The sequence below is a fragment of the Tersicoccus mangrovi genome (assembly GCF_036881825.1).
Taxonomy (GTDB): Bacteria; Actinomycetota; Actinomycetes; order Actinomycetales; family Micrococcaceae; genus Tersicoccus; species Tersicoccus mangrovi.
In genome coordinates this window covers 283,063-338,763 of sequence record NZ_JBAJMW010000001.1, presented here as the reverse complement: position 1 = coordinate 338,763, position 55,701 = coordinate 283,063, and the positions used below count along the sequence as shown (strand labels likewise).

General features: G+C 72.0%; 55 protein-coding genes, 4 tRNA genes and 1 pseudogene (2 of these 60 cut by a window edge). 28 read left to right on the top strand and 32 right to left on the bottom strand.

All coding sequences use genetic code 11. The features are described from left to right. Positions 1 to 462: the 5' portion of a trimeric intracellular cation channel family protein gene (locus V6N00_RS01670; RefSeq protein ID WP_334230328.1), read on the bottom strand. It extends 168 nt beyond the left edge of the window; the window shows 462 of its 630 coding nt (coding positions 1-462); its start codon is at positions 460 to 462; the stop codon falls past the left edge of the window. Between the two features lie 83 nt (positions 463 to 545). Here V6N00_RS01670 and V6N00_RS01665 point away from each other — a divergent pair, with 83 nt between their 5' ends. From V6N00_RS01665 to V6N00_RS01655, 3 genes are all read left to right on the top strand, one after another. Beyond that, complete coding sequence (locus V6N00_RS01665; RefSeq protein WP_334230327.1) at positions 546 to 686, top strand: hypothetical protein; 141 nt, start codon at positions 546 to 548, stop codon at positions 684 to 686. A 3-nt stretch (positions 687 to 689) separates the two neighbouring features. Then, positions 690 to 1,139: a VOC family protein gene (locus V6N00_RS01660; RefSeq protein ID WP_334230326.1), complete on the top strand. Its 450-nt coding sequence runs from the start codon at positions 690 to 692 to the stop codon at positions 1,137 to 1,139. 198 nt (positions 1,140 to 1,337) lie between these two features. Further along, entirely contained in the window at positions 1,338 to 2,753 is a 1,416-nt protein-coding gene (locus V6N00_RS01655) for an FAD-dependent oxidoreductase (protein WP_334230734.1), read from the top strand. 192 nt (positions 2,754 to 2,945) lie between these two features. Here V6N00_RS01655 and V6N00_RS01650 read toward each other — a convergent pair whose 3' ends face one another. Next, a complete protein-coding gene (locus V6N00_RS01650) occupies positions 2,946 to 4,391 on the bottom strand; it encodes a PucR family transcriptional regulator (protein WP_334230325.1) in 1,446 nt (481 codons plus the stop codon). 133 nt (positions 4,392 to 4,524) lie between these two features. Here V6N00_RS01650 and gabT point away from each other — a divergent pair, with 133 nt between their 5' ends. Both gabT and V6N00_RS01640 read left to right on the top strand, forming a co-directional pair. After that, entirely contained in the window at positions 4,525 to 5,874 is a 1,350-nt protein-coding gene (gene gabT, locus V6N00_RS01645; protein ID WP_334230324.1) for a 4-aminobutyrate--2-oxoglutarate transaminase, read from the top strand. Positions 5,875 to 6,140: 266 nt separating this feature from the next. After that, positions 6,141 to 7,043, top strand: coding sequence for a universal stress protein (locus V6N00_RS01640; protein ID WP_334230323.1), 903 nt, complete (start codon positions 6,141 to 6,143; stop codon positions 7,041 to 7,043). A gap of 4 nt (positions 7,044 to 7,047) precedes the next feature. Here V6N00_RS01640 and V6N00_RS01635 read toward each other — a convergent pair whose 3' ends face one another. Then, positions 7,048 to 7,491 carry a PTS sugar transporter subunit IIA gene (locus V6N00_RS01635; protein WP_334230322.1) on the bottom strand — a complete coding sequence of 148 codons (444 nt, stop codon included), beginning with the start codon at positions 7,489 to 7,491 and terminating at the stop codon, positions 7,048 to 7,050. Between the two features lie 4 nt (positions 7,492 to 7,495). On the opposite strand from V6N00_RS01635, the pseudogene V6N00_RS01630 reads away from it, so the two are divergent. Further along, positions 7,496 to 8,338: pseudogene (locus V6N00_RS01630) on the top strand (PTS transporter subunit EIIC); the annotation flags it as partial. Between the two features lie 204 nt (positions 8,339 to 8,542). Further along, positions 8,543 to 9,265: a phosphatase PAP2 family protein gene (locus tag V6N00_RS01625; RefSeq protein WP_334230733.1), complete on the top strand. Its 723-nt coding sequence runs from the start codon at positions 8,543 to 8,545 to the stop codon at positions 9,263 to 9,265. Here V6N00_RS01625 and rarD read toward each other — a convergent pair. After that, the gene (gene rarD, locus V6N00_RS01620) at positions 9,177 to 10,184 is read right to left on the bottom strand and encodes an EamA family transporter RarD (RefSeq protein WP_416385004.1); all 1,008 of its coding nucleotides are present in this window, start codon (positions 10,182 to 10,184) and stop codon (positions 9,177 to 9,179) included. The two genes, V6N00_RS01625 and rarD, sit on opposite strands and share 89 nt — an antisense overlap. Before the next feature lie 116 nt (positions 10,185 to 10,300). Further along, complete coding sequence (locus tag V6N00_RS01615) at positions 10,301 to 11,437, bottom strand: DUF6882 domain-containing protein (RefSeq protein WP_334230321.1); 1,137 nt, start codon at positions 11,435 to 11,437, stop codon at positions 10,301 to 10,303. Positions 11,438 to 11,817: 380 nt separating this feature from the next. Here V6N00_RS01615 and V6N00_RS01610 point away from each other — a divergent pair, with 380 nt between their 5' ends. Continuing rightward, positions 11,818 to 14,253, top strand: coding sequence for a sigma-70 family RNA polymerase sigma factor (locus V6N00_RS01610; RefSeq protein ID WP_334230320.1), 2,436 nt, complete (start codon positions 11,818 to 11,820; stop codon positions 14,251 to 14,253). A 343-nt stretch (positions 14,254 to 14,596) separates the two neighbouring features. Here the strand turns inward: V6N00_RS01610 and V6N00_RS01605 are convergent, their stop codons facing one another. Both V6N00_RS01605 and V6N00_RS01600 read right to left on the bottom strand, forming a co-directional pair. Next, the gene (locus tag V6N00_RS01605; RefSeq protein WP_334230319.1) at positions 14,597 to 16,102 is read right to left on the bottom strand and encodes a catalase; all 1,506 of its coding nucleotides are present in this window, start codon (positions 16,100 to 16,102) and stop codon (positions 14,597 to 14,599) included. Positions 16,103 to 16,104: 2 nt separating this feature from the next. Beyond that, complete coding sequence (locus V6N00_RS01600; protein WP_334230318.1) at positions 16,105 to 16,593, bottom strand: Fur family transcriptional regulator; 489 nt, start codon at positions 16,591 to 16,593, stop codon at positions 16,105 to 16,107. Positions 16,594 to 16,712: 119 nt separating this feature from the next. On the opposite strand from V6N00_RS01600, the gene V6N00_RS01595 reads away from it, so the two are divergent. Then, positions 16,713 to 17,984 carry an MFS transporter gene (locus V6N00_RS01595; protein ID WP_334230317.1) on the top strand — a complete coding sequence of 424 codons (1,272 nt, stop codon included), beginning with the start codon at positions 16,713 to 16,715 and terminating at the stop codon, positions 17,982 to 17,984. 24 nt (positions 17,985 to 18,008) lie between these two features. Here V6N00_RS01595 and V6N00_RS01590 read toward each other — a convergent pair whose 3' ends face one another. Continuing rightward, positions 18,009 to 19,733, bottom strand: coding sequence for an MFS transporter (locus V6N00_RS01590; RefSeq protein WP_334230316.1), 1,725 nt, complete (start codon positions 19,731 to 19,733; stop codon positions 18,009 to 18,011). After that, positions 19,730 to 20,179, bottom strand: a complete 450-nt coding sequence (locus tag V6N00_RS01585; RefSeq protein ID WP_334230315.1) for a MarR family winged helix-turn-helix transcriptional regulator — start codon at positions 20,177 to 20,179, stop codon at positions 19,730 to 19,732. The genes V6N00_RS01590 and V6N00_RS01585 overlap by 4 nt, the downstream gene beginning before the upstream one ends. Positions 20,180 to 20,340: 161 nt before the next feature. On the opposite strand from V6N00_RS01585, the gene htpX reads away from it, so the two are divergent. After that, the gene (htpX, locus tag V6N00_RS01580; protein ID WP_334230314.1) at positions 20,341 to 21,213 is read left to right on the top strand and encodes a zinc metalloprotease HtpX; all 873 of its coding nucleotides are present in this window, start codon (positions 20,341 to 20,343) and stop codon (positions 21,211 to 21,213) included. 92 nt (positions 21,214 to 21,305) lie between these two features. Here the strand turns inward: htpX and V6N00_RS01575 are convergent, their stop codons facing one another. From V6N00_RS01575 to V6N00_RS01545, 7 genes are all read right to left on the bottom strand, one after another. Then, on the bottom strand, positions 21,306 to 22,811 hold the full coding sequence (locus tag V6N00_RS01575; RefSeq protein ID WP_334230313.1) for an APC family permease: 1,506 nt from the start codon (positions 22,809 to 22,811) through the stop codon (positions 21,306 to 21,308). A gap of 119 nt (positions 22,812 to 22,930) precedes the next feature. Then, complete coding sequence (locus tag V6N00_RS01570; RefSeq protein ID WP_334230312.1) at positions 22,931 to 23,170, bottom strand: ferredoxin; 240 nt, start codon at positions 23,168 to 23,170, stop codon at positions 22,931 to 22,933. Further along, on the bottom strand, positions 23,167 to 24,387 hold the full coding sequence (locus V6N00_RS01565; protein WP_334230311.1) for an NADH-ubiquinone oxidoreductase-F iron-sulfur binding region domain-containing protein: 1,221 nt from the start codon (positions 24,385 to 24,387) through the stop codon (positions 23,167 to 23,169). The genes V6N00_RS01570 and V6N00_RS01565 overlap by 4 nt, the downstream gene beginning before the upstream one ends. A 4-nt stretch (positions 24,388 to 24,391) precedes the next feature. Continuing rightward, positions 24,392 to 24,955, bottom strand: a complete 564-nt coding sequence (locus V6N00_RS01560) for a ferric reductase-like transmembrane domain-containing protein (protein ID WP_334230310.1) — start codon at positions 24,953 to 24,955, stop codon at positions 24,392 to 24,394. Continuing rightward, complete coding sequence (locus V6N00_RS01555; RefSeq protein ID WP_334230309.1) at positions 24,952 to 26,046, bottom strand: FAD:protein FMN transferase; 1,095 nt, start codon at positions 26,044 to 26,046, stop codon at positions 24,952 to 24,954. Before V6N00_RS01555 ends, V6N00_RS01560 begins: the two co-directional genes overlap by 4 nt. After that, a complete protein-coding gene (locus V6N00_RS01550; RefSeq protein WP_334230308.1) occupies positions 26,046 to 26,486 on the bottom strand; it encodes a hypothetical protein in 441 nt (146 codons plus the stop codon). The genes V6N00_RS01555 and V6N00_RS01550 overlap by 1 nt, the downstream gene beginning before the upstream one ends. Before the next feature lie 115 nt (positions 26,487 to 26,601). Next, entirely contained in the window at positions 26,602 to 27,093 is a 492-nt protein-coding gene (locus V6N00_RS01545; protein ID WP_334230307.1) for a YajQ family cyclic di-GMP-binding protein, read from the bottom strand. Between the two features lie 134 nt (positions 27,094 to 27,227). Here V6N00_RS01545 and V6N00_RS01540 point away from each other — a divergent pair, with 134 nt between their 5' ends. From V6N00_RS01540 to trxA, 4 genes are all read left to right on the top strand, one after another. After that, entirely contained in the window at positions 27,228 to 27,419 is a 192-nt protein-coding gene (locus tag V6N00_RS01540) for a hypothetical protein (RefSeq protein ID WP_334230306.1), read from the top strand. A gap of 101 nt (positions 27,420 to 27,520) precedes the next feature. Then, positions 27,521 to 27,602 (top strand) — tRNA-Tyr (locus tag V6N00_RS01535). Positions 27,603 to 27,704: 102 nt separating this feature from the next. Next, positions 27,705 to 28,187, top strand: a complete 483-nt coding sequence (locus V6N00_RS01530) for a MarR family winged helix-turn-helix transcriptional regulator (RefSeq protein ID WP_334230305.1) — start codon at positions 27,705 to 27,707, stop codon at positions 28,185 to 28,187. Positions 28,188 to 28,281: 94 nt separating this feature from the next. Continuing rightward, positions 28,282 to 28,749, top strand: a complete 468-nt coding sequence (gene trxA / locus V6N00_RS01525) for a thioredoxin (RefSeq protein ID WP_334230304.1) — start codon at positions 28,282 to 28,284, stop codon at positions 28,747 to 28,749. Positions 28,750 to 28,840: 91 nt separating this feature from the next. On the opposite strand, the gene V6N00_RS01520 is transcribed toward trxA, so the two are convergent. Next, positions 28,841 to 29,962: a DNA-3-methyladenine glycosylase family protein gene (locus V6N00_RS01520; RefSeq protein ID WP_334230303.1), complete on the bottom strand. Its 1,122-nt coding sequence runs from the start codon at positions 29,960 to 29,962 to the stop codon at positions 28,841 to 28,843. Between the two features lie 68 nt (positions 29,963 to 30,030). Next, on the bottom strand, positions 30,031 to 31,194 hold the full coding sequence (locus V6N00_RS01515; RefSeq protein WP_334230302.1) for an SLC13 family permease: 1,164 nt from the start codon (positions 31,192 to 31,194) through the stop codon (positions 30,031 to 30,033). Between the two features lie 401 nt (positions 31,195 to 31,595). Between V6N00_RS01515 and V6N00_RS01510 the strand changes: the two genes are divergently transcribed. The 3 genes from V6N00_RS01510 to V6N00_RS01500 all read left to right on the top strand — a co-directional run bounded on the left by V6N00_RS01510 (position 31,596) and on the right by V6N00_RS01500 (position 33,816). After that, the gene (locus V6N00_RS01510) at positions 31,596 to 33,509 is read left to right on the top strand and encodes a DEAD/DEAH box helicase (RefSeq protein WP_334230301.1); all 1,914 of its coding nucleotides are present in this window, start codon (positions 31,596 to 31,598) and stop codon (positions 33,507 to 33,509) included. Between the two features lie 102 nt (positions 33,510 to 33,611). Then, a tRNA-Thr gene (locus V6N00_RS01505) sits at positions 33,612 to 33,683 on the top strand. Between the two features lie 59 nt (positions 33,684 to 33,742). After that, positions 33,743 to 33,816, top strand: a tRNA-Met gene (locus V6N00_RS01500). A 22-nt stretch (positions 33,817 to 33,838) separates the two neighbouring features. Here the strand turns inward: V6N00_RS01500 and V6N00_RS01495 are convergent. Further along, positions 33,839 to 34,693 carry a potassium channel family protein gene (locus tag V6N00_RS01495; protein WP_334230300.1) on the bottom strand — a complete coding sequence of 285 codons (855 nt, stop codon included), beginning with the start codon at positions 34,691 to 34,693 and terminating at the stop codon, positions 33,839 to 33,841. A 139-nt stretch (positions 34,694 to 34,832) separates the two neighbouring features. Between V6N00_RS01495 and V6N00_RS01490 the strand changes: the two genes are divergently transcribed. Genes V6N00_RS01490 through V6N00_RS01480 form a run of 3 tightly spaced genes read left to right on the top strand, consistent with a single transcriptional unit; the run spans position 34,833 to position 36,780 of the window. Then, a complete protein-coding gene (locus tag V6N00_RS01490) occupies positions 34,833 to 35,282 on the top strand; it encodes an FAS1-like dehydratase domain-containing protein (protein WP_334230731.1) in 450 nt (149 codons plus the stop codon). Continuing rightward, positions 35,279 to 35,710, top strand: a complete 432-nt coding sequence (locus tag V6N00_RS01485; RefSeq protein ID WP_334230299.1) for a MaoC family dehydratase — start codon at positions 35,279 to 35,281, stop codon at positions 35,708 to 35,710. Before V6N00_RS01490 ends, V6N00_RS01485 begins: the two co-directional genes overlap by 4 nt. Beyond that, positions 35,707 to 36,780 carry a UDP-N-acetylmuramate dehydrogenase gene (locus V6N00_RS01480; protein ID WP_334230298.1) on the top strand — a complete coding sequence of 358 codons (1,074 nt, stop codon included), beginning with the start codon at positions 35,707 to 35,709 and terminating at the stop codon, positions 36,778 to 36,780. Before V6N00_RS01485 ends, V6N00_RS01480 begins: the two co-directional genes overlap by 4 nt. A 26-nt stretch (positions 36,781 to 36,806) precedes the next feature. Here the strand turns inward: V6N00_RS01480 and V6N00_RS01475 are convergent, their stop codons facing one another. From V6N00_RS01475 to V6N00_RS01435, 9 genes are all read right to left on the bottom strand, one after another. After that, on the bottom strand, positions 36,807 to 37,229 hold the full coding sequence (locus V6N00_RS01475) for a hypothetical protein (RefSeq protein WP_334230297.1): 423 nt from the start codon (positions 37,227 to 37,229) through the stop codon (positions 36,807 to 36,809). 77 nt (positions 37,230 to 37,306) lie between these two features. Next, positions 37,307 to 38,497 (bottom strand): aspartate-semialdehyde dehydrogenase, encoded by a 1,191-nt coding sequence (gene asd, locus V6N00_RS01470; RefSeq protein WP_334230296.1) that lies wholly within the window; start codon positions 38,495 to 38,497, stop codon positions 37,307 to 37,309. A gap of 68 nt (positions 38,498 to 38,565) precedes the next feature. Then, positions 38,566 to 39,147 (bottom strand): dihydrofolate reductase, encoded by a 582-nt coding sequence (locus V6N00_RS01465; RefSeq protein WP_334230295.1) that lies wholly within the window; start codon positions 39,145 to 39,147, stop codon positions 38,566 to 38,568. Continuing rightward, positions 39,144 to 39,467, bottom strand: coding sequence for a GNAT family N-acetyltransferase (locus tag V6N00_RS01460; RefSeq protein ID WP_334230294.1), 324 nt, complete (start codon positions 39,465 to 39,467; stop codon positions 39,144 to 39,146). Before V6N00_RS01460 ends, V6N00_RS01465 begins: the two co-directional genes overlap by 4 nt. Before the next feature lie 39 nt (positions 39,468 to 39,506). Then, a complete protein-coding gene (locus V6N00_RS01455) occupies positions 39,507 to 40,325 on the bottom strand; it encodes a thymidylate synthase (RefSeq protein WP_334230293.1) in 819 nt (272 codons plus the stop codon). 87 nt (positions 40,326 to 40,412) lie between these two features. Continuing rightward, entirely contained in the window at positions 40,413 to 41,357 is a 945-nt protein-coding gene (locus tag V6N00_RS01450) for an NUDIX hydrolase (protein ID WP_334230292.1), read from the bottom strand. Between the two features lie 39 nt (positions 41,358 to 41,396). After that, entirely contained in the window at positions 41,397 to 43,700 is a 2,304-nt protein-coding gene (locus tag V6N00_RS01445; RefSeq protein ID WP_334230291.1) for an RNA degradosome polyphosphate kinase, read from the bottom strand. A 41-nt stretch (positions 43,701 to 43,741) separates the two neighbouring features. Next, positions 43,742 to 44,746: a mycothiol synthase gene (mshD, locus tag V6N00_RS01440; protein ID WP_334230290.1), complete on the bottom strand. Its 1,005-nt coding sequence runs from the start codon at positions 44,744 to 44,746 to the stop codon at positions 43,742 to 43,744. 246 nt (positions 44,747 to 44,992) lie between these two features. After that, positions 44,993 to 45,694 (bottom strand): winged helix-turn-helix transcriptional regulator, encoded by a 702-nt coding sequence (locus tag V6N00_RS01435; RefSeq protein ID WP_334230289.1) that lies wholly within the window; start codon positions 45,692 to 45,694, stop codon positions 44,993 to 44,995. Between the two features lie 236 nt (positions 45,695 to 45,930). On the opposite strand from V6N00_RS01435, the gene V6N00_RS01430 reads away from it, so the two are divergent. From V6N00_RS01430 to ygfZ, 3 genes are all read left to right on the top strand, one after another. Beyond that, the gene (locus V6N00_RS01430) at positions 45,931 to 46,668 is read left to right on the top strand and encodes a hypothetical protein (RefSeq protein ID WP_334230288.1); all 738 of its coding nucleotides are present in this window, start codon (positions 45,931 to 45,933) and stop codon (positions 46,666 to 46,668) included. A 210-nt stretch (positions 46,669 to 46,878) separates the two neighbouring features. Next, positions 46,879 to 47,475: a heme-binding beta-barrel domain-containing protein gene (locus tag V6N00_RS01425; RefSeq protein WP_334230287.1), complete on the top strand. Its 597-nt coding sequence runs from the start codon at positions 46,879 to 46,881 to the stop codon at positions 47,473 to 47,475. A gap of 76 nt (positions 47,476 to 47,551) precedes the next feature. Continuing rightward, entirely contained in the window at positions 47,552 to 48,661 is a 1,110-nt protein-coding gene (gene ygfZ, locus V6N00_RS01420; protein ID WP_334230286.1) for a CAF17-like 4Fe-4S cluster assembly/insertion protein YgfZ, read from the top strand. 18 nt (positions 48,662 to 48,679) lie between these two features. Here ygfZ and V6N00_RS01415 read toward each other — a convergent pair whose 3' ends face one another. The 4 genes from V6N00_RS01415 to V6N00_RS01400 form a co-directional block, all read right to left on the bottom strand. Further along, the gene (locus V6N00_RS01415) at positions 48,680 to 49,708 is read right to left on the bottom strand and encodes a 6-phosphofructokinase (RefSeq protein WP_334230285.1); all 1,029 of its coding nucleotides are present in this window, start codon (positions 49,706 to 49,708) and stop codon (positions 48,680 to 48,682) included. A gap of 46 nt (positions 49,709 to 49,754) precedes the next feature. After that, a complete protein-coding gene (locus V6N00_RS01410; RefSeq protein ID WP_334230284.1) occupies positions 49,755 to 49,994 on the bottom strand; it encodes a PspC domain-containing protein in 240 nt (79 codons plus the stop codon). A gap of 102 nt (positions 49,995 to 50,096) precedes the next feature. Further along, positions 50,097 to 51,296, bottom strand: coding sequence for a pyridoxal phosphate-dependent aminotransferase (locus tag V6N00_RS01405; protein ID WP_334230283.1), 1,200 nt, complete (start codon positions 51,294 to 51,296; stop codon positions 50,097 to 50,099). Between the two features lie 553 nt (positions 51,297 to 51,849). Next, entirely contained in the window at positions 51,850 to 52,875 is a 1,026-nt protein-coding gene (locus V6N00_RS01400) for an MFS transporter (protein ID WP_334230730.1), read from the bottom strand. 461 nt (positions 52,876 to 53,336) lie between these two features. On the opposite strand from V6N00_RS01400, the gene V6N00_RS01395 reads away from it, so the two are divergent. From V6N00_RS01395 to rplA, 5 genes are all read left to right on the top strand, one after another. Continuing rightward, positions 53,337 to 53,409: transfer RNA gene (locus V6N00_RS01395), tRNA-Trp, on the top strand. 84 nt (positions 53,410 to 53,493) lie between these two features. Further along, entirely contained in the window at positions 53,494 to 53,763 is a 270-nt protein-coding gene (secE, locus tag V6N00_RS01390) for a preprotein translocase subunit SecE (protein ID WP_334230282.1), read from the top strand. Positions 53,764 to 53,817: 54 nt separating this feature from the next. Then, entirely contained in the window at positions 53,818 to 54,735 is a 918-nt protein-coding gene (nusG, locus tag V6N00_RS01385; protein ID WP_416385003.1) for a transcription termination/antitermination protein NusG, read from the top strand. Between the two features lie 137 nt (positions 54,736 to 54,872). Beyond that, complete coding sequence (rplK, locus tag V6N00_RS01380) at positions 54,873 to 55,301, top strand: 50S ribosomal protein L11 (protein WP_334230281.1); 429 nt, start codon at positions 54,873 to 54,875, stop codon at positions 55,299 to 55,301. 182 nt (positions 55,302 to 55,483) lie between these two features. Continuing rightward, positions 55,484 to 55,701, top strand: partial view of a 50S ribosomal protein L1 gene (rplA, locus tag V6N00_RS01375; RefSeq protein WP_334230280.1) — the 5' end (the start) only. 490 nt of this gene lie beyond the right edge of the window; the window shows 218 of its 708 coding nt (coding positions 1-218); it begins with the start codon at positions 55,484 to 55,486; its stop codon lies beyond the right edge, outside the window.

Here is a 55,701-nt window from a genome sequence, read left to right as displayed (position 1 = left end):
GTAGAACTCGCGCTGGTCGAACAGCGCTGGGGTGAGGTTGGCGATCACGTCCCGCAGGATGCCGCCGCCCACCGCCGTCGTCACCCCGAGCAGGGCGGCCGCCACCGGATGGGCGTGCGCGGCGAGGGCCAGCAGCGTGCCGGAGACGCAGAACAGGGCCAGGCCCGCCGCGTCGAACGCCACGAGCAACCGGTTGAACCGCTGCACGGACGCCGAGATGAAGTACACGGTCACCACCGCCAGCACCGGGGGAGCGAGGTAGAGCGGCTGGGAGAACGCGACCGGCGGCCCGGCGTTGAGCACCAGGTCCCGCACGACGCCGCCCCCGAGGCCGGTCACCGACGCGAGCAGGAGCGAACCGACGAGGTCGAACCGCTGCCGGGCCGCCAGCAGGGAGCCGGACACGGCGAAGAAGTAGACCCCGACGAGGTCCAGGATCAGCAGCGTCACCGAGGCATTCACGGCCCCCAAGTCTAGAGGGCCGTTGCGCCCGCGGAGGCCCTCTGCTTGGCTGGACGGACCGAGTCCGTCCGGGAGGAGATCCCATGTCCAGTACCCAGCCCGACGACGACCAGGGCCGCACGCACGGCGAGGCCGCGGCCGAGGGAGACGAGCAGACCCAGCCGGTGGAGCCTCGCGAGCACGCGGAGGAGGCCGCCGAGGGCGAGGACGACGGCGGATCCTGACCCATGAAGAGCCGAGTGAACGTCGTGACCCTCGCGGTCGCGGACCTGCAGCGCGCCGTCACCTTCTACCGCGACGGGCTCGGCCTGCCCACCCAGGGCATCATCGGCTCCGAGTTCCCGTCGACGCCCGACGACCCGGGCGGAGAGACCGCCATGTTCCACCTCGACGGCGGCCTGATCCTCTCGCTCTACCCCGCCTCGGAGATGGCCAAGGACGCCGGGTTGGACGCCGACGCGATCGGCGGCACGGGCGTCGCGCTCGGCCACATCGTGTCGACGCGGGACGAGGTCGACGCCGTGCTCCGCGAGGCCGAACTGGCCGGCGCCACGGTGCTCGGCGTCGCCCACGAGCGGCCCTGGGGTGTGTACTCCGGCTACTTCCGCGACCTCGACCGGCACCTGTGGGAGGTCGTCCACTTCCTGCCCGGTCGCGGTCCCGACGCCGGTGACTGAGTTCTCCTTCCCACCACAGCCATGTGTCCTTGCGCACGTCACCCTGGTCGGCGTCGAATAGGAAACTAGAATGGTGTGGATTTGAAGGAGACTGATTCGATCGTGCTCGACCACAGCCAGAACGGCACCGCCGCGGCCGACCAGACCGTCGCCGCCCCCGCGACCTCCACGGACCCCGCCGGCGCTTCACCTCGCGTCCTGCGAGTCGCCGTCGTCGGAGCCGGCCCCGCCGGCGTCTACGCCGCGGATCTGCTCACCAAGTCCGAGGAGGTCAAGAGCGGCGCGCTGACGCTGAGCATCGACCTGTTCGACCGGTACCCGGCCCCGTTCGGCCTCATCCGGTACGGCGTCGCCCCGGACCACCCGCGCATCAAGGGCATCATCGCCGCCCTCCACAAGGTGCTCGACCGCGGCGACATCCGCTTCTTCGGCAACGTCAACGTCGGCACCGACATCACGCTCGCCGAGCTGCGCGCGCACTACGACGCCGTGATCTTCGCGACCGGCGCCATCAAGGACGCGGACCTGAACATCCCCGGCGTCGAGCTGGAGGGCTCCTACGGGGCGGCCGACTTCGTCTCCTGGTACGACGGCCACCCCGACGTGGACCGCGACTGGCCGCTGGAGGCGAAGGAGATCGCCGTCATCGGCAACGGCAACGTCGCCCTCGACGTCGCCCGCGTGCTCTCGAAGCAGCCGGACGACCTGCTGACCACCGAGATCCCGGACAACGTGTACCAGGCGCTCAAGCGCTCGCCGGCCACGGACGTGCACATCTTCGGCCGCCGCGGCCCCGCGCAGATCAAGTTCACGCCGCTCGAGCTGCGCGAACTCTCCCAGTCGCCCGACGTCGACATCGTGCTCTACCCCGAGGACTTCGAGTTCGACGAGGAGTCCGAGCGGCAGATGCAGACGAACAACCAGACCAAGACCATGATGGGCACGCTCACCAACTGGATCGCCGCCCAGCCGGACGACCTGTCCGAACTGACCGGCAAGCGCCGCCTGCACCTGCACTTCCTGCACAACCCGGTGGAGATCCTCGACTCCGCGGACACGCCCGGCCACGTCGCCGCGATGCGGTTCGAGCGGACCGAGCTGGACGGAACCGGCGGCGTCCGCGGCACCGGCGAGACGGTCGAGTACCCCGTCCAGGCCGTCTACCGGGCCATCGGCTACTTCGGCTCGGCGCTGCCCGACCTGGACTTCGACCACCGCCGCGGCGTGCTGCCCAACGACGGCGGCCACGTGCTCGACGCCGACGGCAACCCCGTGCCGGGCGTCTACGCCACCGGCTGGATCAAGCGCGGCCCGGTCGGGCTGATCGGGCACACCAAGGGCGACGCCCTGGAGACCATCGGCATGGTGCTGGCGGACCGCGACGAGCTGGCCGCGCCCGAGCACCCCGCCGAGTCCGCCGTCGTCGAGCTGCTGGACGGCCGCGGCGTCGAATACACGACCTGGGAGGGCTGGCACGCCCTGGACGCGCACGAGCGGGAGCTCGGCGCGACGGCCACGGCGTCCGGCCCGGTCGAGCGGGAGCGCGTCAAGGTCGTCCCGCGCGGCGACATGGTCGACATCAGCCGGGCGATCCGGGACCTCACCGGCGCCTGAACGTCACGCCCCGTCGTCCATGCGGCCGTTTCCCACGCCGAGTGGGCGGACGTTGCGGTCCTGGCTGCCTTCTCCGCGCACCTACCGTCCACTCGGTGCCGTTTCCCATGCCGAGTGGACGGACGTTGTCGTCGTGCGGGCTCGTGGAGCGCGTCGTCCGTCCACTCGATGACGGAGCAGCCGATCGGCCCGTCACGCCCCGTCGCGGACCCTCAGGACCGTCAGGGCCAGCCACAGCTGGACCCGGTCCGCGGTCACGGCCGGATCCAGCCCGGTGAGGGTCTCGATCTGGGCGAGGCGGTAGCGCACCGTGTTGCGGTGCAGGGCAAGGTCCGCGGCCACCGCCGACGCCGAGCCGTTGAGGTCGAGGTACCGGGCGAGCGTGACCATGAGGTCCGTGCCGTGCTCGGCGTCGCTGGTGCGCACCGGCGCGAGCACCTCGTCGCTCATCGCCGCGAGCGGCACGTCCTCGCTGGCCAGCAGCAGCCCGGTCAGGCTCAGCTTCTCGACGTCGTTGATGCGGCCGCCGCGGGCGAGGGCCTGCCGTGCCTCGAACCAGCTCCACCGCAGCCCCTCCGGGTGCGGGTAGGCCCCGCCGATGCCGATGCTGCCGGTCAGCCCCGCCGCCTCGACGTGCGCAGCGACGGCCTCGGCGATGTCCCGGCCCGCCCGGGCACCGGTGTCGGGAACGATGATGAGCAGGGTCTCCTGCAGCACGGCGGTGATGAGGTCCGCCGCGACGCCGGGCAGCGGGAGGGCCGCGAGCAGCCGGTCCCGTCCGTGGCCGCGCTCGAAGCCCAGGCTCAGGGCCAGTACCCGGTGCCGGCGCCGCGGCTGCAGCCCCAGGGACTCGATGCGGGAGGCCGCTTCCGCCCCGGTGACGGTACCGCGCACGATGTCGCCGAGCACCTGCCCGCGCACCTGCCGCAGTGAGGAGCGGTGCCGGGACTGGCTGCTCAGTTCGAGGCTGACGAGGCTCTGCGCGTAGGCGAGGATGTCCGCGTCGGCGGGCGGCCGGCGCACCGCGAGGGTCGCGGCGTCGGCGCTGCCGGTGGAGATCGCGATCCGCGACCAGTCCGGCTCGGGCAGCAGCGCCCCGGGCGCGGTGTGCAGGACGGAGCCGTACTGGGTCAGGGCGACGTCGGTGCCGAGCATCCCGGCCAGGGCGGTGAGCAGGCCGGGCAGCCCGCGGCCCGAGAGCAGGGTGTGGGCGAGCACCTGGTGCTCCCGCAGCAGCCCCTCGAGGCGGGCCGACGCCTCGTCGGCGTGCGCCTGCGCCACCCGGCGGGTGACCGCCAGGAACGGCGTCGCGTAGGGCACCTCGAACACCGCCAGGCCCGTCCGTTCCGCCTCGGCGCGCGTGGCGGCGGGCACCTCCTCGTGCCCCAGCCCCGTGCCGAAGCCGAGCCCGACGACGCCGGCGGAGGCCAGACGGGAGACGAAATCGCGCTGCGCCGCGGCGGTGCGCTGCCGCAGCCCGACGGTGAGCACCACCTCCGCGCCGGAGAGGAACGGCGAGGGGTCCTCCAGCTCGGTCGAGGCCGTCCACGAGATCGGCTCGTCCACGCCCGTCCCGTCGGTGACGGGCCGGAGACCGAGGGCCGGATCGGCGAGCAGGTCGTGCACGGTGATGGCCATGGATCCACGCTACGGCAGATCTGTCGGATGACACATCGATGACGGGGATCACTGTGCGACTGGCCATAGGAGTGAGTGATCGCCCGGGGCTACGCTGACAGCCGAGACAGCCCATCTCCAGAGAGGACGATCCATGCCTGCCATCGCCACCCGGCTGGAACAGAAGCGTCAGATGACCGGGGCCTTCCCGGGCCCGCGCTCGCAGGAGCTGGCGCAGCGCCGGTCCGCCGTCGTCGCCGCCGGTGTCGCCTCCAGTGTTCCCGTCTACGCCGCGGACGCCGACGGCGCGATCATCCGCGACGTCGACGGCAACCAGTTCATCGACCTGGGCTCCGGCATCGCCGTGACCTCGGTCGGTGCCTCGGATCCCGCCGTCGTCGCCGCCGTGCAGGAATCCGTCGAGCACTTCACCCACACGTGCTTCATGGTCACCCCCTACGAGGGCTACATCGCCGTCGCCGAGCAGCTGAACGAGCTCACGCCCGGTGACCACGAGAAGCGCACGGTGCTGTTCAACTCCGGCGCCGAGGCCGTGGAGAACGCCGTCAAGGTGGCCCGCCTGGCCACCGGCCGCAACGCCGTCGTCGTCTTCGACCACGCGTACCACGGCCGCACCAACCTGACGATGGCGCTGACCGCCAAGTCGATGCCCTACAAGCACGGCTTCGGCCCGTTCGCCCCCGAGGTCTACCGGGTGCCGATGAGCTACCCGTACCGCGAGGAGACGGAGCTCAAGGGCGAGGACGCCGCCCGCCGCGCCATCGGCATGATCGAGAAGCAGATCGGGGCCGACCAGGTCGCCGCGATCCTGATCGAGCCGGTCCAGGGAGAGGGCGGCTTCATCGTCCCCGCCGAGGGCTTCCTGCCGACCCTGGCCGCGTGGGCCAAGGACACCGGGGTCGTGTTCATCGCCGACGAGGTGCAGTCCGGCTTCTGCCGCACCGGCGCCTGGTTCGCCTCCGAGCACGAGAACGTCGTGCCGGACCTGATCACCATGGCCAAGGGCATCGCCGGCGGCCTGCCGCTCTCGGCCGTGACCGGCCGGGCCGACCTGATGGACGCCGTCCACGGCGGCGGCCTCGGCGGCACCTATGGCGGCAACCCGGTGGCGTGCGCCGCCGCGCTCGCCGCGATCGCGACCATGAAGGAGCAGGACCTCGCCGCCCGCGCCGGGCACATCGGCGACACGATCGCCGCCCGCCTGACCGCGCTGGCCGAGAAGACCGACATCATCGGCGAGGTCCGCGGCCGCGGCGCCATGATGGCGATCGAGCTGGTCAAGCCCGGCACCGGTGCCACCACCAAGGAGCCGAACCCGGAGGCCACCAAGGCCATCGTGGGCGCCGCGCTCGCCGAGGGCGTCGTCCTGCTCACCTGCGGCACTTACGGCAACGTGATCCGGCTGCTGCCGCCGCTCGTGATCGGTGACGAGCTGCTCGCCGACGCGCTCGACGTGCTCGAGGCGGCGATCCTCGCGGCCTGAGCGGCCTGAAGCCCGCATCGCGCGGCACAGCCTCGCCGGCCGGTACCCCGCAGACGGGTGCCGGCCGGTGGAGCGTCATGAGCGCGTCATGACTGCCTCACGACCGCGTCACGACCGCGTCACGACCAAGGATCGCCCGGGGTCGTGACGGGGGAGGCTGCCACAATGGTGGCAGCCGGTCACCGGTCCGGGACCGCGACGTCGTCGCAGGTCACCGCGCCCGAACGGACAGCGGCCGCGGCAGCGGCGGAACGGAGAGGGGAAGCATGAGGTACGTCGTCGGCTACGGAGCCGCGGACACGGGCGCCGACGCGGTGGCCCTGGCCGTGGCGATCGCCCGCGCGCAGTCCGCCTCGCTGGACATCGTGCACGTGCGCCGCCGCTCCGAACCGTTCAACCCGAGCTACCCCGAGCAGGATCCCGGCGCCGAGCGCGGGGGCCGACCCTCCGCGCGGACCCTGCTCGAGCACGCCCGGGCGCTCGTCCCGGACGACATCGAGGTCCGCACCCACGTGCGCGCGGCGAGCTCCTTCGCGGAGGGCCTCATGGCGACGGCGCAGCAGCTGGACGCGGAGCTCATCGTCGTCGGCGCCGCCAGTTCCGGGCTGTGGTCCCGCTTCAGCGTCGGCACCGTCGCCAACCACCTGCTGCACGCCTCGGCGATCCCCGTCGCCCTGGCCCCGCGCGGCTACGACGCCCCGCGCGTCACCCGGATCAGTGCCGCCATCGGTTCCCGCCCGGGTGCGCAGGCGGTGCTCGACACCGGCCTCGCCGCGGCCGCCCGCCGCCGGGTCCGACTGCGCCTGATCTCCCTGCTCGCGCTCGGCAACGTCAAGGACCGGCCCGAGGCGCGCCGGCACACCCAGCAGATGCTCGACGAGGCAGCCCACGCCCTGCCGGCCCGCGCCCGTGTGGACACCGCCATCGCGACGGGCAAGACCATCGAGAACGCCATCGACCGGATGACGTGGGAGCCCGGGGACCTCGTGCTCGTCGGCTCGAGCCGGCTCGCGCACGGCAACCGGCTGTTCATGGGCAGCACGGCGTCGAAGATGCTGCGCACCCTGCCCGTGCCGATGATCGTCGTGCCCAAGAGCGCCTCCGCGCTCGCTGCCGGCGTGCTCGCCGACGCCACGGAGGACGTGACGGCGGAGGACACCGCCCCGTAGCGGGTCAGAGCAGGTCGTACAGCCGGTCCCCGGAGGCGACCGTGCGTCCGACCGCGTCGCTGGTGACGGAGTCCGGTGCGGCACCGAGCACGACGACGGGGCACGCGGCGCTGTAGCCGGCGTCCTGCACGGCGTCGAGGTCGACGGTCACGACGGTCTCGCCCGCGGCGACCTCCTGCCCCTGCTCGGCGTGCACGGTGAAGTGCCGCCCCTTCAGCTCGACCGTGTCGATGCCCACGTGCACGAGCACGCTCGGACCCTCCGGTGCGGTGATGACGAAGGCGTGCGGGTGCAGCTTGACGATCGTCCCGGCGACGGGAGCCACGACCTCCACCGGACCCGAGCCCGAGGGCGCCACGGAGACGCCCGGGCCGACCATCTGCGCGGCGAACACCTCGTCCGGCACCTCGGCGAGCGTCGTCACCGTGCCGGCGACGGGGGCGCCCACCGGGGACTTCGGCGTCCTCGGCGGCATCGTCATCGGTCTGCTCGCCGCGTCGCTGTGGCAACGCTTCTACCGGACGAAACTGCCCGACTACATCGGCTTCTTCGGCGGACGGCGGCTCGTTCCGATCCTCACCGCCGTCGCGGCCATGATCATCGGCGTCGTGCTCGCCCTGATCTACCCGCTCTTCAACGCGGCGCTGACCGGTGTCGGCAATGCGGTGCAGGACAACGCGGTCATCGGTGGCGGCATCTACGGCGTGCTCAACCGGCTGCTCATTCCGCTCGGCCTGCACCACATCATCAACTCGGTGGTCTGGTTCCTGATCGGCGACTACAACGGCACGCACGGCGACCTGACCCGGTTCTTCGCCGGGGACCCGAACGCGGGCCTGTTCATGACCGGGTTCTTCCCCATCATGATGTTCGCCCTGCCGGCCGCCGCCCTGGCCATCTGGCACGAGGCGCGCCCGGAGCAGCGCAAGGTCGTCGGCGGCGTCATGCTCTCGACCGGCCTGACGGCGTTTCTGACCGGCATCACCGAGCCGCTCGAGTTCTCCTTCATGTTCGTCGCGTGGCCGCTGTACGTCATCCACGCGATCCTCACGGGCACCTCGATGATGCTGGTCAACGCGCTCGGCATCCATGACGGGTTCTCGTTCTCGGCCGGCGCCATCGACTACGTGCTCAACTTCGGCAAGTCGACCGGCGGCATCTGGCTGATCCCGATCGGCCTGGGCTACGCAGTGATCTACTATCTCGTGTTCCGGTTCGTCATCCGGCGCTGGAACCTGCGCACGCCGGGCCGGGAGGACGTCGTCGACGAGACGCTCGTGCCGGCCGGCGTCGCCGCCACCGGCCCGGCCGCCGATGACCCCGCCGATCAGGCGGTGGTCGAGCGCACCGCCGACCAACACGTCGCCGACGACCGCGCGGCGACCGGCGTCACCTCGGACGGCGTCTCGGATCCTGCCTCGAACCGGGTCGAGGGATCAGCCGGTCACGTGGGTCGGCACGCCGGCCCGGTGGGGGAGGACCACGCCGGCTGACGACGCCTGCAGCCGCATGCGGACGGGCCCGGCACGGCGACGGCCAACGCCCGTGCACTCCAGTCGGCCGAGCGGGTTCTCGGTGTCGGCGTCGAGCCGGCCGTGAACCACTGGCTCGCGGGTCACTCGTTCCTCGGTCAGGCGGCCGTCCTGTACTACCGGCTCTACTACCTGCCGGTCCTCGGCGTCCTCGGGTGGGTGGTGTTCCGGCGCGGCGCGCTGTACCCCCGGATCCGCTGGGCGTTGATCGTCACGGCGCTGGTGGCACTGCTCGTCTTCTGGGCGTGGCCGGTGTCCCCTCCGCGGTTCGCGATGCCGGGCATCGTCGACGTCGTGGCAGAGCACGACGTGGGCGGCAATCGCGCATCACGGGACCTCGGGAACGGGCAGAACCACTTCTCGGCATTCCCGAGTCTGCACGTGGCGTGGTCGGTGCTCGCCGCCTGGGTGGCGTGGTCGGCGCTCGGGGCGCGCAGGCCACGTCTCGCGATCCTCCCGTGGCTCTTTCCGATCGGCATGGTCGCCGTCGTGATCGGAACGGGCAACCACTACCTCTTGGACGTCCTCGGGAGCGCTGCGCTGGTCGCCGTGGCGATCGCGACCGCGTCGGTGCTCGAGGCCGTCGAGAAAAGGCGTCTCGTCAGGAGGAGGCGGGCTGCACGTCCGCCGGGCCCGTCGTCGTCGCCGGGCGACGGCGACGACGGATCTGGCGTACCGCGTCGACGATGAGCACGAGCAGCGCGACCCACACGAGGGAGAAGCCGATCCACCGCTCGGGCGGCATGTGCTCCTTGAGCACGAGGATCGCGAAGATGAACTGCAGCACCGGGGCGAGGTACTGGAGCAGCCCGACGGTGGACAGCGGCAGTCGCCGGGCGGCGCCGCCGAAGAAGAGCAGGGGCAGGGCGGTGATGACACCGCTGGCGACCATGAGCCAGAAGTGGCCCGGGCCGTACGCGGTGAGCGTGGCCTGACCCGTGAGCGTCAGCCACAGCATGACGGCCAGGCTCAGCGGCAGCAGCACGACGGTCTCGACGGTGAGGCTGGTGAGGGCATCGACCCGCCCACCGACCTGGTTCTTCACCAGGCCGTAGAAGCCGAAGGAGAACGCGAGCACGAGCGCGATCCACGGGAGCTTGCCGTAGGCGATCGCGAGGACGACGACCGCGAGGGCGCCGATGCCGACGGCGACCCACTGGGTCCGTCGCAGCTTCTCGTGGAGCACGAGCACGCCGACCACGACGGAGACCAGCGGGTTGATGAAGTAGCCCAGCGATCCCTCGATCGCCTGGTGCGTGGTGATCGCATAGGCAAAGGCGAGCCAGTTGATCGCGATGAGCACGGCCGCGATGGCCAGGGTGCCGAGCACCCTGCGGTCGGTCAGAGCCCGTCCCAGGGCGGTCCAACCCCGCATGACGGTCAGCAGCACGACGCAGAACAGGACCGACCAGGCGACACGGTTCGCGACGATCTCGACCGCGCCGGCGGCACCGAGGACGGCGAAGTAGAGCGGCAGCAGGCCCCACAGGCCGTAGGCGGCGAAGCCGTTGAGGAGGCCGACGCCGGTGCGGCCGAGCCGGCCGCTCGACGCGGAGCTCTCCGGGGTGCGGGCAGGGGGTCTCGCCGAGGCGCTGCGGGTGGAGGTCACATCAGGTGGTCAAGTCCCCGGCGGGAAGCCGTATTCCCCGGTCCCGGCGGGTCGTCCTCCGGTCCGGCCACGCGGGCGTGGCCGGACCGGGTCGAGCTCGGTCGTGCGCGAGCGGGTCAGCGGCCGAACAGGCGGCCGAAGAAGCCGCGTCGACGCGGCTCGTCCTCGTCCTCGCGCTCCTCGTCCGGCTCGGTCGGCTGCTCGGTGGGCGGCTCGGTCCGCTCCGGCTCGTCGGCGGCGGTACCGGCAGGTGTGCTCTCACGCTCGGGTGCGGGTTGCTCGACGGGTGCGGGCGCCTGTCCCTCGGTTGCCGGCGTGGTCGTCCCGGCAGCGGCCGGTTCGTCGACGGGCTCGCGGACCGGTTCCGGCTCGGCCGACTCCCGGTATGCCGGTTCCGGCGTGGCGGCCGGCTCGGTGTCGGCGGGTTCCTCGCGGACCGGTTCCTGGTACGCCGGCTCGGGCGTCGTCGGCTGCGCGGGCTGTTCCCGGACGGGCGCCTCATCCCGGACCGGCGCGGCCGGACGCTGAACCGGCTCGGGCTCGACCAGCGTCACCGGCACCGGCTCCGGTGCGAACCCGGCGGGGCGACGGCTCTCGACCACGTCGATCCCGCTGATCGCTGACCCGTCGAACGTCAGCTCGACCCCGCCGTCGGCGGTGCTGAGGACCACCCGGTCGTCGGCGTCCTCACTCAGGTGAAGGCCGCGTCGCCGGGCGTAGCCCTCGACGGCGGCGCGGTGATCCGCGGCGAGGCCCGTGTGCAGGCCCTCGGCGATGGTGCGGCCGACGGAGCGGACGGTGGGCGCGTCGAGGGACAGGTCCTCCGACCGCACCAGCATCCACACCCGCGCGCCCCCGCCGGCGCCGGCCGTGTAGTGGGCGTACACCCCGGAGACGGCCTTGGCGGCGATCACGAGGCGCTCGTCCAGGCCCGCGCTCAACGGGATCTCGTCCTCGGCCAGTTCTGGGATGTCGTGATCGACACCGTGGCGTCGAGCGGCCTCCGCGGCGGCGAGCACCGCGGGGAGGAAGTGCTCCGGCTGCTGCCAGGACCAGATCCACGTGCCGCGGGAGGGTGAGGAACTGCCGAGCAGGTACGGGACGGCGTGGCCGTCGACGCCGGGCAGCACGATGCGCGGGCCGGCGAAGTCCACCCGTGCGGCGTCGGGCGTCAGGAGCTCCTCGAACGCACGCTGGTGCTCGACGGAGAGGAACAGTCCACGGTCGACGAGCGACTGGAGAGCAGAGGTCATGCGTCTACCCTACGATCGGCCGTCGCCTCACCGGGATCGCCGATCACGCCCTTCCGCGTCGTGGCGGCGGCCTGCATCTCATAACGCTTCGGTAACGCCGTGTCACGATGCGAGGGCGAGCGGCTCTTCATGGGTGCAACGACGACGCGAGAGCACCGGGAGTGAGCCACGCGCGTCGACGGAGGGGGCCGGGTGCCGTCCGCGGGGGTGAGGCGGCACAGCCAGTGCGGTGATCGCACTGTCCGGATGCCGGTGCCGCGCCCGGGGAAAGGCGCAGCACCGGCATGCGGGTCGACTCACGGGTACGGTCATCGCCCACCGTCGTAGAATTCGGGCGGGGGCCGGAGTGCACGAGGCGGTACGCAGTGGACGCATCTGCGGTGCCGACCGCTGACGACGACGCCAGCGATGGGCAACTGGTCGGCGCGGTACGCGCCGGAGACCGTCGCGCCTTCGGCATCCTCTACGAACGCCACCGTGACGCGGCGTGGCGGGTGGCGCGGCGCTACGCGAACAGCGCGGCCCAGGCGGACGACCTCGTCGCCGAGGCCTTCGCCAACATGCTCGCCGCGATCCGGCGGGGCGCCGGGCCCCGGGACAACGTCCGCGCCTACCTGGTGACGATCGTCGCGCACGAGGCGGCCCGCGCCGCCCGTTCGACGCGTGGGCAGTACAGCACCGAGGCGATCGAACTGGCCGAGGTGCCCCAGGTCTTCGACGACCCGGTGCTCAAGAGCTTCGACGCCGAGACGATCCGCCGGGCCTTCCTCACCCTGCCGGAGCGCTCCCGTGCCGTGCTCTGGTACGCGGCCGTCGAGGGCCTCAAACCCGCAGCCATCGGCCCGCTGATCGGTCTCAGTCCGAACGCCACCTCCGTCGCGCTGCGGCGCGCCCGTGAGCAGCTGTCCCAGGCGTACCTGCAGTGCCACGTCCGCGCCGTCGGCGACCACCAGTGCGCCGCCGTCGGGCCGTCGCTCGCCGCCTACGCCGCCGGTCGGCTGCGCGGGCCGGCGCTGGCCAGCACGCGCGCCCACGTCGAGAGCTGCCTGACCTGTTCCGCGGCGGTCCTGCACCTGCGCGACGTCAAGCGCGGGTTGCGGGCCGCCTACCTGCCCCTGGCGGCCGCCCCCTCGACCGGACCCGGCCTGCTCGCCGCCCTCGGCATCGGGACGGCGGTGGCGCCCACGGCCCGGGCGGGCCGCTGGGGGCTGGCCGCCTTCGCTCCCGGGGGTGCCGGCACCGCGGCGGTGACGGCGACGGTCGTCGTGGTCGGGGTGGCCGTCGGCATCGGGGCCGGCCGGCTGGTGACGGCCGAGCCGGCGCCGGCGGCGACACTCGCTGCCGCAGCACCCGGCCCCGCGGGGGGCTCGGCGGGTGGCCTGCTGGGCGGCTCGGGCCTGCTCCCCGGCGGAGCCGGCGTCGTCGCGGGCGCCGCATCCGGCCCTCCGGTGCCGGGAGTGAGGGTCTCGGGTCAGGCGTGGCCGTCGAGCGGTGGAGGCGCCGGCTACGGGGGAGGCGGAGCGGGCGAATACGGGGCCGGTGGCGACGGATACGGCTCCGGATTCACCGGTGACGTCTCCCGGCCCGGAGCGGGGGTGTGGGCTCCGGACGGGTCCGGGGCAGGCCAGGGCGCCGGGCTGCCGGGTGAGCAGCCGCAGGCGGGCGTCGTCCCCGGTTTCCCCGGCAGCAGCGGGGACGGCGCCGGGAACGGCGCGGCCGGGCCGGCCGACCCGGGCGTGATCCCGCCCGTGGGTCCCGTGGGTCCCGTGGGTCCCGTGGCGCCCTCGCTGGTCCCGTCCTCGCCGACGCCAGGACCGAGCACGCCGCAGGCCACGTCGTCGGTGCCCTCGACGAGCGTGCCGCCGACGTCCGCCCCGCCGACGTCCGCCCCGCCGACGTCGGTGCCTCCGACGTCCGCTCCGCCGACGAGCGTGCCGCCCACCACAGCTCCGCCGACGAGCGTGCCGCCGACGTCGGTGCCCCCGACGAGCGTGCCGCCGACGTCGGTGCCTCCGACGAGCGTGCCGCCCACCACAGTTCCGCCCACGAGCGCGCCCCCGACGACTGCGCCGCCCACGACTGCGCCCCCCACGAGCGCGCCCCCGACGTCGCCGTCGCCGACCGGATCGCCCACGACGACGCCGACCGCGCCCACCCTCGGCGTCACGCCGGTCGAGGTCGACGGCCGCTTCTGGGCCCCAGGACCGATCGACGGTGTCGCGAGCGCCCGGGTCACCGTCACCGCCCCGGTCGCCGACACGGACCGCCGCCTGACCCTGCAGTTCCGGTCCCAGGCGGGCTGGCTGGTGATCCGACGCCCCGCGTCCCCGTCCAGCACCTCCACCGACGGAGCCACGACCACCCTGAGCCCGGCCCCGACGTCGTCGGCATCCACCGTGACCGTCTCGCCGGAGCCCACGGTCACCGCGAGCGCCGGTGCCGGCGCGAGTGCCGACGCCAACGGCGATCGTCTGACGGCGGAGCAGGCGCGCTCGCTGCTCGAGGCCGACACCGGAGCGACGCCGCCGACCCTGATGACCACCATGACGGTCGACATGCCCGCCGGGCGGAGCGCCGTGACCGTCGACCTCGTGGCGCTCCGGGTGTCCGCCGTTCCGGAACCGCGCACGGTCCCGGCGATTCCATGGGTGTTGACCGATCCGCGTGACGGCGCGACCGCGCGCGGGACCCTGCCGGCGCAGCCGTCGTCCACCGCGAGCGCGCACCCGACGAGCACAGCCAGCGCCTCGTCGGAGCCTCCGTTCACCGTGACCGTCGCGCCGACCATCACCGCGTCGCTCCTCGGCGAGCGATGACGACCGGCGCCGACGAGGAGGGGACGCGCGGCCGCATGCGAACGGTCCCGAATACGACGAATGCCCGGGGCGGACCTTCGTCTCGCGCCACCGGGCATCCGGAACGTTAGGCGCCAGCCGGGCTGATTACCAGTGGGGGGATAGGTGACCAGTCCGGCCGGCTGACGAGGCTCTCAGCGAGAGATGGGGGATATCTTCGCGAGTCGCCTCTTTGTCCAGTATGGCAGCCCCGTCGGTGAATCACAAACCACCTCCGTGTCGAAATCCACCCTGGCCGGACACGCGAAGAGCCCGCCCGGACGGTGTCCGGACGGGCTCCCCGCTGACCTGCGGTGACGGGCGATCAGACGGTGGCGACCGGCTGATCCTGCTCGGCCTGCGCCTCGGCGTAGGCGTTCCGCACACGAGAGCCGAGTTCGCTGTCGATGTTCTCCCAGTACTGGAAGGCCCGCTCCCGGATCTCGTCGCTGCGCACGCCGGCGATGTGTCCGGCGATGTTGCCGACGAGGCGCTCACGAGCGGCGTCGTCGAGCACGTTGCGGAAGAGATTCCGCGGCTGCGTCACGTCGTCGTCCTCGGGGTGCAGCGTCGCCGCCGCACGCACCAGGTCGCCGTCGGCGTCCCAGCCGTTGGACTCCGCCGCCCGCTCCGGGTCGGCGTGCGGGCCGCCGAAGGTGTTCGGCGCGTAGACGGGGACGTCCGGCGCGTTGAACGTGTACCGCATCGGGCCCTCCTTGGAGTAGGAGTTCACCTGCGCGTTCTTCGGGTAGTTGACCGGCAGGTCCTGGTAGTTCGCGCCGATCCGGTACCGGTGGGCATCTGCGTAGGAGAAGATGCGGGCCAGCAGCATCTTGTCCGGGCTGGTGGAGATGCCGGGCACGAAGTTCGACGGCTCGAACGAAGACTGCTCGATCTGCGCGTGGAAGTTCTCCGGGTTCCGGTTCAGGGTCATGGTGCCGACCTTGATCAGCGGGTAGTCGGCGTGCGGCCACACCTTGGTCAGGTCGAACGGGTTGAACCGGTAGGTCTTGGCGTCCTCGTACGGCATGACCTGCACGGACAGGGTCCACGAGGGGTGGTCGCCGCGCTCGATCGCCTCGAACAGGTCGCGGCGGTGGAAGTCGGCGTCGACGCCGGCCAGGCGCTCGGCCTCGTCAGCGGTCAGGTACTCGTTGCCCTGGTCCGTCTGGAAGTGGTACTTGACCCAGAACCGCTCGCCGGCGGCGTTCGTCCACTGGTAGGTGTGCGAGCCGAAGCCGTCCATGTTCCGCCAGCTCTTCGGGATACCGCGGTCACCCATCAGCCAGGTCACCTGGTGCGAGGACTCGGGGCGCAGCGACCAGAAGTCCCACTGCATGTCGTTGTCCCGCATGCCGGAGCCCGGGAGGCGCTTCTGCGAGTGGATGAAGTCGGGGAACTTGATCCCGTCCTTGATGAAGAACACCGGGGTGTTGTTGCCGACGAGGTCGTAGTTGCCCTCGGTGGTGTAGAACTTCAGCGCGAAGCCGCGGGGGTCGCGCCACGTGTCGGGGGAGCCCTGCTCGCCGGCGACCGTGGAGAAACGCGCCAGCATCTCGGTCTCCACGCCCGGCTGGAACAGCGCGGCGCGGGTGTACTGCGAGACGTCCTCGGTGGTCCTGAAGACGCCGAACGCGCCACCGCCCTTGGCGTGGACGACGCGCTCGGGCACGCGCTCGCGGTTGAACTGGGCGAGCTTCTCGACGAGGTAGTGGTCGTGCAGGACCACCGGGCCGTCGGCGCCGACGGTCAGCGACTCGTTGTCGCTGGCGACGGGGGCGCCGCCGTTGGTCGTGGTGAAGGATCCCGTCTGACGGGGTGTGGTCGTCATGCTCACTCCTGGGTCGTGTCGTGCAACGGTGGGGGGATGATGCTGTCCGGGCCGCTCTCCCGGCAATCCGCGCAGATGGCCCGGAACAGGACATCGGCGGAAAGTATCGTCATGCCGGCCGCGTCGCCCGGGGTGAGGCAGGGCGCGGATCCGACGATGCAGTCGACGTCGACGATGCGGTGGCATCGGACGCACTGGGCGTGGTGATGGTTGTCGCCGGTGCGGGTCTCGTACCGGGCGGGGGAGGCGGGCACGTCGATCCGGCGGATCAGGCCGTACCGGTCGAGATCGGCGAGCACGACGTAGACCGACTGCACGGTGATCTCCGGCAGCAGGGCGCGCACCGCCCGGTGCACTTCGTCGGCGCTCGCGTGCGGGTGCTCGTGGACGGCCTGCAGCACGTGGGTGCGTGGCCGGGTGACCCGCAGGGTGTGCGCCCGCAGCTGCGCCGGCCAGTCCGGCTGCGCGTGCAGGGTCGCTGTCGTGTCCATTGCGACCAGTCAAACACTTTTTCTGAATGACTCACAACAACGACCGATCAACGGACGATGAACGCCGGACGACGCCGTGACGTGGGCGGGAGCCGTGAACCCGGTCGTAGGCTGGACCGGTGCCCCGCCTTCTCGCCGATCTGACGCCCCTGCGACGCAGCAGCGCGTACCGGCGGATGTGGACCGGGATGTCCCTCTCGGCGATGGGCAGCAACATCGCGCTGGTCGCGGTCAGCCTGCAGGTGTTCGCCGTCACGGGGGAGAGCCTCTACGTCGGCATCCTGGGCATCTTCGCCCTCGTGCCGCTGATCGTGTTCGGCCTGTACGGCGGCTCCATCGCCGACGTGCACGACCGGCGGCGCGTCGCGCTGATCTCCGCCGGCGTCATGTGGGCCTCCAGTGCCGGGCTCGCGATCCAGGCCTGGGCCGGCTGGAACCAGGTCTGGGTGCTGTACGTGCTGGTGGCGCTGAACAGTGCCGGCACCGCCGTCAACCAGCCCACGCGCAGCGCGATCATCCCGCAGCTCGTCGGCAAGGAGCTGCTGCCGGCCGCCAACGCGCTCGGCATGATCACCTTCACGATGGCGGCCATGATCGGGCCCATGGTCGGCGGCCTGCTCGTAGCGGGCGTCGGTTACGGCTGGACCTACACGCTCGACGTGCTCTCCTTCGCCTTCGCGTGGTGGGGCCTGGCGACGCTGCCGCCGCTCCGGCCCGTCGGCGCCACCGGCACGCCCGGCCTGCGCTCGGTGCTGGAGGGGTTCGCGTTCCTGGCCACCCGGCCCAACGTGCGCGGGACCTTCGTCATCGACCTGATCGCCATGATCACCGCCGCGCCGCGCGCGCTCATCCCCGCGATCGGCGCCCTGGCCCTCGGCGGCGGGGAGGCGACGGCCGGCGCCCTGCTGGCCGCCATCGCCCTCGGGTCCTTCCTCGCCGGCCTCTTCTCGGGACCGCTCGGCGCGGTCCGGCGGCAGGGGCTGGCCGTGCTCTGGTCGGTCGCCGCGTGGGGACTGTGCATCGGCGCGCTCGGCCTGACCGTGCTGGCTGCCGGCCGGGACACGGACGGCGTCGTCTCGCTGTGGGTCGTGCCCGCCCTGCTCGCCTGCACCGCCGCCGGGGTGGCGGACTCGATCAGCTCCGTCTTCCGGTCCACCATCCTGCAGAGCGCCGCGCCGGACCACCTGCGCGGCCGGCTCTCCGGCGTCTTCGTCGTCGTCGTGGCGGGAGGCCCGCGGATCGGCGACGCCGTGGCCGGCGGGGCGACGACGCTCTTCTCCGAGGGCACCGTGCTGTTCCTCGGCGGCATGCTGTGCATCGCCCTGACCGGGGTGATGGCCTGGCGGCAGCCCGGCTTCCGCCGCTACGACGCGCGCCACCCCACGGCCTGAGGCCGGCGCGCGCCGATCGCGCGGTCAGCTCGCGACGACGACGTCCGCCTCGGTGTCCGCGGTCAGCAGGGTCACGAGGTCCGCGTCGGTCAGGTGCGCGAGGGGGCCGTGGTGGGAGCGGCCGACGACGACGGTGTGGGCGCCGACCTCGCGGGCGTGCCCGGCGAGCACGACACTGATCTCGGCGTGGTCGCCCACGCTCGTCAGCAGGGTGGCCCGCACCGGTCGCCCGGCGTCACGGACGCGCTGCAGCTGCCGAGCGAGCACGCGGTCCGCCTCGTCCCCGGACTCCGGGGTGATGCTCTCCCCGCTGACGACGTCGGTCTCCCGGACGTGCACGACCTCCACGGGCAGGTCCCGGTCGGCGGCGATCCGGCACGCCTCGTCGATGATCGCGTCCGCGGACGGGCCGGCGTCGACGGCCGCGAGCACGGCTTCGCCCGACGCGTGCGGTCCGGCCTCGATCGGCGTCACGCGCACGGTCGCCTCGGTCCGGCCCGATGCCTGCTCGGCGGGCTGCTCGGCCGGCAGCTGGGTCGGCGCGTGTCCCTGCCCCGCGGACTGCTCGGCCGCGGTGACGAGCCGGTGGCCGCTGGCCAGGACGGGGATCGCGATGAGGAAGGCCGCGGCGCCGAGGCCGAAGGCCGCGGCCGGTCCGAAGGACTCGGCGACCTTGCCGGCGACGAACGGTGCGAGGCCGCCGCCGATGAAGCGCAGGAAACCGTAGGCCGAGGAGGCGACGGAGCGCTCCACCGGGGCCACGAGCATGACGGCCTGGGTGGTCAGGGTGTTGTTGATGCCGATGCAGGCACCCGAGAGGATCACCGCGACGATCACCACGGCCGGCGTCGCGACCCCGACGGCGATCGCGACGAGCAGCAGGCCGAGGACGAACAGGTTGGCGTAGAGCACGGCCGCCGTCCCGAAACGGCGCTGCAGGCGCGGTGCGAAGAACACGGCGAAGGCGGCCACGAGCAGGCCCCACCCGGTGAAGACGAAGCCGAGCTGGAGCGCCTCCAGGTGCATGGGGTAGGGCGCGTAGCCGAGCATCGTGAAGAAGCCCCAGTTGTACAGCAGGGCCACAATGCCCATGGTCAGCAGGCCGCGGTGCCGCAGGGCGGCGATGGGGGCGCCGAGGGAGATCTTCTGCGCGGGCTTCGGCAGCTTCGGGATGAAGAGCAGGGTGGCCACGAGGGCGATGCCCATGAGGACGGCGACGCCGTAGAACGGGCCGCGCCAGCTGATGTGGCCGAGCAGGCCGCCGATGAGGGGGCCTGCCGCGATGCCGAGCCCGAGTGCCGCCTCGTAGAGGATGATCGCGCCGGAGAATCCGCCGCTCGCGGACGCGACGATCACGGCGAGGCTCGTGGCGATGAAGAGGGCGTTGCCCAGGCCCCAGCCGCCACGGAAGGCGATGATCCCGTCGATGGAGCCGGCCGAACCCGCGAGAGCGGCGAACACGACGATCAGGGCCAGTCCGACGACGAGGGCCCACTTGGACCCGATGCGGCTGGAGACCCAGCCGACGCCCAGCATCGCCACGGCCGTGACGACGAGGTAGCTGGTGAACAGGAGGGACACCTGCGCGGGGCTGGCCTTCAGCCCCGATGACAGGGCGGGCAGGATCGGGTCGACGAGTCCGATGCCCATGAAGGAGATGACGCAGGCGAAGGCGACCGACCACACGGCCCGGGGTTGCTTGAGCAGGCCGCCCCCGGCGGTCGTGCTCGTCGTCGTGGGGTGGTTCATCGTGTCCTCCCGGGGGTCTGGGCCAGCACGCCGGCCAGGTGTTCGATCGCGGTCAGGGACGACGCGACGTCGTCACGCGCCTGAGCGTCGAGCCGCTCGAGCGCGTCGAGCAGACGTGCGGCTCGACGCTGTCGGCGCTCGTCGAGGGCGAGCCGCCCCGCGGGGGTCAGGCTCACGACCACGCTGCGGCGGTCCTGGATCGAGGGCTCGCGCGCGACCAGGTCGTCCGCGACCAGGCGGGCCACCAGCTGCGTCATCGACGGTTGGCTGACCCGTTCCGCGCGGGCCAGGCCGGTGATGCCGTCGGGGCCGTCGGCGTCGAGCCGGCTCAGGACGGCGGCTGCCGACGGCGACAGCGCCTCGTCCACCGCCGCGGTGCGCAGGGAGCGGACCAGCCGTTCCAGGGCGATCGACAGGCGGCCGGCGGCGTCGGCGTTCATCTGCATAGGAACACTATAACTTAGGCAACCTAAGTTTCGTGGCCCGTCCGAGTGCTCGCTGGACGCGCGCCGGGAACATGCCCGGTGCGGAACAGGTGCCGGCGTGTCATCGTTGATCCCAGTACCGACCTCGGGTGACGACCCGGCCCCACGACGCAGGATGAACCGTGCACAACCACCACAACGGCCTCAAGACCACGCTGCTGCTCGGCGGCATGATGGGACTGCTGCTCCTGATCGGCGGCGCCCTGTCCGTCGGCACGCGGAACAGCGGCTTCCTCTGGATCTTCCTGCTGATCGGCCTCGGGACGACCGCGTACGGCTACTGGAACAGCGACAAGATCGCCCTGCGTTCGATGCAGGCCTACCCGGTCACCGAGGCGCAGCAGCCCGGCATGTACCGGATCGTCCGCGAGCTCTCCGCCCGCGCGAACCAGCCGATGCCGCGGCTCTACGTCTCCCCGACAACGGCGCCCAACGCCTTCGCCACGGGCCGCAACCCGCAGAACGCGGCCGTGTGCTGCACCGAGGGCATCCTCGGCCTGCTCAACGAGCGGGAGTTGCGCGGCGTGCTCGGCCACGAGCTGATGCACGTGTACAACCGCGACATCCTCACCTCGTCGGTGGCCGCCGCGATCGCCGGCGTCATCACCTCGCTCGCCCAGTTCGCCCTCTTCTTCGGCGGCGGCCGGGACCGGAACGGGGGCAACATCCTCGCCGTGCTCGCCACGTCGCTGCTCGCCCCCATCGCGGCGATGGTCGTGCAGTCCGCCATCAGCCGTACCCGCGAGTTCGACGCCGACGAGGACGGTTCGACGCTGACCAACGACCCGCTCGCCCTCGCGTCCGCGCTGCGGAAGCTGCAGACCGGGACGCAGCAGGCGCCGCTGCCGCAGGACCAGAAGCTGGTCAACACCTCCCACCTGATGATCGCCAACCCGTTCCGCCGCGCCGGCGCCGGCGTCGCCGGTCTGTTCGCCTCCCACCCGCCGATGGACGCCCGCGTCGAGCGCCTCGAGCGGATGGCCGGCCGCCGCTGACCGCAGCGCTTCCGGATGCACGAAGGGCCCCGCACCACCCGGTGCGGGGCCCTTCGTCGTTGCCGGTATGCGTTCCGCTGAGGCGGGCGGCGTCAGCGGCGCTCGGTGTCGGCGAGGCGGCTGCGCACCGGGTCGTTCATCAGCCCGACGCGGGCGTGGCGCCGTCCGTAGGAGAAGTAGATGACGAAGCCGATGAGCAGCCAGACGACGAATCGGATCCAGGACTCGACCGTCAGGTTGAGCATCAGGTAGAAGCACAGCACGGCCGCGATGATGGGCAGCACGGGCGACCAGGGCACCCGGTAGCCGCGCGGCAGCTCCGGCCGCTTCCTGCGCAGGACGACGACGCCGACGCTCACGAGCACGAACGCCGAGAGCGTGCCGATGTTGATCATCTCCTCGAGCCAGGAGACGTCCGTCAGGGCCGCGATCAGCGCGACGGCGGCACCGCAGATCAGCTGCAGCCGCGCCGGCGTCTTGTGCTTCGCGGAGGTCGCCGAGAGCCAGCGGGGCAGCAGGCCGTCCCGGCTGAGCGCGAGCAGCACACGGGCCAGGCCCATCAGCAGCACCATGATGACGGTGGTCAGGCCGATGAGGATGCCCACCGAGATGACCTGCGCGGCCCAGGGGGCCCCCACCTGCACGAACGCCGTCGCCAGGGACGGGCTCTCGGCCTTCGCCAGGTCCTTGTAGGAGGCCATGCCGGTCAGAGCGAGCGTCGTGAGGATGTAGAGGATGCTGACGAGGATCAGGCCGCCGAAGATGCCGCGCGGCAGGTTCTTCTGCGGGTTCTTGACCTCCTCGGCCGAGGTGGCGACGACGTCGAACCCGATGAAGGCGAAGAACACGAGTGCTGCGCCGGAGAAGATGCCGAAGACGCCGTACTGGGCCGGCGCGGACCCGGTCAGGAACGAGAGGAAGGACTGGGTCAGAACGCTGCCACCACCGGCGGGCGGCTGGGCGGGCGGCACGAACGGCGTGAAGTTCTCCGCCTTGACGAAGGTGAAGCCGACGATGATGACGAAGAGGACGATGCCCACCTTGATGATGGTGAACACGTTGTTGACCATCGTGGAGAGCTTGGTGCCGAGGATCAGCAGGACGGTGAAGATCGCGACGATGACGAACGGGCCCCAGTCGAAGGCCACCGGCCCGAAATGCAGGGTGGTCGGCACGTCGACGTGGAACAGGCTGAAGACGTTGGAGAGGTAGATGCCCCAGTACTTGGCGATCACCGCGCCCGCGGCCAGCAGCTCGAGGATGAGGTCCCAGCCGATGATCCAGGCGAGCAGCTCGCCGAGCGTGGCGTACGTGTAGGTGTAGGCGCTGCCCGCGACCGGGATGGTCGAGGCGAACTCGGCGTAGCACATGATCGCCAGGCCGCACGTGACCGCGGCGAGGACGAAGGAGACGCTCACCGCCGGGCCGGCGAAGTTCGCGGCGGCCTTCGCGCCGACCGAGAAGATGCCGGCGCCGACCGCCACGGCGACGCCCATGATGGCCAGGTCCCAGGCGCCCAGGGAACGTTTGAGGTCGTGCCCGGGTTCGTCGGAGTCCCGGATCGATTGCTCGATCGATTTGGTCCTCATGAGGCTCATGACCGCTCCCGCTGTGTGTCCGTTCCGATGATGATGCTCCCCAACGTTACGCGGGGATCGGACGCGACGGCGCACTCGGGACGGTGCAGTGACGACGTGGCCTCGGGGGCAGCCCCGGGTCAGCGCATGGCGGGCCGTGACGGTGCGACGGCCACGCGGAACGCCCGGACCGGGCACTCCGCCGCGGCCTGCTCGGCGCGGCGCAGGGTGGCGGGGTCGAGCGGGGTGCCGTCGACGCACGGGTAGCCCCACTCGTCGAGGGTGATCCGTTCGGGCAGCCACGCCGCGCACAGGCCGTGCGCCGCGCAGGCGGTCGGGTCGACGTACACGCTGTCCGGCAGCGGCAGCGCGCTGCTCACGACGCCACCTCGAGCTCGCCGGTGCCGGTCCCTGTGCCGGTTCCGGCTCCGACTCCGACGAGTGGCTCGACGGCGTCGTGCGCGTCGCAGTGACCCGCGGCGTGCTGCGCCAGGTGCTCCCCGAACACGGCGAGCGCCGAGGCCGCCTGGCGCACCGCACCGTCGGGATGCCGGCACGCCCCGCGCCCGGCGATCACCGGCAGCCGACGCGCCAGCCGCTCCCGGGCCGCTGCCGCGCCGGGTCCGCCGCCGGCGGCGTGCCAGTCCGTGGCGATCGAGGGAAGCCCGAACATGCACGGCCCGCACTGCCCGGCGCTCTGCCCGGCCAGGGCGTCGAGGATCTCGCCGACCACCGGGTGCGGGCACACGTCGGCCCCCAGTACGTGCACGAGGCCGGCGCCGAACGAGGCCCCGACGCGTCGCAGCCCGGCCGCGTCCAGGCTCAGGTGCTGGGCGTCCGCCCAGGAGACCCAGGTGCCGCCAAGGCCGCCTAACAGGACCGCGCGGGGCGTGACGACGGGTCCGTCGGCCCGGTCCAGCACGTCCGTCAGGCGCGTGGCGTCGTCCACCTCGACGACGCCGGGCCGATGCACGTCCCCGGAGAGCGTGAGCAGCCGTGTGGGTGCGGTGGCGCCGTCGGACGCCCACACCGCCGCGGCCTGGGCGACCGTCTCGACGTTCAGCACGAGCACGGGACCACCCGGATGATCCGCCCGCGTCATCGGGCCGACGTGGAAGGCGGGCCGCGCGGGTCCGCCGGCGGCGAAGGAGGCGAGGGCACTCGCCTCGCTCGAGACGTAGTGGTGCGGCACGTCGAGCACCCGCACCCGGCGGTACAGACCCGGCGTCGTGGCGACGAGCCGCCGCAATCGGTCCAGCGTCGCCGTTTCCCGGCTCGCCGCGAGGACGAGCTCGTGGGCGCCGACGGCCTCGGCGATCAGGGCGGCGCCGCCGAGGACGAGGTCGGGACGGCGCTGCAGCAGCACCTCGTCCTTGTAGACCCACGGCTCGGACTCGCACGCGTTGACGATGAGGCGCACGGGCGCGGTGGTCAGCGAGCGGAGCTTCGCCGCCGCGGGGAAGCCGCCGCCTCCGCGCCCGGTGAGGCCGGCGTCGGCGAGCAGGCGCAGCAGGCGGGGCAGGTGCCCGGTGCCGCGGGGGAGGGTGGTCACGTCGGGCAGGGCGCCGCCGGTGACGTGGGGGTCGAGCAGGGTCACGGGATCACCGCCAGGAATCGGAGGGGGCGAGCCGCCGGGCGGCGGCGTCGTGGTCGGGACGGCGGACGCGCCAGATCAGCGCGCCGGTGCCGGCGGCAAGGCAGGCGAGGCTCACCGTCCAGGCGAGGCCGACGTCGACGCTGCTAGTCGCGACCGTGTGGACGAGGGCGATGGGCCACATCGCGTAGGCGCTCAGGTGCACGGCCCGCCAGACGCGGGGGGAGAGCCGGTGCCGGAACGCCGTCGTCAGGGTGATGGCGAGCAGCAGGTCGACGGCGAGGGTGCCGAGGCCGACGCCGAGAGGGTTCCACCCGGAGGTGAACGGCACGACCGTGGCGAGCCAGCCGATGTCGACGTAGCCCTCGACGACGGCGCTGACGATGTGCGTGGCGAGGAACGCGACGGCGAGCAGGGAGAGCGTGCGGTGCAGTCCTGCGGGCAGCAGGGACGCGGCGCGCCCGCGGCCGGCGCGGCCGGACACGAGGGCGCCGCAGATCAGGGCCGCCGTGAACAGGACGAGGGCGAGCAGGCCAGTCGAGCGGGAGAGAGCCCACAGGATCTCGGTCACGACGCGACTCGCCCGTCCGTCGTCTCGGCCGCGGCAACGTCGGGCCCTGTGGCGTCAAGCACTGCGGCGTCGGGCCGCCCGGTCGTCGTCGTCGCGGGCCAGTCGCCCGTGGTCCGCACGAGGCGCTCGCCGTCCGGGCCCTCGCTCACCAGCCGGGCATGGATCCCGCGGGCCTCGAGCCAGGCGGGGGCCGCCGCCCCGAGCACGACGGCGGCGGTCGTGGCGGCGTTCGCCGTCAGGCAGGTGGGGGCGGTGGCGCTGACGAGCCGCCAGGTGCGCGGTGCCGGTTCACCGGTACGCGGGTCGAGGATGTGGTGCAGCCGGCGCAGTTCACCGTCGCGCTCGCGGACCTGCCACGTCCGGCGGGCGGTCGAGGAGCTGGCCAGACCCCCCGCGGTGATGGTGATGGCCGGTCCGGGACCGGGCAGGCCGTCGTCGACCGTGAGCTGCCATCCGCCCGCCGGGGCGGCTCCGGCCGCGCGCAGGTCGCCGCCGAGGTTGACGAGGACGCCGCAGCCGAGCTTCGCGGCGGCAGTCGTGGCGGCACGGTCGGCGGCCCACGCCTTGGCGCTGGAGCCGAGGTCGAGCTCGACGCGGTGGGGCAGCAGGACGCGGGAGGAGGCGGCGTCCGTCATCACCCGGAACCAGCCGGGGGCGGGCACCGGCTCGCGGTGCTCGGGCACTCGCTTCTGGACGGCGTCGAGGTCGCGGTCGTACCCGGCGGCGTCCATGGCCGTGGCGATCGTGGGGTCCACGGCGCCGTCCGTGCGCTGCGCCGTGAGCCGGGCCGCCTCGATGAGCGAGAAGAGGACAGGGGAGACCTCGACCCAGCGGCCGTGCGGCAGCTGGGTCAGCTCGGAGTCGTGACGGAAGCGGGAGCAGGCGACGTCCAGCTCGGTCAGCTGGGCGGAGACGAGGCGGCGGGCCTCGACGACGGCGCCCGGGTCCGTGGTGTGCACCCGGCAGGTGGTGCCGATGGCCTCCCAGCGGGCGGCGCCGACGTGGACGGCGGCTACATCTGCCACGGGCTCGGCCTCGGGACTGCTCTCGGGGTTCGCCTCGGGCGCGTCCGGCGTCTCGACGGTGTCCATCAGGAGCCGCCCGTCGAGCCCTGGGCGCCGCTGCCGCCGGACTGCGGCGCCTGGCCGGCCCAGGACCCGCTGGAGCTGCCGCTGTTGGAGGAGCTGCTGCTGCTGCTGCCGGATCCGGTGCTGCTCGATCCGTCGCTGCCGGTGCTGCTGCCCGATCCGCTCGAGTTCGAGGTGCCGGAGGTCGTGGACGAGACGGACGATGACGGGGTCGCGACGGCGTCCTGCGCCCAGACGGCCGTGAGGGTCGCGGCGGTGGCGATCGAGCCGGCGCCGACCGCGAGCGTCACGACCCGGCGGGCGAAGAGGGCGCGGTTGCGGGAGCGGACGCGGCCAGAGGCCGAGCGATCAGGGGCCGAACGATCAGAGGCCGAGAGATCGGGGCGGGGCGGGAGGTGACCCGAGGACGGTGCATCGGTGATGGGGAGTCGGGAGGTATCCATGCCTCCACGATCGGAGCCGCGGCTGTGCCGCGTCTGTGTCGCCTCGACGGGCGCCCTGTGAGGTGCGGATCACGCCGTCGCGCGGTTCCGCGTGCAGGACCGGTGGACCCGTGGGTCAGCGGTAGTTGATGAACTGCAGGTCGACGTCGAGGTCGGCGCCCTTGAGCAGCGCGATCACGGACTGCAGGTCGTCGCGGGACTTGGAGGAGACCCGCAGCTCGTCGCCCTGGATCTGCGCCTTCGTCCCCTTGGGGCCCTCGTCGCGGATCAGCTTGGTGATCTTCTTCGCCGCGTCCTGCGCGATGCCCTCCTTGATGGACGCCTCGATCCGGTACTCCTTCCCGGACGCGAACGGGTCGCCGGCGTCGAGCGACTTCAGGGAGATGCCCCGCTTGACCAGCTTCGACTCGAAGACGTCCAGCACCGCCTTGACGCGCTCCTCGGCGTTGGCCTTCATGAGGATCTTCTCGCCGCTGAAGTCGATCTCGGCACCGACGCCCTTGAAGTCGTACCGCTGGGCGATCTCCTTCTGCGCCTGGTTCAGCGCGTTGGCGACCTCCTGCTTGTCGACCTTGCTGACGACGTCGAACGAGGACTCGGAAGCCATGGTGCACTCCTGCGGTTGACGGGATGGGTCCGCCCACCAGCGTAGTGCGGCCGTTACCGGTTCGTGGCTCGACTCTCAGCCACCACCAAGCCACCGCTCATAGCCTGCTCACGCACGATCAACACGATGGAGTGATGATGAACGACGACCTGCCCGGCCCGGACCCCGGTCCCGGCGAACTGGACGGACCCCTACGCCGGCGGATACCGGTCCTGCCGGGCGTGCACGACGAGCTCAGCAGGGCAGTCCGCTTCGGGCAGGTGACCCAGGAGCAGGCCGATCGCTTCGAGCAGCAGCTGGCCCGCCTCAGCCATCACGGCGTCTGACCCGGCGCCCGTCGTCCCGATTCGGCCAAACCCGGTTCCGCCTTGTATTGTTCTATTGCTCTCCCTCGAGGAGAGCGGCCCACCACCGGATGGGCGCGCGAGGCAGGTTACCCGAGCGGCCAAAGGGGGCTGACTGTAAATCAGCTGGCATTGCCTACGGGGGTTCGAATCCCTCACCTGCCACCCTCGCCACCACGACCCTCGATCGCTGTGATCGGGGGTCGTCGTGTATCCGGGGTCGCTCGCAGCAACCGTGCCCCTCATCGAGAGACAGGTGCCCACGCCATGGCCGAACCACGGAAGTCCGAGGACTCACCGCACGACGCCGCGCTGCCGGCCGACCGGATGGACCTGGCCGACGACCTGCGGCAGGGGTTGCGGCACGCGGTCTACCTGATGCGCGGGCTCGACGCGGACGGCGACTGGTCCACGGCCCAGGTGGGACTGCTCAACATGCTGGCGGAGGCGCCCCTGCGCATGAGCGGCATCGCCGCCCGCGCCGGGATCAAGGTCCCCAGCGCCACCGACCTTGTCAGCAGGCTGGAGAAGGCCGGCATGGTCGCCCGGGCCGCCGACCCCGAGGACGCGCGAGCGGTGCTCGTCCGGCTGACGGACACGGGCCGCGCTACCCTCGACGGCGTGAATGCGAGCCGTAACGCCTACCTCGCGCGGCGGCTGGACCGCCTCGACGCCGAGGACCGCGAGGCCCTGCGCCGATCCGTCCCGGCACTGGAACGCCTCGTCAACCTGCGCGACGACCCCCGCTGACCGGCCGGCTGGCCCGCCCGGGCACTCGCCGCGTCACTCACCGGTCAGCGAACACCGTTGGCCACGACGGGCCGTGGCCGCTAGCGTGAAACCCATGAGTACCGTCACCGTCACGAACGACACGCTCGCCGAGACCATCGAGGGCAACGACATCGTGCTGCTGGACTTCTGGGCCGACTGGTGCGGCCCGTGCAAGCAGTTCGCGCCCGTGTTCGACGCCGCCTCCACCGAGAACCAGGACATCGTGTTCGGGAAGGTGGACACCGAGGCGGAGCAGCAGCTGGCTGCCGCGGCCGGCATCACGTCGATCCCGACGCTCATGGCGTTCCGGGAGAAGGTCATGGTCTTCAACCAGGCCGGCGCCCTCGACAAGGGCTCCCTCGACCAGCTGATCGCCGCCGTCAAGGGCCTCGACATGAACGAGGTCCACGCCGCCGTCGCACAGCAGCAGGCGCAGGCCGAGGCCCAGGCGCAGCAGCAGGCCGGTGCCCCGTCCGCCGACGGCACCGCCCATCGGACCGGAACCTCGGACGACCCGGCCAACCTCGGCCCCCTCGCCTGACGGGTCATCACCCCGGTCGACCGACTGAGACGGCCCGGACGCTTCGGCGTCCGGGCCGTCGTCATGCCCGGGGTGGTCCGGGAGAGTCCGCTCAGTGGAAGCGGTGCTCCGCCGGGGCGAGTCGAGGGTGGAAGCGGGGGCGACGGAAGCCTGAGAGGTACATCAGCCGGACGACCCGCTGCCGGTGGCCCGTCCACGGCTCGAGGATCTGCATCATGCCGGCGTCGTCGACGGCGGCGCCCGTGAAGGCCCAGCCGACGTCCTTGGCGAGGTGGAAGTCGCCGATGCTGACGGCGTCCGGGTCGCCGTGGGTGCGCTGGGTCGTCTCAGCGGCGGTCCACGGTCCGATGCCGGGGATCGACGTGAGCTTGGCCACCAGCTCGTGGCCGCACGGGAGCGCCGCCAGGCGCTCGACGGCGCTGGCCCGCTGCGCCAGGCGCAGGATCGTGGTGGACCGGCTGTTGTCGACCCCGGCGCGGTGCCAGTGCCAGGACGGAACCCGGCGCCACTGCTCACCCGTCGGCGGCACGGTCAGACCGGTGGGGACCGGGCCGGGCGCCGGGGTGCCGAACCGGGACACCAGGTACTGCCAGGCCCGTTTGGCCTCGAGGCCCGTGATCTTCTGGCCCAGCACGGCGATGACGGCGAAGTCCAGCATCCGCCCTGCGGTGGGCAGGCGCACGTCGACGCGGGCGCGGCGGGTGCGGGAGATGAAGTGGGGGAGCTGGTCGCTGAGGCTCTCGTCGTCCAGGCCGGCCCAGTCGTCGTGCGCGCCGAGCAGGGCGGGCACCGCGGCGAGGGCATCGGCCGCGCCGGGGCCGAAGGCGCGGGCCTGCACGAGGACGGTGGGGCCCTCGCCGGCACCGGCTGCGTTCGCTCCGGTGGCCGTCCGCGCGTCGAGCCGCAACGACGCGGGCCCGCTCGCCGTCGTGAAGGCCATCCAGCAGCCGGCACCGCGACCGGGGTCCAGCTGCATGCTCGGGTCCTGGACGCCGTGCTGGAGGATGCCCAGGCTCGCCCGCAGGTCGTAGGCGCCGGGGATCAGGAAGACGGCCGCGGCCGCGCCGTCGGCGTGGGCCGCGTCGGTGATGACCCGCTCGAGCACCACCCGGTCGGCCAGCGCCCGCGGGACGACACCGGCGACCGCATCCGTCCCGGTCGCGCGCGGAGATTCCGCGGCGGCGGTCGGGGAGGCGGGGACGGTCAGGGCCATGTCCTCGATTGTGTCACCGTGCGCCGACAGAACGCGTCCGGCCGGCCGCCGGAGAGCGCCGGCGGACGTCAGGCGGGGCGGACCAGCACGAGTGCCGCCACGCAGGCGGCGACGGTCAGGACGGCGATCACGGTGCCGATGACGGCGAACCGGCCCCAGCTCACCGGCTCCCCGAGGGTCGTGAGCCGGCGGTGCCAGAGCATCGTCGCCAGCGACGCCCAGGGCGTGATGAGCGGTCCCACGTTCACACCGATCAGCAGGGCGAGCAGCCGGGCCGAGTCCGCGCCGGCGGCGGGTTCGAGCAGCAGGTAGGCGGGCAGGTTGTTGGCGACGTTGGCGGAGACGGCGGCGAGGGCGGCGAGCAGCGCGAGGGATCCGCCGTCGCGCCCGCCGGAGGCCGCGGACTGCAGGGCCGCGTCGAACCCGCGGGCGTGCACCGTCTCGACCGCGACGAAGAGCGCGCTGGTGAGCAGCAGGATCCGCCAGGGGACCAGCCTCGGGGACGGGATCACCCGGGTGCGGCGCGAGGTGGCCACCAGCAGGACGGTGGCGGCCGCGACGGCGGGGATCCACACGGGCATGCCGCTGACGAGGGCGACCATCAGGACGGCCACGGTGATCTGGCTGATGCGCAGCAGCAGGGGATCGGCGAACGGCCGCGACCCGGGCGCGGAGTACGTTCCCGTCACCGCCCGGCGGTGCACGATCGTGAGCACCGCGATCGGCACGGCACAGGCGACCACCGCCGGAAACCAGGCCTGGGCGACGAACTGCACGGGGGACCAGGCGAGCCGGTGCTGCGCGAGCAGGTTCGTGAGATTGGACACCGGCAGGAACAGCGACGCCGTGTTGGCCAGCATGATGCACAGCAGCGCGAACGGCCGCACCGGCAGGCCGCACGCCCGGGCGACGACCACGACGACGGGGGTGAGCAGCACGGCGGTCGTGTCCAGGGAGAAGAGGGCCGTCGTCACGATGCAGAGCAGGGCCACCAGCAGCCACAGCACGAACGTGCGGCCGCGGGCGAGGCGGGCGACGCCGTCGGCCACGCGATGGAACAGTCCGGCCGCCTCCAGCAGCTCCGTCACGACCGTCATGGCGGCGACGAACACCAGCACGGGAATGGTGCGGTCGGCCAGCTGCAGGGCGGCGCGGGCCGGCAGAGCGCCGGTGACCACCAGCAGGGCGGCGGCCAGCACGGCCGCCCCGGTCAGGACGCGCCCAGCCGTCACCGGCTCACCCGGCTCGTTGATCGCACCCGGGCAGCATACGGCCGGGTCACCGCGTCCGGTCGCCATGGGGCGGGCGGCGGACGTGGGCGTCCCGGCCGGCGACGAGACACGTCTCACGGTCCACGCGGGGCCGCGGCCTGTAGACTGGGGGTGTTCCCGTGGCGGTTCGCCCGTTCCTCGTGTCCCCGCGTCCCGGTTCCTCCCTCCCTGGTGCCGGACCTTCGATCCGCGGACATGCCCGCCCGTCCGGCCTCCGAGGTCGGACATGCGCGGGCCATCAGCCCGCCGGCAGCGTGCCGGCTCTGCACTGGCTCCCGAGCCCAGCCGGGTCAACGCCACCACCAGACGACGACGCCGCCCGAGACCGGGCTGGTGCTCTCCCGCGCTCACGAATGAGGACCATGTCCGAGGACACCACGACCACCGAGACCGCCACGACCCCCGACACGGCCACGGAGGCCCCCGTCGAGACCGACGTTAGTCAGACCGACACCGCCCAGACCGATCCCGCTCAGGACGACACCGACGAGAACCGGGTCCGCTTCACCGACCTCGGCATCGACGGCCGCGTGCTGGCCGCGCTGACCGACCTCGGCTACGAGAACCCGTCGCCCATCCAGGCCGCCACCATCCCTGCCCTGCTCGAGGGTCGCGACGTCGTCGGCCTCGCCCAGACCGGCACCGGCAAGACCGCCGCGTTCGCCGTGCCCGCCCTGTCGAAGATGGCCGAGCTGGCCGACGTGCACGGCCCGGCGTCGACCCCGCAGGTGCTGGTCCTCGCTCCGACCCGTGAGCTGGCCCTGCAGGTGGCCGAGGCGTTCTCCACCTACGCCTCCCACCTCGACGGGTTCACCGTGCTGCCCGTCTACGGCGGCTCCCCGTACGGCCCGCAGCTGGCCGGCCTGCGCCGCGGCGCGCAGGTCGTCGTCGGTACCCCGGGACGCGTCATCGACCACATCAGCAAGGGCTCGCTCGACCTGTCCGGACTGCAGTACGTGGTCCTGGACGAGGCCGACGAGATGCTGCGGATGGGCTTCGCCGAGGACGTCGAGACGATCCTGGCCTCCACCCCGGCGGAGAAGCAGGTCGCCCTGTTCTCGGCCACCATGCCGCCGGCCATCCGCAAGATCGCCGCGAAGTACCTGAACAACGCCGCGGAGATCACGGTCGCCGCGAAGACCACCACGCGGGCCAACATCCGGCAGCGGTTCGTGCAGGTCATGAACCCGCACAAGCTCGACGCGATCACCCGCATCCTCGAGGTCGAGCAGTACGACGGCGTCATCGTCTTCGTGCGCACCAAGCTCGCCACCGAGGAGCTCGCCGACAAGCTGACCGCCCGCGGCTTCACCGCCGCCGCGATCAACGGTGACATTCCCCAGAACCAGCGCGAGCGCACCGTCGACGCGCTGCGGTCGGGCAACGTCGACGTCCTGGTCGCCACCGACGTCGCGGCCCGTGGCCTGGACGTCGAGCGCATCAGCCTCGTCATCAACTACGACATCCCGCACGACACCGAGTCCTACGTGCACCGCATCGGCCGCACCGGCCGCGCCGGCCGCGCCGGTGACGCGATCCTGTTCATGACGCCGCGGGAGAAGTACCTGCTGCGCTCCATCGAGCGGGCCACCCGCCAGCCCGTCGAGCAGATGACCCTGCCGTCGGTCGACGCGGTCAACAGCACCCGCATCGGGCGCTTCGCCGAGCAGATCACCCGGACCCGGCAGGCCGAGGACCTCAGCGTGTTCCGCGACCTCGTCGAGGAGTACGTGCGCGAGCAGGACGTCGACGCGGTCGAGGTCGCCGCGGCGCTCGCCGTCATGGCGCAGGGTGGCCGTCCGCTGCTGATGGAGGAGCTCCCGGCGCTGCCGGCGAAGGGCCCCCGTGGCGGCAAGGACCGGGGCCGGACCTCCGGCCGTGGCCCGGGTGCCGGCAAGGCGACCTACCGGATCTCCGTCGGCCGTCGCCAGCGGGTCATGCCCGGCTCGATCGTCGGTGCGATCGCCAACGAGGGCGGCATCGACTCCTCGGACATCGGCGGCATCGACATCCGGGCCGACCACTCCCTCGTGGAGCTGCCGGCCGAGCTGCCCGAGCAGACCATGCGGGCGCTCTCCCGGACCCGGATCGGCGGCCAGCTGATCGAGCTGGAGCTCGACCGCGGGCCGCGTGGCGGCGGCAACCGGCACGCGGGCCGGTCGGCGCAGGCCGACGGCTTCCGACGCCGCGAGGACCGGGCTGACCGCAAGCGCGGCGACCGGCCCGACAACGGCGGCGGCAAGCGCTTCGACAAGCCCCGCCACCGCAAGGGCTGAGGGCCCTCCTCGCCCGGAAACACGCGCTCAACGACCCCCGCTCGAGCACGTCGGACGTCGATTTCGTCCGGCGTGTTCGCGCTGGTAAAGTAGTCGATCGTTGCCCCGATAGCTCAGTGGTAGAGCGCCATCTTGGTAAGATGGAGGTCCCGGGATCGATTCCCGGTCGGGGCTCTCACGGTTCACGCCCGCGCAGGTTCGTCAGCAGACGCGGCGCGGGCGTTCCCGTGAATGGCGGTGTAGCTCAGTTGGTCAGAGCGCACGACTCATAATCGTGAGGTCCCGGGATCGAGCCCCGGCACCGCTACTTCGAACACAGGCCCTCGGCGTCAGCCGGGGGCCTGTGTCGTCCTGTCCCGGACCGGCGCGGACCGGTTGACCGATCCGGGCGTCACGGCCCCGTCGGACGGGGCACGCGGCGACACCTCGTTCCCCACACCGTCGCCGGTCAGCCGCTCGATCTGCGCCGTGAGCCGGGCCACCTGCTCGGTCAGGGCCGCCACCTCGCGCCGCAGCGGCGCCTGCTCGTCCTCGACCTCCTCGACGATCTCCTCGCTGACCACGCGCTGCATCAGCCACGAGGCCATGGTCGCGGTGACGAGGCCGATGACGGCGATCCCGCTGATCATCAGGCCGACGGCGATCAGCCGGCCGATCAGGGTCACCGGGTACAGGTCGCCGTACCCGGCGGTCGTGATGGTGACGACGGCCCACCAGAGGGCATCGCCGAAGGTCGTGATGGTCGAGCCGGGGGCGTGCTTCTCCGCGTCGAGCACGGCGATCGAGCCGATCAGCACGACGAGCAGCGCCGAGGACAGGCCGTAGAGGAACACGCGGCCCTGGATGCGCGGGCCGATCCGCCGTTCGAGCATCATCGCGACGCTGATCAACCGCAGCAGCCGCAGGGGCCGGAACATCGGCAGCACGACGAGGAGGAGCTCGTGCAGGTTGCGGATAAACCACCGGGGACGGTCTGGTGCCGTGACGATCATGACGACGTAGTCGGCGGCGAACACCGCCCACAGCAGCCACAGCGCCACCTCGAGGGCCGCCCCGAGCGTGCCGACCGGTTCCTCGATCACCTGCCAGGCGAAGCCGGCGGTGTAGAGGACGGCGGCGACGATCAGCGGCCACTCGGTGGCCTGCCGCCACTGCGCCTGCGTCAACCGCCGGTGCCCGTCCATCCCCTCATGGTAGGACCGCGGCCGCGCGAGTGAACGGGTCGTCGACGCACGGCCCCAGGCTGGCCCACCGGCGCCGCGACGGCCCGTTCACTGACTATGCTCGATGGTGCCCGTGACCGAGCGACGTGAGGACCGCGACGTGCCAGTGAACCAGGACCTGCAGGGGAAGGTGTACCCGGCCACGCGTCCGTACGCCGTCGGGCGGGAGAAGATCGGCGAGTTCGCCCGGGCGGTCAAGGCGACCCACCCGGCGCACTTCGAGCTCGAGGCCGCGCAGGAGCTGGGCTACCGCGACGTCGTCGCCCCGCCCACGTTCGCGATCATCGTGTCCCAGCAGGCCGAGGCGCAGTTGATCACCGACGAGGACGCCGGCATCGACTTTTCCCGCGTCGTGCACGCCGAACAGCGGTTCACCCACCACCAGCCGATCCAGGCCGGCGACGAGCTCACCGCCGAGCTGCACGTCGACACCCTGCGGTCCACGCCCGCCGGCGCGATGGTCACCACCCGCGCCGAGATCGCCACCGTCGAGGGCGAGAAGGTCGCCACCGCCGTGTCGACCCTGATCGTGCGGGGGGACGACGCGTGAGCGTGACATGGGCCGACCTCGCGGTCGGGACGAGCATCGGGGAGCGCACCGTCGAGATCACCCGCGCGGACCTGGTCCGCTATGCGGGTGCGTCCGGCGACTTCAACCCCATCCACTGGAACGAGGACGTCGCGACGTCGGTCGAGCTGCCCGGCGTCATCGCCCACGGCATGTTCACCATGGGTGCCGCCGTCCAGCTCGTCGTCGACTGGATCGGCAACCCCGCCGCCGTCGTCGACTACCAGGCGCGGTTCACCAAGCCGGTGCCCGTGGCCAACACGACGGACGGACCGGGCGCGGTGCTGCAGGTCAGCGGCACGGTCGGGGCGCTCGACGAGGACAACCAGCTCGCGCGGATCGACCTGACCGTCAGCCTCGACGGCACGAAGGTGCTCGCCAAGTCCCAGGCACGGGTCAAGGTCTGGTGACCGGCCCGCAGCTGGGGGAGCTGACCACCCTGGGGACCGGCGGCCCGGCGCGCAGGCTCGTCACCGCGCGCAGCGAGGACGAGATCATCGCGACCGTGCGGGACGCGGACGCGGCCGGGGAGCGGCTGCTCATCGTCGGCGGCGGTTCCAACCTGGTGATCGACGACGCCGGCTTCGAGGGAACGGTGCTGCAGATCGCGAGCACGGGGCACCGGGTGGACTCCGAGGACACCTGCGGCGGCGTGTTCGTGCGGGTCGCCGCCGGGCACTCGTGGGACGACCTGGTGGAGTTCACCGTGCTGCACGCCTGGTCCGGGCTCGAGGCGCTCTCCGGCATTCCCGGGTCGACCGGGGCCACGCCCGTGCAGAACGTCGGGGCGTACGGCACGGACGTCTCCGCGACGATCGCGAGCGTGCGGTGCTGGGACCGGGAGACCGACGCCGTCCGCACCCTCTTCAACCACGACCTCGCCTTCGGCTACCGGGACTCGCTGCTCAAGCGCACGACGGCGGACGGCTCGCCCCGCTACGTCGTGCTGACCGTCGACTTCCAGCTCGCGCTGGGGCGGATGAGCGTGCCGATCCGGTACGCCGAACTGGCCCGGGCGCTCGACGTCGAGGTCGGCGCCAAGGCGTACGCCACCGATGTGCGGCGCGCGGTGCTGCGCCTGCGCGCCGGCAAGGGCATGGTGCTCGACCCCGCGGACCGGGACACGTACAGCACGGGCTCCTTCTTCACCAACCCGATCGTCGACGAGGGCAGCGCCGCGGCGCTGCCCGAGGACGCGCCCCGCTACCCGGCCGCCGACGGCATGGTCAAGCTCAGCGCGGCCTGGCTCATCGACCGGGCCGGATTCGGCAAGGGGTTCGGGCTGCCGGGAACACCGGGGGAGGAGCTCGCCGACGGGCGGGCGAGCCTGTCCACCAAGCACACCCTCGCGGTGACCAACCGGGGCGGCGCGACCACGGCGGACGTGCTCGCCGTCGCGCGGGCGGTGCGCGACGGGGTGCGGGACCGGTTCGGCATCGAGCTGCATCCCGAGCCGCTGCTGATCGGCACCACGCTCTAGCGCCCACCCCTCCGGCACTCATCGCGCTACCGGTACCGCGAGATGCGGACCGACGCGAGCGCCTCCCGGATCCGGGCGATGTCGCCGGCGTGGGCCGTCACGTCGAGCAGGCCGCGGCTGCGCAGCCACTGGACGAGCCGCCACACCTGGGTCAGCCGCGCGCGACGCACCGCGGTGGGGGACGGGGTGGCGGCGATGAAGCCGGGCAGCAGGCTCAGCAGCCGGTCCGCCGGCAGGAGGCGGGCGAGCGGCTCGGCGGTGCCGAGGTCCCGCTCGAGCTCGACCAGGACGCGTTCGTCCGGTAGCAGCGCCTCGGCGCCGTCGGTGTCGATCCAGTGGCGCAGGGCGGCGTCGACGGCCACGATCCGCCGGGCCGCGGGCAAGGTCCTGCCGCCGAGGCAGGAGACGACGAACCCGTGCAGCGCGTCGTCGATGGTGCGGTACTCCATGACGACAGCGTGGACCCCGCCACCGACAGAACTGCGCTCAGCCCGTCAGCGGAGCGGCTGAGCGGGAATGCTGCGGCTCAGAGCGTGCCGAGGGCGATGCGCAGCATCCGGCGCAGCGGCTCCGCGGCGCCCCACAGCAGCTGGTCGCCGACCGTGAACGCGCTGATGTACTCCGGACCCATGGCGAGCTTGCGGATGCGGCCGACCGGGATGTCCATCGTCCCGGTCACCGCCACCGGCGTGAGCTCGCGCAGGGTGTCCTCCTTGGTGTTGCGCACCACGTGCGCCCACGGGTTGTCCGCGTCGATGATCCGCTCGATCTCCTCCACCGGCAGGTCCTCGGTGAGCTTGAGGGTGATGGCCTGGGAGTGGCAGCGCAGGGTGCCCACCCGCACGCACAGGCTGTCGAAGGGGATCGCGGTGCTGCCGGGGACCCCGCCGGGGCCGGGCTGGCCGAGGCCGAGGATCTTGTTGGTCTCCGCGCCGGCCTTCCACTCCTCCTTCGACATCCCGTCGCCCAGGTCCGCGTCGATCCAGGGGATCAGGGAGCCGGCCAGCGGCACGCCGAACTGGGAGGAGTCGAGGGCCGGGTCCTGCTGGGTGGCGAGGACCGTGCGGTCGATCGCGAGGATCGCGGACGCCGGGTCGGCGAGCTCGTCGGCGACCGACCCGTGGATGGCGCCGAACTGGCTGATCAGTTCGCGCATGTGCCGGGCGCCGCCGCCGGAGGCCGCCTGGTAGGTCATCGCGGTGCCCCACTCGACGAGGCCGGCCTTGAACAGGCCGCCCAGGCCCATCAGCATGCAGGAGACGGTGCAGTTGCCGCCGATGAAGTCCTTGACGCCCCCGGCGAGTGCCGTGTCGATCACGGACCGGTTGACCGGGTCGAGGACGATGACGGAGTCCTCCGCCTGGCGCAGGGTGGACGCCGCGTCGATCCACAGGCCGTCCCAGCCGGCCGCGCGCAGCCGCGGGTGGACGTCCTTCGTGTAGTCCCCGCCCTGCGCGGTGACGATGATCGGCAGCTTCGCCAGCGCCTGCAGGTCGTGCGCGTCCTGCAGGGCGGGAGCGCCCTCGGCGAACGACGGTGCGGGACCGCCCGCGTTCGACGTCGAGAAGAACACCGGGTCGATGCCGGCGAAGTCGCCCTCCTCGCGCATCCGCTGCATGAGGACGGAGCCGACCATGCCGCGCCAGCCGACGAAGCCGACGGTCGTGGTCGGCGCGTCGGGGGCGGGGCGTGCGGCAGCGACGGCGGGGGAGGTCATGCCCTCAGTGTAGAGAAACGGGCCCCGCGACGTCTGCGCGGTGCGTCACGGGAGGGTGCGGTGGGCGCTCAGGCGCCGGGCTCGCGCCGGTACCACGTGAACCGGTACCGGGTGCCGGTCCGCGACGTCAGCCATGAGCCGTCGGCCGGCTCGCGGCGCTCGGCCGCCCAACCGTCGCCCAGGCGCGGCGCGACCGTGTCCCCGTCGACGGCGAGATCGAGGTCGGTGACGACGGCGAGGTCGGCCAGCGGCTCGGCCTCGGTGAACACCGCGTTGCCGCCGATCACCCATACCCGGTCGGCCCCCGGCGCGCGGGACGCGTCCGCGAGCGCGGTGTCCAGGTCCGCCGCGACCACGGCTCCCTCTGGGTCGACGTCGGGGTTGCGGGTCAGCACGATGTTCGTCCGGTCCGGCAGCGGGCGGAACCGGTCGGGGAACGACTCCCAGGTGGCGCGGCCCATGATCACCGGGTGTCCCGTGGTGGTGCCGGTGAAGTGGCGCAGGTCCTCGGGCACGTGCCACGGCATCCCGCCGTCGCGGCCGATGACGCCGTCGTGCGCCTGCGCCCAGATCATTCCCACCGGGGGGCGGCCCGTCGGCCGGGCCGGGGCGGAGGCGACGGGGTCGGACGCGGGCGAGCTCGCCGTCACGCGGCGACCAGGTCGCCGTACTGCGGGAACCGGCGCAGGTAGTCCTGCACGTAGCTGCACTCGGGCTCGATCCGCTTGCCGCGCTCGCGCAGCCGGTCCAGGACGAGGGTCACGAGCGCCCGGGCGTACCCCTGCCGCCCGTACTGCTCGGCGATGATCGTGTGCTGGAGCACGATCACGCCGTCCTCCCGCTCGGAGTACCCGACGAAACCGAGGTAGGTCGGGCCCATCAGCAGGTTGAACCGCCCGCGGTCGTGGTCCTCGTCCAGCGTCAGGTCGTCCCAGTCGGCGTGCAGGGGCGGTGCCGGCGTCGTCGTCATCGTCGTGCCTCCGTTGCGGGTGGTGGGGACGGCTCGCAGTCAGACCGCGATCGGTGCCGTGATGGTCGGGTGGTGCTGGTAGTCGACCACGGAGAAGTCCTCGTACTCGTAGTCGAGGATGCTCGCCGGCCGGCGGGTCAGCTCCAGCTGCGGGTACGGGTACGGCTCCCGGGTCAACTGCTCGTTCACCTGGTCGAGATGGTCCTCGTAGATGTGGCAGTCGCCGCCGGTCCAGACGAACTCACCGGGCAGCAGGTCGGCCTGCTGGGCGACCATGCGGGTCAGCAGGGCGTAGGAGGCGATGTTGAACGGGACGCCGAGGAACATGTCGGCGCTGCGCTGGTAGAGCTGGCAGGAGAGCCGGCCCGGGCCCTCGGGCTGCGGCTGCACGTAGAACTGGAAGAACGCGTGGCAGGGCGGCAGCGCCATGTTCTCCAGTTCGGCAACGTTCCAGGCGGACACGATGTGCCGGCGCGAGTCCGGGCTGGTCTTCAGGGACTCGACGACGCGGCTGATCTGGTCGATGTGGCCGCCGTCGGGGGTGGGCCAGGAGCGCCACTGGACGCCGTAGACGGGGCCGAGCTCGCCGTCCTCGTCGGCCCACTCGTTCCAGATCCGCACGCCGCGCTCCTGCAGCCAGCGCACGTTCGACTCACCGCGCAGGAACCACAGCAGTTCGAGCGCCACGGACTTGAAGTGCACGCGCTTGGTGGTGATCAGCGGGAAGGAGTGGGCCAGGTCGAACCGCATCTGCCGGCCGAACACGCTGCGGGTGCCGGTGCCCGTCCGGTCCGATTTGACGGTGCCCTGCTCCAGGACCTCGCGCAGCAGGTCTTCGTACGGCGTCGGGATGCTCACGACGACCAGTGTAGGACCGCCGCCCCGCGCACGACCGACGCCGCACGCCGGGCCGCGGCGGACTGCACGCCGGAGGCCGGCGTCGGCTCAGTCGTCGAAGGGCTGGTGGCGCTCGACGGCGACGACGCTGCCCGGCTCGGCGACACTGACGTGCAGCACGAGCACCTCGCCGGGGCTGAGGTACGGGTCGGAGTCGGGCAGGTGCCGCGTCACCGCGACGGGGGAGTGCTCGGCGAGGACCTCGAGGACGACGGGCAGCACCGGCCGGTGGGTGCACACCGCCATCGGCCGGGACTTCTCCAGCACCTTCTCGATCACGGCCGCGGCCCGGCGGGGCTTGCGCCGGGCGTTCGCCTCGGTCAGCGCGGACTCGGTGCTGACCTTCACGTCGTGCGCCTTCGCGTACGGGGAGATCGTCTGGGTACAGCGCAGCCAGGGGCTGGTGACGATCTTCTGCGGGCGCCAGGCGAGCAGCAGTCCGGCGAGCGCGTGCGCCTGACGGCGGCCTGTCGCGGCGAGCGGGCGCTGCCCCTCGGCGTGCGTCCAGCCGGAACGGGGCTTGGCCTTCGCGTGCCGGATGACGAGCACCTCACGGGTCTGCAGCTCGTCGGCCTCGTGCGCCGCGACCAGGGCCCGCAGCGGCTCGAGATCGGTGGGGTTGGTCAGCATCCCGGCGGCCGTGGCCGGGTCCGCCCAGCACACCCGGTCCACCTCCTTGCCGTCCGGCCGGGCCACGGTGGCGGCGTGCAACTGCGCCGCCCAGTAGGAGACGTCCTTGCGGCCGGCCGAGACGGGATACGTGGCCGTGGGCAGTGCGATGCCCAGCGTGATGCGGACCCCGGCCTCCTCCCGGACCTCGCGCACGGCCGTCTCCGGCAGGGTCTCGCCGGGGTCCTGCTTGCCCTTGGGCCAGGACCAGTCGTCGTACCGGGGCCGGTGGATGAGCAGCACCTCGAGTTCGCCGCCGCGCAGACGCCAGCAGAGGGCTCCCGCGGCGAGGACGACGGCGCGGGGACGGGACGCGTCAGGCACCGGGGTGGGACGGGGTCGAGGCCGGCGTGGCGGTCGCGGTCATCGGATCGACGCCGCCCGCGGGTGGGCCCGCGACTCGAGCAGCATGGACTGGATGTCGGTGAGGGGTGCGCCGTCAGCGGCGCGGGAATGCCGCTCCCACTCGCCGTCGCTGTCCAGGTGCCAGCTCGAGGTGCCCTCGTCGATGTACCGGTCGAGCAGGTCCGTGACGTCGCGGACCTGCGTGGGGGACTTCAACTGCACGAGGGCCTCGACGCGGCGGTCCAGGTTGCGGTGCATCATGTCGGCCGACCCGATGAACACCACCGGGTTGCCGCCGTTGGCGAAGGAGAACACGCGGGAGTGCTCGAGGAACCGGCCGAGGATCGAGCGCACCGTGATGTTCTCGCTCAGGCCCGGAACCCCGGGACGCAGCGAGCAGATGCCGCGGACGATGACGTCGACGGCGACCCCGGACTGCGAGGCCCGGTAGAGGGCGTCGATGATCGCCTCGTCGACCATCGAGTTGACCTTGATCTGGATCCGCGCGGACAGCCCGGCGCGGCGGTTGGCGATCTCCTTCTCGATCCGGTCGATCAGCCCCGATCGCAGGGACCGGGGAGCCACCAGCAGCCGCTTGAACGTCGAGCGCGGCGCGTAGCCGGAGAGCTGGTTGAACAGCCGGGAGAGGTCCTCGCCGACCTGCGGGTCCGAGGTGAGCAGGCCCATGTCCTCGTAGTACCGGGCAGTGGACGGGTGGTAGTTGCCCGTGCCGATGTGGCAGTAGCGGCGCAGCCCGTCGCTCTCCTGCCGCACGACGAGGGAGAGCTTGCAGTGCGTCTTCAGGCCCACGATGCCGTAGACGACGTGGACGCCGGCCTGCTCGAGCTTGCGCGCCCACGAGATGTTGGCCTGCTCGTCGAATCGGGCCTTGATCTCCACGAGGGCCAGCACCTGCTTGCCGGCCTCCGCCGCGTCCACGAGGGCGTCGACGATGGGGGAGTCACCGGACGTGCGGTACAGGGTCTGCTTGATGGCCTGGACCCGCTTGTCCGCGGCGGCCTGCTCGAGGAACGCCTGGACGCTCGTGGAGAACGAGTCGTACGGGTGGTGCAGGAGGATGTCGCGTCGCCGCATCGCGGCGAAGACGTTGGCCGCCTTGGCCGTCTCGCTCTCGTTCAGGTCCCGGTTCGTGTGCGGGACCGCCTTCGGGTAGTGCAGGTCGGAGCGGTCGATCTTGGCGATCACGCCGAGTCCGCGCAGGTCCAGCAGCCCGGACAGGGCGTACACCTCGTGCTCCTCGACGCCGAGCTCGCGCTCGAGCAGTTGCCGGACGCTCGGGTTGATGTCGGTGCGCACCTCCAGGCGCACGGGCGGCCCGAAGCGGCGGCGCAGCAGTTCCTTCTCGAGGGCCTGCAGCAGGTTCTCCGCGTCGTCCTCCTCGACCTCGAGGTCCTCGTTGCGGGTCACGCGGAAGGTGTGCTTCTCGAGCACCTCCATCCCGGGGAACAACTCGCCGAGGTGCTCGGCGATGACGTCCTCGAGCGGGATGAAGCGGGCGACGCGACCCGGCGCGTGGCCGGCGCGCGGCCCGTCGACGGAGATGAGGCGGGGCAGCTGGTCCGGCACCTTGAGCCGGGCGAACAGGTCCTTGCCGGTCAGGGGGTTGCGCACGATCACGGCCAGGTTCAGGGACAGGCCCGAGATGTAGGGGAACGGGTGGGCCGGGTCCACCGCGAGCGGCGTGAGGATCGGGAAGACCTTCTGGACGAAGAAGTCCGTCAGCCGGGCTCGTTCGACGTCGTTGAGTTCGTCCCACGACGTCAGCACGATCGACTCGCGCTCCAGGGCCGGGCGGATCTGGTCGGTGAAGACGGCGGCGTGCCGCTCCATCAGCTCGTGCGCCTTCTCGGAGATCTGGTCGAGCACCTCGAGCGGGCTCAGGCCGGCGGGGGAGGGCACGGCGAGGCCGGCGGCGATGCGGCGCTTCAGGCCGGCCACCCGGACCATGAAGAACTCGTCGAGGTTCGAGGCGAAGATCGAGAGGAAGGTGACCCGCTCGAGCAGGAAGAGGGTGGGATCCTCGGCCAGTTCGAGCACCCGGGCGTTGAACGCCAGCCAGCTCAGCTCGCGGTCGAGGAAGCGGTCCGGCCCGACGTCGCCGGCGGGGACCAGGGTCGGGGCGAACTCGGGGATGTCGATGCGGTCCTGCGTCGCGCGGGCCGCGGCCACCTCGGAGAAGGTGAACGGCGCCGGCTCACCGACGGCACCGTCGACCACGGGCGCGGTGCCGTTCGAGGTGGCGCTGCCGAGCTGGGAGTGGTCCACCTGCGCCGTGCCGTCGACCGATGACTGCTGTTCCATGAGCTTCCTGTCGCAGGGTGGGATCCGGGATCGTTTCCAGATTACTGTCTGCCGCCGGGCACGGTGGCCGGGGCGTACATGACGTCCACGTCGGCCCGCGTGAAGCCGACACCGGTGTACAGGCGCACCGCCGCCGCGTTGTCCGCGTCGACGTAGAGGGTGATGGTCTCGACGCCGCGACCGCGCAGGTGTGCGAGGCCGGCCGCCGTGAGCACCCGGCCGAGGCCGAGGCCCTGCGCGCCGGGGTGGACGCCGAGCACGTACACCTCGCCCTCGCCGGGCTCGTCGGGGTCGATCTTCGTCCAGTGGAAGCCCAGCAGCGCGCCGTCGGCCTGCCGCTCGGCGAGGAACAAGCCGTCGGCGTCGAACCAGTCCTGCGCCATCAGGTCCGCCAGGTCGGTCGGGCTCAGCGACCCCTGTTCGGGATGGTGAGCGAACGCCTCACGGTTGAGCTCGAGCAGGGCCGCCTCGTCGCCGGGACGGAAGGTGCGCAGGTGGATGCCCTCGGCCGGGGTGACCGGGGCGGCGTCCTCGGGAACCACGATCGCCACCGGCGCGCTCATCCGCCACAGCTCGCGCACGACGTCGTAGCCGTGCTCGGCAGCGAGGACACGGCCGGCAGGGTGGTCCCCGTGCGACCACGCGAGGACGCCACCAGGAGCGCTGACCGCCTGGTCCACCGATTCGCTCTCCGACCTGCTCGTCGATCCGGCGAGCAGATCCGCCGTGGCCCGCAGCAGGGCACCGCCGGCGCCGCCGCGCCGCTGCGCCGGGTCCACGACGACCTCGAGGACGGGGGCACCTGCCCCGTCGGAGACGAGCGCCGCCGCGCCCGCGAGCGGCGCGCCGGCGTCCGCCGTCCGGGCCAGCAGGGTCATCACCCGGCGGCCGTCCCCGTCGCCGGCGCGCAGGCTCACGAGGGTCTGGTCCGAGAACGGGGGATGGCCGTCCTCGGCACGGGCGGCACCGGCGAGCCGCGCGAGCTCGTCCAGCTGGTGGTCGGTGGGCCGGGAAGGGACGGTGTCGAGGTGCCAGCGGGTGCTCATGCCCTCCTGCCTAGGCGATCCGCGCGCCCGGCGCAACCGCGGCCACCGGTTTGCGCGAGCCGCGAGCCGTGGGCTATCGTCGGGAACCGTTCCCGCTCGCGGGACGAGGGGGATGCACCAGTGGGGTGCCCTCGATACGTTCGACCCGTATGTCCTCCACCACCGCCGTCACGGCATGAGCACGACGCGACGAAGGGCCCGACCAGCAGGTCGGGCCCTTCGTCGTGTGCGAGGTGGTCCGGAGGGTCAGGCGTCGGCGCCCTCGAGCGCGTCCTCGTCCATGCGGGTCGGCGCGAACCGGTAGCCGACGTTGCGCACGGTGCCGATCAGCGTCTCGTGGTCCGGGCCGAGCTTGGCGCGCAGCCGCCGCACGTGCACGTCGACCGTGCGGGTGCCGCCGTAGTAGTCGTAGCCCCACACCTCGTGCAGCAGCTGGCTGCGGGTGAACACCCGGCCCGGGTGCTGGGCGAGGTACTTGAGGAGCTCGAACTCCTTGTAGGTCAGGTTGAGGGCCTGGCCGGACACACGCGCCGTGTAGCTCGCCTCGTCGATGACGACGCCGCCGGCGCGGATCTCGCCCGTGTCCTCCGTCGCGGCGTCGGTGCGGGTGACGGCCAGCCGCAACCGGGCCTCGACCTCGGCGGGCCCCGCCGAGTCGAGCACGACGTCGTCGGCCTGCCAGGCGGTGGAGACCGCCGCCATGCCGCCCTCGGTCAGGACGAGCACGAGCGGGGCACTCAGCCCGGTGGCCTTGAGCAGCTGGGCGAGGGCACGGGCCCCCACGAGGTCCCGGCGGGCGTCGAGCAGGACGACGTCGCACGGCTCGGTCTCGAGCAGTGCCGTCGGCTCGGCCGGGAGGATGTGCACCCGGTGGTTGAGCAGCTCGAGGGCCGGCAGCACGTCCACGGAGGACCCGGTGCTGTTGGTGAGGAGCAGGAGGTGCGACATTTCTGCCTCCGTCGGTCGAGGTCTCACGCGCGCATCGTCGGACACGTCGGTCATCGGCGCCCACCCCCGCGCGGGAGGTCAGGACCCCGCCAGTATACGAGGCGAGTCGCCGGCGGCCCGGAACGATGACGCCGGCGGCGCGCTCGGGCCGCCGCGGTCGCGCCTCCGCCCTCACCCATCGCCGCTCTCGCGCAGCCCCGTCACCGAATCCGCCGCCGGTTTGGGAGGATGGGAGCGTGAGGCTGAACATCGTCTGCGCCGCCGCCCTGCTGACCCTGCTCGGCCTCGTCGCGGCCGCCGTGCTGGGGGTCGCGGCCATGGTGGTGCTCGTGGCCGTCGCCGCCGTCGTCACCGGAGCCGGCTGGGTCCGCCTCCAGGGACTCATGGCGGCTCGCGCCCACAGCGTCGTCATCGCGCTCGCCGGGATCGTCTCCGTGGTTCTCGCGGTGCGGCTGCCCGGGGCCTACCTGACGTGGACGGGCCTCATCGTCGCCGTCGGGCTGACCGCCGTGTTCCTCATCGAGCTCGTCCGTGGGACCGGCGCCGAGCGCCGGCTCGAATCGCTCGTGGCGTCCGCGTCCGGCGTCGTCCTGACCGCCCTCGGGGCCGGGTGGGTCGGGTCGATGCGCGTCGCCACGGACGCCCACGTCGCCCTGATCGCCACGACCGCGGTCGCCGCGATCGCCGCGGTGCTGATGGCGGCCGTCCCGTGGCCGGACCGCGTGATCGATCCCCTGTGCGTCCTCGTCGCCACCGCCGTCGCCCCCCTGGTGGCCCTGCTGGTGCACGAGCCGGGCGCACTCGCCGCCACGGTGCTCGGCGCCGTCGCGGGGCTCGTCGTCGCCACGTTCCGCCGCATGGTCCTCGCCGACGGGGGCCCGCGCACCCGGCTCGGCGCGGTGGCCGTGGGGGTCGGGCCGGTGCTCGCCGCAGGGTCCGCCGTCTACGGGGCGCAGCTGCTGCTCGGCGCCTGAATCAGGGGCGCGGCGAGCGTGCCCGCGACGGCGTTCGACGGCGTCACCATGACCGGAACGGCGCCGTCCCGCGTGTACCCTGACAGCATGTCGATTGTTGCTCTCGAGATCTTCTACCTGGTGCTGCTCGTCATCACCGGTCTGGCCATGGCGTGGTTCGCCGGATTCGTCGTCTGGCGGCTCTTCAAGGGCCAGCAGTAGTCTGATTCGATGCCCTTCGAACTGCCGACCGACCTCACGCCCGAGCTCGTTCCGCTCTCCTGGCTCATCGGCCACTGGGAGGGAACCGGTGTCCTCGGATACGCGGAGGAGGAGAGCCAGCAGTTCGAGCAGCACATCACGTTCTCCCAGAACGGCCTGCCCTACCTGATCTACACCAACGAGTCCTGGCTCATCGACGAGGATGGCCAGCGACTGCGCCCGTTGACGATGGAGACGGGCATCTGGCAGTTGGACCGTCCCCAGAACGACGCGGACTCCGGTCCCGGCATGCTGCCGGCCGACATCGTCCCCGCGCTGCGCACCGCCGACGACGTCGAGAAGCTGCGCAACGGTGACGGCGGCTTCGACATCGTCGCGACGATCGTCCACCCCGGCGGCGTCAGCGAACTCTACGTGGGCCAGATCAAGGGCCCACGCATCGACCTGAGCACCGACGCCGTCATGCGCGCCCCCGGCGCGAAGGACTATCGCGCCGCCACCCGCATGTACGGCCTCGTCGAGGGCGACCTGCTGTGGGCCTGGGACATCGCCGCCGCCGGCCTGGCCCTGCAGTCCCACGCCTCGGGCCGTCTGCACCGCGCCTGACCACCCGGCCCGACTCGCGACCACTCTGACGGAGCGTCCGGGAATGCCCGTGAGCGCTGCCACCGTTGAGGAGAACATGAGCGTCACCAGTCCCCTCCTGTCCCGCCACGGTGCCGTCCCCGACGGCGGCGCCGACGCCGGCCTCGCCGCCCACTACGGCGACCCCGCCCGGGAGCAGCGCGCCCTCGCACGCGGCCGAGCCGTGGCGGACCTGAGCAACCGCGGCGTCGTCACCGTGACCGGCCCGGACCGGCTCAGCTGGCTCCACACGCTCTCCTCCCAGCAGCTGACGGGCCTGCCTGCCGGTGTCACCACGGAGACGCTCCTGCTCAGCGTGCAGGGGCGCATCGAGTTCGACCTGCTCGTGACCGACGACGGCGAGCGCACCTGGCTGCTCACCGACGCCGGGCAGCACGAACCGCTGGCCCGCTGGCTCGACTCGATGCGCTTCATGCTGCGCGTCGAGGTCGCCGACGTCACGGACGACTGGGCCGCCGTCGGCGCGGCGCTGGACCCGGCGGACGCGCCCGCCCCGCTGCGGGAGGCGCCCGTCCACTTCAGCGACCCGTGGCCCCGGCTCGGCCCCGGCGGCTTCGCGTACACCGTCGGCGAGGACCACCCGGCCGCCTCCTGGCACTGGACGGTGTTCCTCGTGCCCCGCGCCGACCTCGAGCGCACGGTCGACGCCCTGGCGGAGGCCGGCGTGGGGCTGGCCGGCAACGGTGCCGCCGAGGCCCTGCGCATCGCCGCGTGGCGGCCGCGTCACGACCGGGACGTCGACGAGAAGACCATCCCGCACGAGCTGGACCTGATCCGCACCGGCGTGCACCTGGCCAAGGGCTGCTACAAGGGCCAGGAGACGATTGCCCGTGTGCACAACCTCGGCCACCCGCCGCGGCGGCTCGTGTTCCTGCACCTCGACGGCTCCGAGCACACGCTGCCGGCCGCCGGCGCGGAGGTGCAGGTGGGGGAGAAGACCGTCGGTCGTGTCACGTCGGTCGCCCAGCACGGGGAGATGGGGCCGATCGCCCTGGCGGTCATCAAGCGCTCCGTCGACCCGGACGCCGCGCTCGTGGTCGTCGACGGGGACAGCCGGTACGCCGCGGCGCAGGAGATCATCGTCGCGCCCGACGCCGGTCAGGTCGTCGGGCGCCCAGCCGGCCTGCTGAACACCCGCCGCGGCTGACGCCCGCGGCGGCCGGGCTCAGCCGAAGAGCAGCGCCGCCTCGTCGTACCGGGACTGGGGCACCACGCGGAGGTCGCCGATCGCGTCCGCGAACGGCACCTGCACGATGTCGGTGCCGTCGAGGGAGACCATGTGGCCCCACCGCTTCTGGAGCACGAGGTCGATGACGGCCATGCCGAAGCGGGTCGCGAGCACCCGGTCGTAGCTGGTGGGGGTGCCGCCGCGCTGCATGTGCCCGAGGATCGTGTTGCGGCTCTCGATGCCGGTGATCCGCTCGATCTCGCCGGTCACCCATTCGCCGATACCGCCCAGGCGCGGCCGGCCGAAGGCGTCCAGGCCCTTGTCGGAGTACGCCTCGTGATACCCGGAGGGGATGAAGCCCTCCGCGACGACGACGAGCGGCGCGCGGCCGCGGTCGAACGCCTCCTGGACCCACCCGGTCACCTGGTCCATGCCGAGACTCTGCTCCGGGATGAGGATCGCGTGGGCGCCGGCCGCGACGCCCGAGTGCAGGGCGATCCAGCCCGCGTGCCGACCCATCACCTCGGCCACCATGCAGCGGGAGTGGGACTCGCCCGTCGTCCGCAGGCGGTCCATGGCGTCTGTCGCGATCTGCACCGCGGTGTCGAAGCCGAAGGTGTAGTCCGTCGCGTTCAGGTCGTTGTCGATGGTCTTCGGGACCCCGACCACCGGGATGCCCTCGTTGGCGAGCCGGTTCGCGGCCGCGAGTGTGCCCTCACCGCCGATCGCCACGATCGCGTCGATGCCGTTGCGCTCGAGCATCGCGGCGATCTTCTCCGGTCCGCCGCCCTCGCCCTCGTACGGGTTGGTGCGGGACGTGCCGATGATGGTGCCGCCCTGCTTGGAGATGCCCCGGACCTTCGACCGCGGGATGGGGATGATGTCCTCCTGCACCACCCCGCGCCACCCGTCGCGGAAGCCGACGAACTCGTGATCCCCGACCTCGATGCCCTTGAGCACCATGCCGCGGATCACCGCGTTCAGGCCGGGGCAGTCCCCGCCGCTGGTGAGCATGCCGATCTTCATCTGGTGGGTCTCCTCGGTCTCAGGACGAACGGTGCGGGTGTGCGGGTCAGCGCTGGAGGGAACGCTGCAGGGGGATCACACCCTGCTCGTCCGGCAGCAGGACCCAGGCGATGAGGTAGACGACGATGCCGGAACCGGGCAGCAGCAGGCTGAGCACGAAGATCAGCCGCACCAGCCACGGGCTGACGCCGAACCGGTCGGCGATGCCACCGCAGACTCCGGCGAGCATCCGGTGCGGTCCGCGGCGGACGCCGAGCGAGCGGATCGCGGTGAAGAACGAGTTCATGGTCGTCAGCTTCCCATTTTCGCCACGGGGTCGCCACCGGCCGCACGGGCGTGCACCGGCGTCGTCCCGCGGCTCGTCCCCGGGCTCGTCGTCGAGCGGTGGTCAGGCCTGGAGCAGGCGCTGGATCCGGCCGACGCCCTCGAGCAGGTCCTCCTCGCCGAGGGCGTAGGAGAGCCGCAGGAAGCCCGACGGGCCGAACGCCTCGCCCGGCACCACGGCCACCTCCGCCTCCTCGAGGATGAAGGTGGCCAGCTCGGCGCTGGTGGACAGCGTGCGGCCCTTCACCGGGCGCCGCAGCAGGGGGCGCACGTCGGCGTAGGCGTAGAAGGCGCCGGTCGGCATGGGGGTCTCGACACCGTCGATCGCATTCAGGCCCTCGACGATGAGCCTGCGGCGGCGGTCGAACGACTCCCGCATCCGGTGCACGGCGTCCAGGGGCCCGGCGACGGCCGCCAGGGCCGCACGCTGGGAGACGTTGGCGACGTTCGACGTCGCGTGCGACTGCAGGTTCGTGGCGGCCTTGACGACGTCGGGGGCGGCGATCATCCAGCCGACCCGCCAGCCCGTCATCGCGTAGGTCTTCGCGACCCCGTTGAGGATGACGACGCGGTCGCCGAGATCCGGCGCCGCCGTCGCGATCGAGGTGAACGGCACCCCGTCGTAGGTCAGGTGCTCGTAGATCTCGTCGGTGACCACCCACAGGCCCTTCGACGCGGCCCACGCACCGATCTGCTCCGTCTGCTCGGGCGAGTAGACCGCGCCGGTCGGGTTCGACGGCGAGACGAAGAGCAGCACCTTCGTGCGCTCGGTCAGCGCCGCCTCGAGCTGCTCGACGGTGACCAGGTAGCCCTGCTCCGGGCCGGCGAACACCTCGACCGGCACGCCACCGGCCAGGCGGATCGCCTCCGGGTACGTGGTCCAGTACGGGGCGGGCATCAGCACCTCGTCGCCCGGATCCAGCAGGGTGGCGAACGACTCGTAGACGGCCTGCTTGCCCCCGTTGGTCACGAGGACCTGGCCCGGGTCGACCGTGTAGCCCGAGTCCCGCTGCGTCTTCTGCGCGATCGCTTCCTTCAGCTCCGGCAGGCCGCCCGAGGGGGAGTACCGGTGGTTGCGCGGATCCCGCGCTGCCTCGACCGCCGCCTCCACGATGTAGTCCGGCGTCGGGAAGTCCGGCTCCCCGGCACCGAACCCGATGACGGGCCGGCCCTGCGCCTTGAGGGCCTTCGCACGGGCGTCCACCGCGAGGGTGGCCGACTCGGCGATCGATCCGACACGCTGGGAGATTCGGGCTGCGCTCATGACGTCCTTCGTTGCGGGCGGGGGCGTGTCCAGTCTAGGCGGGGCGTCCGTTCGTGACGTCGGGTGCTGTGGTCGGTGTGCTGTCGCTTCCTGGTCGCGTCCGGTGCGGTCGCTCTCCGGCTGCGGTCGGTCTGGTTGCGGTCGGTCGGTTCGGCTGCGGTCGGTCTGGTGGCGTCCGGTCGGCACGGCACCGGGCACGGGGACTGGATCTCCCTGCGCTCGCAGAGCTCACTCCGGTCGACACGTCCCCTTTCGCCCGGCACCGTGCCGACCTCGAGGCGTCGGTTCCGTTCGCGCGGGTCGGATGCTTGCTTCGGTGTGCTTTCGGTGTGCGTTCGATGGGGTCGCTCTGGGTGATTGCGGAGGCTGGCTCGGGTCACGAGCGGGATGGGGGAGTTTTTCTGGGGGTGCCCTCGTGCGTGTTCGCGGTGTGATTCTCGCGGCTCTGGCCGTTGGGCTGAGGTCTCTCCTGGTTGCTTGCTGCTTCTCTCCACGACGGAGGGCCCCGCCGTCGTCGGTGGGGCCCTCGTCGTGGTGCCGGTTTCCTGGCGGGTCAGACCGAGAGTTTGTCGATGCTGCTCGTCTGCGGGTGGTGGACCGGGGCGCCCAGGTCTTTCAGGGGCGTCCGGAAGGTGTCCCGGGCCCAGATGGCGCCGATGGCGGCGAGGATCGAGAACGCCGCCACGATCCAGGCGGCGGGGCCCCAGTTCGCCTTGTCGGCGCCGCGCAGGGCCTCGCCGAGCAGCGGGGTGAAGCCCGCGCACAGGATGCCGATCTGCAGGCCGATGGCCACCCCCGAGTAGCGCATCCGGACGTTGAACAACTCGGGGAACCACGCCGGGTAGATGGCGTTGGACATCGCGTAGGTGCCGGCCGTGATGAGCGTGCTCGTGATGAAGACCAGGGCGATGTCCTGCGTCGAGATCGACCAGAAGTAGATGAAGATCATGACACCGGAGCCGATGACGCCCGTGACGAAGAGCGGCTTGCGGCCGATCCGGTCCGAGAACGAGGCCATCAGCGGCTGCGAGAAGATCGCGAGGGCGTTGCCCACGACGCTCACCCACAGCATCGTCGTCGCCGGGATGCCGACGACCACGGCGTAGGCGAGTCCGAAGGACTGCATCAACGTGTTCGTCACCGTCTCGAAGGACATGAGCACGGTCTGAACGAACTGCTTGGGGTGGGTGCGCAGCATCTCCGTGAGCGGGAGCCTCACCAGGTCGGCGTGCTCCGCCTTCTCCTCGAACACCTCGGGCTCCTCGAGGGAGCGTCGCACGAGGAAGGCGACGACGACCACCACGAGCGAGAGCCAGAACGGGATCCGCCAGCCCCAGGCCAGCAGCTGGTCCTGCGGCAGCGCGGCGATCGGCAGGAACACGAGGGAGGCGAGGACGATGCCGCCGGAGGTGCCGCTCATGGTGAAGCTGGGGAAGAAGCCGCGCCGTCCGACGGGCGACTCCTCCATCGTCAGCGACGCCGCACCGGCGGTCTCCCCGCCCGCGGAGAGTCCCTGCAGCACCCGGAGCAGGACGAGCAGCACGCGAGCGAGGTAGCCGGCGGCCGCGAAGGTGGGCAGGAAGCCCGTCGCGGCCTTCCTCGCGCGCCGCAGACAGCGGGCCTGCTCGTCGGGTGTTACGCCCTCCTCGCGCGGCGACAGGGGGGGTGGTCTCGGGGGAGGTCATCGGAGGTCTCCAGATCGACGGGCTGAGATGCGTGCGGCGCCGGAGGCGGGGCGGTCGGACGGGAAGGCCGGCGTCGTGGCCGGCTCGGCAGGAACACCGTGCGACGCCGATCGACGTTCGCCCGGCGTCGGCGGAGTTCGCATGGTGAACAAGTATTCGCGTCGTGAATGCGATCACGGCATCCATCTGTGACGGAGGGCACAAGAGCGGCCCGCTGCGTGCCCTCGCTCCGGCGTCTCACGCCGCTCGGTTCGACGTTCACGCCGGACATGCGTAGACTGTCATTTTGGTGTTCGGCCGAAGGTCGACCGCGCCCTGGATCAGGGCAGCGATCGGGTGGAGCAGTGAACGCCGAAGGGTAGTGGCGCAATTGGTAGCGCAGCGGTCTCCAAAACCGCAGGTTGCAGGTTCGAGTCCTGTCTGCCCTGCGCACTGGCTGATGAACAGCCGGCATCGCGGCGCGACGGTCGTGTGACCGTCGGCGAACTCGACGAACGGCAAGTGAGGAACCGGTGACCGAAACAGCTGCCAGCAGCTCTCAGGGGCGCCCCTCGCCCGAGACGAAGCAGCCGAAGCGCAACGTGTTCGCTCGTATCGTGCTGTTCGTCCGGCAGGTCATCGGCGAACTGCGCAAGGTGGTGACGCCGACGCGAGGACAGTGGCTGAACTACACCGCCGTGGTGCTCGTGTTCGTGGTGATCATGATGCTCATCGTGACGGGACTGGATTTCGTGTTCTTCTCGGCCGCGAAATGGGTCTTCGTCGGCACGCCCACGCAGTGATGCCCGGGGTGCGAGCACCCCGACAGACAACCGGTCGAGAAACAGGAGTACACCGTGTCCGAGCACAGGCTCGATAACTTCGACGAGGACGTCACCCGGTCGAGCGCGCCCAGCGCCGACTCGCCGTTCAGCGACGCCGCGCCGACCGGGGCGCCGGCGTCGGCTCCCTCGGAGCCCGTGTCCGAGGACGCCGAGCAGGACGCCACCGACACCGACGCGTCCGACACCGTGGTCGCGGAGGAGGGCGACGGCGTCGCCACCGACGAGGCGACCATCCAGGAGACGGACGCCGCCGTCGCCGCAGGTACCGACACCGCCGAGCCGATCAGCGAGGTCGAGGAGGGCGACGCCGCCCCGGCCGAGCCCGCCGAGGACCCGCTGGCCGAGTTCACCGCGAAGCTGCGCCGCCAGGAGGGTGACTGGTACGTCATCCACTCCTACGCCGGCTACGAGAACCGCGTGAAGGTCAACCTGGAGACGCGTATCCAGACCCTCAACATGGAGGATTTCATCTTCGAGATCCAGGTCCCCATGGAGGAGGTCGTGGAGATCAAGAACGCGCAGCGCAAGATCGTGCGCCGTGTGCGGATCCCCGGCTACGTCCTGGTCCGGATGGAACTGACCGACGAGTCCTGGGGCGCCGTCCGGCACACTCCGGGTGTCACCGGCTTCGTGGGCAACGCCCACAACCCGGTGCCGCTGCGCCTGGACGAGGTCGTCTCGATGCTGGCCCCGTCGTTCGAGGCCGAGCGTGCGGCCGAGGAGGGCAAGCCGGTCCGCCCGGCGCCCGGCGCGATCGCCGTCGACTTCACGGTCGGCGAGTCGGTCATCGTCAAGGAAGGGCCCTTCGAGACCCTGCCGGCGACGATCTCCGAGATCAAGCCCGAGTCCCAGCAGCTCGTCGTCCTCGTCTCCATCTTCGAGCGCGAGACGCCCGTCACTCTCGGGTTCAACCAGGTCACCAAGATCTGAGGACCCGACCCCCGACTTCGTCGGAGTGACCCGATGCTTTGCGGGTCTCGCCGACGGCGGCCGCCGCGCCACGGCGGCCAATCTCCGCCGGGACGCTCCTGTGCCGGCGGGCACCATCATGGAAGAAGGATCTTCAATTGGCTCCCAAGAAGAAGGTCGCCGGCCTGATCAAGCTGCAGATCCAGGCGGGTGCCGCCAACCCGGCCCCGCCGATTGGTCCCGCGCTCGGTCAGCACGGCGTCAACATCATGGAATTCTGCAAGGCGTACAACGCCGCGACGGAATCCCAGCGTGGCAACGTGGTCCCCGTCGAGATCACGGTCTACGAGGACCGCTCGTTCACCTTCATCACCAAGACCCCGCCGGCCGCTGAGCTGATCAAGAAGGCTGCGGGCGTCCAGAAGGGCTCGGCCACCCCGCACACCGCCAAGGTCGCGAAGCTGACCCAGGACCAGGTGCGCGAGATCGCCCAGACGAAGCTCGAGGACCTGAACGCGAACGACGTCGAGGCCGCGGCCAAGATCATCGCGGGCACCGCCCGCTCGATGGGCATCACCGTCGAGTGACGAGGAGCTCGCGTTTGGCGGAGTCGACGAAGGAGACAACGCCAGAGCGAGCACCGCAGTCATCCGACAGCCACGACCGTCGAGTGACCACCCGGCGAGCGTGAGCTCGGCATCCGAGACATCCCGTGGGAAGGGGCCGCGCGCGGCCCGTCACACCACACCTGCACAAGGAGAAAACGCAGATGGCACAGCGCAGCAAGGCATACCGGGCCGCGGCCGCCAAGATCGAAGAGGGCAAGCTCTACGCCCCGGCCGAGGCCATCACCCTGGCCAAGGAGTCCAACCCGTCGTCCTCGGACGCCACCGTCGAGGTCGCGTTCCGTCTGGGCGTCGACCCCCGCAAGGCGGACCAGATGGTCCGTGGCACCGTGATGCTCCCGAACGGCACCGGCAAGACCGC

Coding starts and splice junctions, on each gene's coding strand:
- V6N00_RS01460 (WP_334230294.1), bottom strand. CDS start 39,467: ATGACGACGACGCCGGCACCGCCCCTGCACGCCGACTGGGACGACCTG.
- V6N00_RS01445 (WP_334230291.1), bottom strand. CDS start 43,700: ATGGAACAGCAGTCATCGGTCGACGGCACGGCGCAGGTGGACCACTCC.
- asd (WP_334230296.1), bottom strand. CDS start 38,497: ATGACCTCCCCCGCCGTCGCTGCCGCACGCCCCGCCCCCGACGCGCCG.
- V6N00_RS01495 (WP_334230300.1), bottom strand. CDS start 34,693: ATGGACGGGCACCGGCGGTTGACGCAGGCGCAGTGGCGGCAGGCCACC.
- V6N00_RS01425 (WP_334230287.1), top strand. CDS start 46,879: ATGCCCTTCGAACTGCCGACCGACCTCACGCCCGAGCTCGTTCCGCTC.
- V6N00_RS01555 (WP_334230309.1), bottom strand. CDS start 26,046: ATGGACACCGTCGAGACGCCGGACGCGCCCGAGGCGAACCCCGAGAGC.
- V6N00_RS01615 (WP_334230321.1), bottom strand. CDS start 11,437: ATGACCTCTGCTCTCCAGTCGCTCGTCGACCGTGGACTGTTCCTCTCC.
- V6N00_RS01540 (WP_334230306.1), top strand. CDS start 27,228: ATGATGAACGACGACCTGCCCGGCCCGGACCCCGGTCCCGGCGAACTG.
- V6N00_RS01640 (WP_334230323.1), top strand. CDS start 6,141: ATGAGGTACGTCGTCGGCTACGGAGCCGCGGACACGGGCGCCGACGCG.
- mshD (WP_334230290.1), bottom strand. CDS start 44,746: ATGAGCACCCGCTGGCACCTCGACACCGTCCCTTCCCGGCCCACCGAC.
- V6N00_RS01550 (WP_334230308.1), bottom strand. CDS start 26,486: ATGGATACCTCCCGACTCCCCATCACCGATGCACCGTCCTCGGGTCAC.
- V6N00_RS01545 (WP_334230307.1), bottom strand. CDS start 27,093: ATGGCTTCCGAGTCCTCGTTCGACGTCGTCAGCAAGGTCGACAAGCAG.
- V6N00_RS01405 (WP_334230283.1), bottom strand. CDS start 51,296: ATGAGCGCAGCCCGAATCTCCCAGCGTGTCGGATCGATCGCCGAGTCG.
- V6N00_RS01600 (WP_334230318.1), bottom strand. CDS start 16,593: ATGGACACGACAGCGACCCTGCACGCGCAGCCGGACTGGCCGGCGCAG.
- V6N00_RS01575 (WP_334230313.1), bottom strand. CDS start 22,811: ATGAGCCTCATGAGGACCAAATCGATCGAGCAATCGATCCGGGACTCC.
- V6N00_RS01510 (WP_334230301.1), top strand. CDS start 31,596: ATGTCCGAGGACACCACGACCACCGAGACCGCCACGACCCCCGACACG.
- ygfZ (WP_334230286.1), top strand. CDS start 47,552: ATGAGCGTCACCAGTCCCCTCCTGTCCCGCCACGGTGCCGTCCCCGAC.
- V6N00_RS01605 (WP_334230319.1), bottom strand. CDS start 16,102: ATGACGACCACACCCCGTCAGACGGGATCCTTCACCACGACCAACGGC.
- V6N00_RS01590 (WP_334230316.1), bottom strand. CDS start 19,733: ATGAACCACCCCACGACGACGAGCACGACCGCCGGGGGCGGCCTGCTC.
- V6N00_RS01410 (WP_334230284.1), bottom strand. CDS start 49,994: ATGAACTCGTTCTTCACCGCGATCCGCTCGCTCGGCGTCCGCCGCGGA.
- V6N00_RS01520 (WP_334230303.1), bottom strand. CDS start 29,962: ATGGCCCTGACCGTCCCCGCCTCCCCGACCGCCGCCGCGGAATCTCCG.
- V6N00_RS01660 (WP_334230326.1), top strand. CDS start 690: ATGAAGAGCCGAGTGAACGTCGTGACCCTCGCGGTCGCGGACCTGCAG.
- V6N00_RS01415 (WP_334230285.1), bottom strand. CDS start 49,708: ATGAAGATCGGCATGCTCACCAGCGGCGGGGACTGCCCCGGCCTGAAC.
- trxA (WP_334230304.1), top strand. CDS start 28,282: ATGAGTACCGTCACCGTCACGAACGACACGCTCGCCGAGACCATCGAG.
- V6N00_RS01435 (WP_334230289.1), bottom strand. CDS start 45,694: ATGTCGCACCTCCTGCTCCTCACCAACAGCACCGGGTCCTCCGTGGAC.
- V6N00_RS01475 (WP_334230297.1), bottom strand. CDS start 37,229: ATGGAGTACCGCACCATCGACGACGCGCTGCACGGGTTCGTCGTCTCC.
- V6N00_RS01665 (WP_334230327.1), top strand. CDS start 546: ATGTCCAGTACCCAGCCCGACGACGACCAGGGCCGCACGCACGGCGAG.
- V6N00_RS01585 (WP_334230315.1), bottom strand. CDS start 20,179: ATGCAGATGAACGCCGACGCCGCCGGCCGCCTGTCGATCGCCCTGGAA.
- gabT (WP_334230324.1), top strand. CDS start 4,525: ATGCCTGCCATCGCCACCCGGCTGGAACAGAAGCGTCAGATGACCGGG.
- V6N00_RS01650 (WP_334230325.1), bottom strand. CDS start 4,391: ATGGCCATCACCGTGCACGACCTGCTCGCCGATCCGGCCCTCGGTCTC.
- V6N00_RS01530 (WP_334230305.1), top strand. CDS start 27,705: ATGGCCGAACCACGGAAGTCCGAGGACTCACCGCACGACGCCGCGCTG.